This window comes from Vibrio sp. PID17_43 (genome assembly GCF_002608565.1).
GTDB lineage: Bacteria > Pseudomonadota > Gammaproteobacteria > Enterobacterales > Vibrionaceae > Vibrio.
This window is the reverse complement of record NZ_LIXM01000027.1, coordinates 1-50534: the sequence shown is the minus strand read 5'-3', so window position 1 is coordinate 50534 and position 50534 is coordinate 1. Positions and strand designations below refer to the sequence as shown.

The window sequence follows — 50534 nt, the reverse complement described above, 5'->3', positions numbered from 1 at the left end:
TGTCTGGTATGCACTCAACAAAAAGCGCCTTAAGAATCTGATTCTCGTTAGGAAATTTTAGCGCGTCATTCCAGCAAGCCTAAGCGCGACTAGGAATCTAATTGGCAAAGTGCACTGAAGGGCTTTCATAGCAATGAACCCGCAGCGCATTTTGATAACAGATTCTGAATCACGCTCGTTCATTCTTCATTCTAAGGAATGACGCTGTCTGGTATGCACTCAACAAAAAGCGCCTTAAGAATCTGATTCTCGTTAGGAAATTTTAGCGCGTCATTCCAGCAAGCCTAAGCGCGACTAGGAATCTAATTGGCAAAGTGCACTGAAGGGCTTTCATAGCAATGAACCCGCAGCGCATTTTGATAACAGATTCTGAATCACGCTCGTTCCTCGCTGTTCAGAATGACGAACATAAAGGTGTGTGTCTAAACCTTCTCCAAAAGCTCCGGCATGATCTCAAACAGATCACCAACCAAACCATAGTCTGCAACTTGGAAAATTGGCGCATCTGGATCGCTGTTGATTGCGACAATCACTTTCGAGTCTTTCATCCCCGCTAGATGTTGAATCGCCCCGGAAATACCAATCGCAATATACAACTGGGGCGCGACAATTTTACCGGTTTGACCTACCTGCAAGTCGTTTGAGACAAAACCTGCATCCACCGCAGCACGAGATGCACCAATGGCACCACCGAGTTTATCTGCGAGCTGCTCGACCAACGCGAAGTTCTCTTTGCTACCCAACCCGCGACCGCCAGAGACCACCACACTCGCTGCAGGTAATTCTGGTCTTGCGCTTTTCACTTTTTGCTGAGAAATAAACTCACTGTGTTCAGCGACTATCGTCGTCTCTAATGTTATGACATTCTCAACCACTGGAGAATCAGACATTACCACCAAATCAAAAGCCGAGCTTCGAACTGTCATGATTTTAATTGCATCATTCGAGCGCACTCTGGCTAACGCATTGCCCGCATATATCGGGCGAATGACCGTATCTAGAGACTCTATCGCCACCACATCAGATAGCTGACCAACATCAAGCAACGCTGCGACACGTGGCAGGAGATTTTTACCAAATGTACTCGCAGGGGCAAGAATATGAGAATAGGCTTTACCGACTTCCGCTATCAATGCAGACAGATTTTCAGCCAACGGATGCTGATACTCTGCTGCATCAATCACGATGATTTGTGAGACGCCCTGTACACGTTTCAAAGCATCCAGTACTGCACTGCATTGATGCCCTATCAGTAAAGCGCTAACCGGAAGCGTTGCACCATCATCGGTGATTTTAGAAGTCGCATTGAATGCTTTTAGCGTATCCACTGAAAGCGATTGATTATCGTGCTCGACAACAACCAAGGTTGCTAACTGCTTAGTTTCCATCGTCATGCCTCCTTACATCACTTTCGCTTCGTTCTTAAGTTTGTCAATTAACTCATTCACGCTGCCTACAATCTCACCAGCTTTACGCACTGGAGGTGACATAACTTCAAGTACTTCTTGCGAGCTCTCGACACTCACACCAAAGAACTCCGGAGTCATGACTGATAGCGGCTTTTTCTTCGCTTTCATGATGTTGGGCAGAGAAGCATAGCGAGGTTCATTCAAACGCAAATCGGTGCTCACTATCGCGGGCAACGTCAACTTCAACGTTTCTAAGCCACCATCAATCTCTCGCGTAACCAAAATCGCTTCCCCTTCCACTTTCAGTTCTGATGCAAATGTCCCTTGCGGCCGTTGAGTCAATGCTGCCAGCATTTGCGCTACTTGGTTATTGTCTGTATCAATAGACTGTTTGCCGAGCAAAACTAACTGCACGTGTTCTTGCTCCATGACCGCTTTTAGGAGTTTGGCAACCACAAGGGGCTCTGGGGATTGTTCAACATCAATATGAATCGCACGATCGGCCCCTAACGCTAACGCAGAACGTAACTGCTCCTGACAACTTGACGCACCAATCGAAACCACCAGCACATCTTCTGCTACGCCGGCTTCTTTAAGCCTGACGGCTTCTTCCACGGCGATTTCACAAAATGGGTTCATCGTCATCTTCACGTTGTTGGTTTCCACGCCAGAGCCGTCAGATTTCACTCTTACTTTAACGTAAGGGTCAATGACACGTTTAATTGCAACCAATACTTTCATACTCCCTCCTAGCAGATCGCCCAACACAAATCGCATCCTAGCGACTTAATCATGTGTGGTAGATAGAGTGATGAAAGCCGCTCATACTCAATGAATTCCCTGTTCATTTCGATTGGCCCATCACTGAGTGACAATGTCACTAAAAGCATTGAACACACACGATAACATCACCATTTGAGCTTAGTTTAGTTTACGTTTACGTCAACTGGACTATAGTTCTTTATACGGGTTGATGAGCAAAGACTGATTTATATAAAGGACACATAGGCATGGAAAGAGAATGCATGGAGTTTGATGTGGTTATCGTCGGGGCAGGTCCTGCAGGGCTCAGTGCCGCTTGTCGGTTAGCTCAGTTAAATCAAGAGAGTGAAAACGAACCGCTGTCCATTTGCGTGGTAGAAAAAGGCGCCGAGGTCGGCGCACATATCTTATCGGGTGCAGTATTTGAAACCCGAGCATTGGATGAACTTTTTCCTGATTGGCAAAACATGGGTGCCCCGCTTTCTGCGTCTGTTATTAATGATGCCTTCTTGTACCTCACAACCGAGCTTAACCATATTCGCGTTCCCCACTTTCTTACGCCAAATCCGATGCAGAATAATGAAAGCAATTACGTCATCAGCTTGGCAAACTTGTGTCGTTGGCTAGCAGAGCAAGCGGAATCACTCGGCGTCGAGATCTTTCCTGGGTTTGCGGCATCGAGCATCAACTATGATGCTTCCGGTAGTGTCACTGGCATCACCACCAGCGATATGGGATTAAACAAAAATGGCGAACCAAAACCCAACTTTGAAGCCGGTATCGAACTTAAAGCCCAATATACGGTATTTGCAGAGGGCTGCCGTGGCCACTTGGGCAAATCGTTGATTCAAAGATTCGGCTTAGATAGTGACACACAGCCGCAACACTACGCACTTGGATTAAAAGAGATATGGGAGCGACCTGTAGAGTCAAAAGCTCAATCCGGTAGCGTGATTCATTCCGCTGGTTGGCCGCTAAGTGAATCTGATACCACTGGTGGCGGCTTTCTTTACCATATGGAGAACAATCAAATCGCCGTCGGGCTAATCGTGGATTTGAACTATCGTAATCCATACCTTAGCCCATTTGATGAATTTCAACGCTTTAAACATCACCCTGCTATTGCACAACATCTACAAGGCGCGCAGCGCATTGCTTATGGCGCGAGGGCCATCGCCAAAGGTGGACTTTCTTCGCTACCGAAACAACAATTTCCAGGCGGTGTGCTGATCGGCTGCGATGCCGGCACGTTAAATGTGGCAAAGATAAAAGGCAGCCATACTGCAATGAAATCCGGTTTACTCGCAGCAGAAGCCATTGTCGAAGCGATGGCTCAATCAAAACAAGAACCAGACTATCAGCGCTTATTTAAATATTCATGGCTGTATGAAGAGCTAAATGATACTCGTAACTTTGGCGCAAACATTCATAAATTCGGTAGTATACTTGGTGGTGCCCTTTCAACCGTTGAACATAACTTATGGCAACCACTGGTTAAAAAGCCGTTACCATGGACGGTCACCGATCCGTCGCTTGATCATGAACAGCTAAAACCACTTCAAGATTGTCAACCTATCGAGTATCAAAAACCCGATGGTGTACTTAGCTTCGATAAACCCTCCTCAGTGTTTTTGTCTGGTACACTGCATGAAGAAAATCAACCATGCCACTTACATCTCACCTACCCTCACATCCCAATTGATGTGCATCTAGAGAAATTTGGCGAACCTAGCCAGCATTACTGCCCGGCAGGTGTGTATGAAGTCATTGAGATTGATGGCAAGCCTAAATTTCAAATCAATGCGGCAAATTGCGTGCATTGCAAAACCTGCGACATTAAAGATCCATCTCAAAATATCACATGGAAAGCCCCAGAAGGTGGTGGAGGCCCTAGCTATCGAAATATGTAGTGTCTAAGCGTGCAAGAGATAGTTCTCTTATACGTGCGTTTCTAGCGGTAAGAAATAAGGCGTTATGATTTCGCTAAATTGCACAATTGGTAGGGAGTAGACGGTAAGTCTGATAAAATTCAAGTCTTCCAGTAATCACGTTGATAGCACTGGATTTACCTAAAACTAGGAACTATTTTGACCAATAATGATATTTTACGCCGTGTACGTTATACATTTGATTTAAAAGACAATGCAATGACTGAAATCTTCTCTTTAGCCAATCTTGATGTGACCGTTGACCAAGTCACTAGTTGGCTCAAGAAAGAAGAAGACGAATCTTTTGTGAAACTTAGTGATACTGAATTGGCAATATTTCTAAACGGTTTTATCAATTTTAAACGTGGTAAACGTGAAGGTGAACAACCTAAACCAGAAGAGAAGTTAAGTAATAATATCGTATTCCAAAAGTTGCGTATTGCTTTGAACCTAAAAGCAGAAGATATTCTTGAGGTTCTGCAACTTGCGGATTTTCGTTTAAGTAAGCATGAACTCAGTGCGTTCTTCCGCAAACCGGATAACAAACATTATAGAGAATGCAAAGACCAAGTTCTTCGTAACTTCTTATTAGGGCTTCAGCTTCAGTTGCGCCCAAATGGTAACGAATCAGAATAAGAACAAACGGTTTAAAGTGATTGGCAACGCATGGTATTTTTACCATGCGTTGCGTTTAAGGTGGTTTCCAGAGGCTTAGATATTGGGTTGCTCACACCTAATAGGCGTTTGCTGGGATATTTCAACCTGACTAACCCGCTAAATTCATCGTATTTATTTTTGTAATATATGAATCGACTCAACATTCGAAGACAAATCGTAACGAATGTTCACCTTAGTATTCGCGCGTTCAAACGTCATTCTATCAAAATCTGTCATGACTATTTTGAATCCATTGCTCGCAAATAAACTGGTAACCTGAGTTCGTTTCTTAATTTCCATTGCTGAAGTGAGTATTCTTTCCATAGTAACCCCCGATTAATATGATTGCAGATACGCCTTAACATAAAGTGTGGCTGCGATAGAATCAATCGCCTATAAAATAGGCAAAAATGATGTAATAAAAGACAATCATTAATTTATAGCTCATATCTATACTTGCGAGATTTCCGCCGCAATTTAATTATGTGTTAACATTAATTTTGTGACAATCTGCCCAAAATGTTGATTTGCTCATTTTGTATTCAGTATATGATTGTAATGCTTACTTACAAAGCCAACCAGTAAATGAGTTAAGAGTGAGCCTGCACATAGCATTTTTAGCATACGGCGATTTTGTTATTGAGATGCCACAGGAAAAAAATGAAAGAAATCTATAATGACTTATTCTCTCAATCTTTTCCTAGTAAAGAACAACTCGTCGAGTTTGCCTTAAAACGTCATGGCTTTTGTAGCGACAACGGTTATTCTGGTGTGACATATCCAGAAGATTTAGATGAGTATGATCGTATTATTGAGAGCCAGTACATTCCCGACGGTATGGTTAACATTAACTATTGGGACGGCTCTTACAAAGAAGTCATGGTGAGTGAAAATGACTACCTTATCGCCTTAAAAATTTTCTTAACTTTAAATGGTAATGAAAACCTTGCAAGTATTCTGATTACGGAATAAACATTGCCCAGTGCTTTCAAAGCTGAGCTGATGCCAAATACTGGTTTAACAAACCAATGAGCGAAGTTTGACCCTATCCCCTATAAAATAATGCCCCTGCGAAGGATCATTCGCAGGAGAATATCAAAGCCGAGTTTTAATGCTGGCTTTATGCGACTTCGAACGCCAACGCCTTTTTCTCAACTTGGCGGAAAATCAACGTCAGAACGCCATTCACTGTTAAGTAGAATGCACCCGCAATACCAAAGACCGCTAACGTGTCGTAAGTTTGCGCGTTAATACGCTGGGCATAACCCATCAAATCCATGATCGTAATGGTGCTCGCAAGTGATGTTCCTTTAAATACCAAAATCACTTCATTCGAATAAGCAGGAACGGAACGGCGAATCGCATAAGGAAGAAGCACTTTCAGCGTTGCCGTTTTATTCATACCCAATGCGCGACACGCTTGCCACTGACCAGACGGTATCGCATTAAACGCCCCTTTAAACAGTTGTGTACTGTATGCCGCGGTATTCAATGCTAACGCTAACATTGCACAAAACCAAGGTTGACTTAACCAAATCCAAAAGACGCTTTCTCTTACTGCATCAAACTGACCCGGTCCGTAGTACACCAAGAAGATCTGAACCAATAAAGGCGTACCTGTAAACAAGGTGATAATGCCTCGGCTTATCCAATGTAAACCCGGGGTACGAAGGATCAGCGTCAACGTCATCATCAGCGCTAGGATGCAGCCCACGACTAAAGAAACCGCGGTCAATTGAAGGCTTGTACCTAAGCCATCGAGCATTTGCCAAACGTGCTGTTCGTTCATGCCGTCACCTCCTGCCCCATGCTCATACCTTGGATTGAAAACTTCTTATCAATCAACTTCACAGCCCGTTGCGTCATCAAAGTAATGCCTAAGTAAATTGCAGCAGCTGTCGCGTACCATGTAAATGCTTCATGCGTCGCTGCTGAGGTAAGCTGAGCTTGTTTCAGCAAATCGGTCACACCGATAAGTGATACTAACGCCGTGTCTTTTAGCAAAACCAACCATTGGTTAGTTAAGCCTGGTAATGCGTGTCTTACCGCTTGGGGCAAAACAATACGCACGAATGCATGAAATTGGCTGATGCCAAGTGCACTTGCGGCTTCTCTCTGCCCTCTACTGACCGCTTTTAACGCGCCACGTAAGGTTTGAGAAGCGTACGAAGCGAAGATTAACGACAGCGCCACAACACCAGACAAGAACGGGCTAACCTCAATAAAGTCTCCGGTGATCAGAAATAAAACCTGCGTCGAACCAAAATAGATGAACAACACGACAAGGATTTCTGGCAAGCCGCGTACAATCGTTACAAACGCCGTTGTTGGCCATTTCACAAATACGCGACGAGACATTTCACCACTGGCGAACACCACTGCCAGAATCAAACCGACGAAAAGGCTTGTGAATGCAAGCTGGACAGTCATCCAACTAGCTTGAACAAGCGTTAAAGAGTAACCCGTTAGTGCCATATTATTTACCGAAGTACTTATTATAGATGACGTCGTATTGGCCGTTCGCTTTCACCGTTTTCAATGCGGTGTTTAGCTTATTCACTAGCTCGTCATTACCTTTATTCACTGCGATACCAAAGCCGTTACCAAAGTATTTAGGGTTTGTTACGTGCTCACCTACGTACGCGAGGTTGTCTTCTTTCTTGAACCACTCAGCTACTACCGCAGTGTCACCAAAGACAGAATCAATACGACCGTTCTTCATATCGATGAATGCATCTTGGTAGCTTGAATAAGGCACCGCAGTCACACCCGGCATTTGATCAATGAGGTAGCTCTGGTGCGTGGAGCCATTTTGGACACCAACACGTTTACCTTCTAGCGCTTTTTGGTCCGCGATTTCATCTTGAATAGAAACAAACGCTGCTGAGTTTTCGTAATACGCATTCGAAAAGTTCACTTGCTCAAGACGCGCTTCAGTAATGTCCATTGCAGAGATGGCTGCATCATAGCGTTTGAATTTTAATGCAGGGATCAGGCTGTCAAAAGCTTGGTTATGAAAGCTACATTTTGCTTCCATTTCTTTACATAGTGCGTTCGCCAGATCGACATCGAAACCTTGAATCTGGTTGTTTTCATCCATGTATTCGAATGGCGCGTACGTCGCTTCCATCGCGAATTTGATCTCTTCTTGTGCTGCTGCGTTCGCAGAGATAAGGCCAATTAGTGAAGCTAGTAGAATCTTTTTCATTGCAATACTCCGTGTGTACGTCTTGGGCTGACACTCGCAATGACAGCCGTGTTTGACTGCTCTTAACTTAATGTTGTTTTAGTGTTTTAGATAATCAGCAAACTGTGTGGTTTGCGGATGAATAAATGCGTCGTGCGTGCCGTGCTCTACAATATGTCCTTTTTCTAGGTATAGAACATGGCTGGCGATTTTCTTGGCGAAATCCACTTCGTGTGTGACCACGACTTGAGTAATACCCGTTTCGCTCAAATCTTTTATAATTTTAACGACTTGATTGGTAATCTCAGGGTCTAGTGCTGCGGTAGGCTCATCAAAAAGCAACACTTCTGGCTTCATCATTAGCGCTCGTGCAATGGCTACACGTTGCTGCTGTCCGCCAGAGAGTTGCATCGGCCAGGCGTCTGCTTTATCCGCCAAGTGAAGGGTTGCAAGCACTTGCATCGCCTGTTGCTTTGCTTCGTCTTTATTCATACCAGCGACCTTCACTGGAGCCTCAATCAGGTTCTCTATCACGGTCAGGTGCGGCCACAGGTTGTACTGTTGAAATACCATGCCGACTTTACGACGAAGCTCAAGGCCTTGCTTCTCTTTAATCTCAATTGAGAAATCGAATGCATCACTCGCAATGTTTAACTGGCCGTTATCCGCCCCTTCAAGCAGGTTAAGGACGCGCAACAGAGAACTTTTCCCTGCCCCACTTGGGCCAAGTAACACAAGCGTTTCACCACTTTCACAATTAAAACTGACATCGTGAAGGACTTGTGTATTTCCGTAAGATTTATTGATGCTTTTAACTTGAATACTCATGCTGACATACTGCATTAATTGTCACTTTCCGCTTATACTATCAAGAAAGATTTTTTATGCAATAAAAATGTATAAGAATTTATATTGCTAATTTTTTTATAATTATCAACCAGCACAGCAGAGCATCTGACTGGTGCAATGAGTGTGGTTTTATCCGTATTTGGGTGGCATCAATCGACTTAGCACTCGGACACAAGCCCCACAGGACTTTTGTCCTTTAGAATTACGCAGCAGAAGCATCTTACGGCTATAGTTTGTATGAACTTTAGACATAACTGAGGCGGCGATGGATAAAGCTCGGTATCCCGTATCCCCACCGCGAAGCAATCGCAATTCTCTCGACTGCCTATCCAATTTAGGAGGCATCAAATGAAAATAAAAGCGCACAAACTTTTCAGAACTGACGACTCACAAGTTCCTTTCAAAAGAAGTCCGAATCAAAGTAGCGGTGCCATTCAACCTCGATATTTAGTCATGCACTATACCGCAGGCTCAAGCGCAGAAAGTTCGATCAGCTGGTTAACCAATCCCTTAGCGAAAGCATCCGCTCATCTTGTTATCGGCCGTGATGGTGCGATTACACAACTGGTCGCATTCAACCGAAAAGCGTGGCATGCCGGAAGGAGTCAGTGGAAAGGAGTCAAAGGTCTCAATAGCCATTCGATTGGTATTGAACTTGATAATCCTGGTTTACTTCAAGGCTCGGCTGGTAACTGGCGTACAACCTGGGGTCGCCCAGTTCCAGATAACGAAGTATTGGTAGATTCAAACGGTTCAGGCTGGCATGTTTATACAGAACAACAATTGGAAGTGGCGCGAGACGTCTCGCTTACGTTAGTTCGTCACTATGAATTAGAGGAAATCATTGGGCATAAAGATATCGCGCCGACAAGGAAAAACGATCCTGGTCCTGCATTTCCGATGTCCACCTTTCAGAGTTTGCTCGATGGGCGTAATAGTGACGATGAAGAGGAAATGTTCAAAACCACAACGGCTCTCAACATTCGTCTTGGCCCTGGCACCGAGTACGAAAAATTTGAAGATGTGTCCCCTCTTCCAAAAGGAACACGTCTATCGGTTTTGGAACATCATAACGTATGGCGTCGAGTGGATGTTTTAGACACGGTTAATGACGAAATGGATATCGTGGGTTGGGTACATAGCCGATATATAACCCGTGCTAATTGAAGTACCAGATCGATCCTAGTGAATACCATTGACGGGTTTACGCTTTCGGCATCGATATCATTCCTTTTGAGCACGGTAATTTTTCAATCGTCTTCTTTCTTCCCCCACGTTCCGTCTTCTTTACAAACAAGTCCTCCTATTACGGTTCCTGTAGGATAGGAGGTCCCATTATATATACAATCAGCATATATCGAGGATGAAAATAACAGTCCAAATAGAATAATAATTCTCATGTCATGTTCCTTTATAGACTCGATGGAATTAAGTATGCGGTAACAACTATAGTATCTTTACTTACATCTTCACCTAGCCATGATTCAACAAATTTCCTGCTTACCCACATATCACTGACATTGTCTTCTGTACAAATTAGTTTATGCGAAAACGCTTTAAATGCTCGCAATTCCTTTGTTTGATATTGTTCCGGAGGCGCAGCAAGAACCGCATGGTTTAATATGGGTGAATCAGGACAAACCACACCACCATCACCAAAAGGACTATCAGTTAACCTTAACGTGACGGTACTTTCAATCGGCTCAAAAGGGCCTTTGGCTTCTCTTACCATGATCCTCATTTCTAAACTCAGTGGGTTCTCCGTCGCCGGCAACTTCTCTATCTCGGAAGATATTTGTTTTGCAGACGAACTACTTAACGACCCCAAGTCTAGGATAAGTAAGTTTTTATTATTTTTGCCAATTGTGAATCGGCTTTCCCCGACTTCGAAATCAACAAACAAACCATCATTCCTAGACTGGATTGAAAAGCCAATGACAATTCCTAAGAGAAAAGTAAAAGACAGGAGCAATATTAAATCAAAATTTTCTGCTATGAACTTCCTCATGAGAACCTACTCTAACGAAGCCATTAATATTAATTTAAATACTAGCACATATTGATGTTTTACGATTCATTATGTTACTCAGAACAGTATTATCGATTAATTCTACCTATTTACCCAATATCAAAGAAAACACAATGAAATTATCAGGTTTAATACATCGTATTACCGTTTAGCGTCTCTTTGGGGATTTCTTGTAGCGCGTCCCAGTGCTCGACAATTTTTCCATTAAGATCAAAGCGAAAGAAATCCATCGTTACGTATTCCACATTATCTGGCCATGTCTGATGAGTATGTAGCGCAACTAAATTTCCTTCGGAAACGGCACGAACAAAGGTAATATCTTTATTTGGATACTCGTTTTGCATGCGTTCGAAATATTCAATAAATGGTAATGTACCATTACCGACTAAAGGGTTGTGCTGAATATATTCATCACCAACAAACAGTTCAACGGCTTTTCTCGGATTCCCTCGATAGGCCATCTCGTAGAACGCAATCGCGCTCCGTTTGTTCTCTTCCGTGTCGATTTGCATCGTGTTCATGGTGTTCTCCTGTTTCGGTCTCAGCGCAGACAACCCACCTTAGTGGCTCATGTTAACCAGTGTTACCTCTATCCATAGTAGCTGAGTGTGTAAGGGTGGTTCGAAGCATTTGACTAAGAATAGAAAAGCCTGAATCGAATTGTTCAACTCAGGCTTAAGTAACGGAACCGTTATTTCAAAATTGTGCTTCGATCTTTAGGTGTGACTCGACCTGTTTTAATTGCATCCGCCATATGCTTGATGATAGGACTCACTTTACCTTTGTCGTTTTCCATAAAATAGGTGTGCCCTTTAATATCAAACTGATTATTAAAGTCATCACAGTCCACTTCATACACTTTACTCGGCAACTTCGACATGTCTTCTGGCCCAGTCATCCCCATTCGGCGAGACAACGTTCTATTTTTCACATTGGCAACTTTCGATGCCGGCATTGCAAAATCATCGTTAGCAAAATAAACAACGATATTACGACCAGAATCAACGATGAAGCGACCATCTTCGCCTTCCTCTAGGATTTCATTTTTCACGTCTGCCGCGATCATAAAGACATTGCGAAATAGCTGTGGCATATTGCCCGCAGCGTATTTACTCGCCCATTCCTGTAAGGCATTTTTCATGACTCGGTTGCCCATCGAATGCGCTAAAACATTGATGCGTTTGTAACAGGGCTCCTTTTGCTGCAACTCATCTCTACGCCATGTATCAAACTTACCTAATAAGCGAGCAAAAGCTGGACCACTAAAATCAGCTGCATCTTGATCGTCCCAATAATCGTCAATGATCGCTCCTGTCCAATCGTCATCACAAGGCCAGATAAGAGGAATGACATATACGAGCGATGGAGACTGCTTATCCATCAATTGTTGTAGCTTCTCTGTATTTTCAAAAACATCACCTTCCATGTTGTTATTAAATCCATGGATATAAAACAAAAGTTGTGTTTCATTTGGCAAAGCTTTTAGTCTTTCAAAGAAGCTATCGCTTAAGATTTCGACATAGTCGTCTTTGCTGTTTCGTTCACAGAAGTACAGATTTTGGGAGACTGAGACATTGTTGTAATCAAAGCTGAGGCTTCTTCCACGCCTCGATCTTGCGGACTGTTTAGGCGTGCGGTTAGTAATAAATAACATAGCGATCCCTCTTTATTTATGTACCTAATATGAGCCTAGAAGCTTATCTACCTATAGGTTGTCTCTTTGTTGTGAATCATATGCAATTTATTAGCTGCTACAGAGCTATACCGTGTATCATCGAAATCACTCGTTATAGCGTATCGTAGGTGCGTTTTATCCGCATACAGAAAGCCTCCAACTATCGTAAACATAGAAGGAGGCTTGATTAAATTCGGTTAGAAAGTCAATAAACGACTAGGTGTTACTTTCTACGCTTGTAAACCACACAGAAGTTTCCGCGCTTTGTACGACACTTAGAACAACGTTCACAATCCACTTCGGCGCGATTACCTTCTTTCCAACGTTTGATCAGTTGTGGCTCCGCTAACAACGGACGGGAAAGCGCAAAGAACTGGATGTTGGTGTTTTCAGCTAGGTCTTCAATCGCGCTAAAATCGTTTAAGCCACCGACCGTAATCACTGGCACATTCACATCTTGGCTGATCACTTGGCTGTATTCGTGGAAGTAACCTTCTTGCTGTAGCGTGTAGCCATCAAACGAGTCGCCAACCATGGTATTTGCGTTGCCGTGAATGTTACCCGATACAATGATTGCATCCACGCCCACTTCTTCTAGCGTCTTACATACGATGCGCGTTTCATCGAAGGTTAAGCCGCCTTCAAAGAATTCAGTCGCCGTAAGCTTCACTAAAATGGGGAATTCATCACCAACTAACTGACGCGTTTCTGCATAGATTTCCATTAGGAAACGCATGCGATTCTCTAGGCTGCCACCGTATTGGTCTTCACGACGGTTGTAATATGGGCTTAAGAATTGGTTGATGAGATACGTGTGCGCCGCGTGGATTTCTACACCATCAAAGCCAGAATCTTGTGCTCGTTTACTTGCCAGTGCAAATGCCTTAACGATGTAGTCGATCTCGTCTTTGGTCATCGCTTTGCCTTCGGTTTTCGTGCCGCGCTCTGGCACTTCACTCGGGGCAAAAATCACACGCTCACCTACGTTGTAAGTGGTTTTAGTGCCACCGTAAGCAATTTGCATCACGATTTTGGAGTCGTGATCATGGACAAGCTCAGTCAGCTTTTTGTATTCATCGATGAAAGAATCATTGTAGATCCCCATCATGCCTGCGTTTGGCTTTTCTTCTTCAACGATGTTGGCGTAACCAGTGACAATCAGACCCACTTCACCTTGGGCAAGCTCTTCATAAATGTCGTACAGCTTGTCGGTCATATGGCCATCTTCTGTCGCCATATTTTCCCACGTTGCACTACGTACAAAGCGGTTCTTTAGTGTCATGTTGCCAATGCGGGCTTCGGAAAACAAAATGCTCAATGCGAGTCCTCTTAAATTGATCTTTGCATTATTGCTGGAACGAAAAAGGAACAGCCACACAAAGTATGGCTGTTCCTTGTCTAAATTCGCATTACGTCCAGTAATCGACGCGCACCTTACCGCCGATAAGGGGGGAGATCTTTAATCTGGATTAAGCTTTAGTGAGATTGATGGCTTCACATCCGCATTCCCCCATCCACTTCTAATACTCGCCCTGTAAAATAGTCATTTTCTAGAATGTACTTAACGGCGTGAGCAATCTCACTCGCATCCCCCATTCTACCAGCAGGAATCATGTTTTGTAGCCGCTCTATTGCCTCTGGTTTCATTTGCGCCGCCATCGCCGTCTTCACCACACCAGGTGCAATGGCTGCCGCCCGAATACCGTATCGAGCAAGCTCTCGTGCCCAAGTGGTTGCCATGGTTGCGACCGCTGCTTTAGACGCTGAATAATTGGTCTGCCCAATGTTACCCGCCCTTGCAACGCTGGAAATGTTGATGATCACACCTTTAGAGTTACTCGCAATCATCTTAACGGCGGCTTCTCTACCACACAGGAATGTACCTGTAACATTCACATTCATAACGAGGTTGAATTGCTCAAGTGACATCTTACTGATCTCGCCATCTTTTGCTTTGACCAATAAACCATCACGCAGTACACCTGCATTATTTATCAACCCGTTAAGCTTTCCAAAATCTTGAAGGATCTCATTAAAGGTTTCTTCAACTTCTGATTCGTTGGTGACATCCAATCGGTATATCAGCGCTTTGGCACTCAACATTCGGCATTGCTCCTGCGTGTTAAGCAACCCGGTTTCATTCACATCTAATAACGCGATATCAGCCCCAGCTTGTGCAAGGCTAACGGCCATCATTTGCCCAAGCCCTTGTCCCGCTCCGGTAATCGCGATCACGCTGTTTTTTAAGTCCATATGCTGTTAACCCTCCTGATGCTTATAAAATTCAAACAAACTAGAGAAATCAAGATCGGCATTCCCACTGGCATTGTGAAATGCGTAGAGGTTACGCGCTAACGAACCCATCGGAACTGAAGAGTGCGTTTGCAGTGCCGCATCTAAACCTAGCCCCAAGTCTTTCAGCATCAACTTACTCATAAAGCCTGGTTGGTATTGATTACTTGCTGGCGCATTGTCCATCACACCTGGACACGGATTGTACAGCTCTAACGCCCAATTTCGACCCGAGCTCTGCAGCATGATATTAGAGAGCACTTTAGGATCCAGCCCATGATCAATACCAAGATTCAGCGCCTCACAGGTTCCTGACATTAAGATGCCAAGCATCAAGTTATTGCAGATTTTTGCCATCTGCCCATCACCGGCTTTACCAGCATGAAACACATTTTTGCCCATGTAGCGCAATATCGCATTGGCTTTGGAGAACGCCTCATCGGTACCACCAACAATAAAGGTTAACGTTGCGGCATTTGCACCAGCGACCCCACCAGACACTGGTGAATCGACAAACAGCAAGTGCTTATTCGCCGCCTCATTTGCGACTAAACGTGCTGAATCTGGGTCGACCGTTGAACAGTCAATCAACAAGGTTTTTTCTGACACGAGGTTAAGTACTCCTACTCCGCCATGTAAGTCTCCTAAATATACCGATCTTACATGAATGCCGGTCGGCAACATGGTGATGACGGTGCTCGCGCCATCCACGACCTCTTCTAATGACTGAGCAACTATGGCACCAAAAGGTTCAAGCTGTTTGGCGGCGTTTACATCCAAGTCAAACACCTGCACATTAAATCCTGAAGCCAGTAAGTTTTGTGCCATTGGGCTTCCCATATTCCCTAGACCAATAAATGCGATGGTACTCATGCTGTTCTCCTTATTTTCCTAACTGTGCAAGCGGATGCTCTTCGTCTGACCACAACGACGTAAACAAACCATCGATGACCCTTTCATCAACGTCAGTAATGCTGTTGAACATCCATTTCGGCGCACCATCTTTATCCATAAGCCTTGATCGTACTCCTTCTTCAAATTCACCAAGCAATGCGCTTCGTACTGATAAAGTGAGCTCCAAACGAAAACAATCAGCCAATAATAGTCTGTGGTAGTCTTTAACTTGCCTAAAACAGATATGAGCGGTAATAGGGCTTCCTGCAGCGAACGTCTGCTTTGCATTTTCAAGCCATTGATTGCTAGACTCTAGCGCTAATATCCGCTGTGAAATCAGCTCAAGATCGTTGCCTTTACACGCTTCTTTAATTTGAGAGAGATAAGGGCATATTTGGGTCGTCGGTTTACTGTCAATCACTTGCTCCTCCATCAATTGTAGCAAGGCACTGACAAGCTCCTTCGCTCCGGCGGTTCCCCACTTCACTTGCTGTAATTCTTCCAACAACGCGGGGTATTGCTCCTCCAAAAGTAGCCATTCCGCCAAGCCAATCGTGACAGCGTCACTTGAATTAACCATTGCTCCGGTGAGTCCGAGAAACAACCCAACTTCGGGATCTATTTGGCTCAAAAACCACGTCCCACCAACATCGGGATACAAGCCAATATTGATTTCAGGCATAGCAAGTCGAGACTTTGGCGTCACCACTCGATGGCTCGTGCCCATAAACAGCCCCATACCGCCGCCCATGACGATGCCTTCTCCCCAACCAATGATCGGCTTTGTATACGTGTGGATCAGGTAATCACATTCGTATTCAAGCGCGAAATAGTTGGTGCAAAATTCCGCCGTCGCTTCTTTACTCTCGTTGTGCATGACGTGATACATGGTTCGCACATCGCCGCCGGCACAAAAGGCTTTTCCACCCGCACCGTTAAGGATGACACACACCAAATGTGGATCGTCTTGCCATTTGATCAACTGCTGATTAAGTTGGAAAAGCATGTCGTAGGTCAGTGCATTAAGTGATGAAGCATTATCCAAGGTTGCGATACCGATACGATGAACACCATCCATGCATTGCATTTCCGTTAGGGTTACCTTCCCTGTCATGCCGCCTCCTATTGGTTTTTCCAGTTTGGTTTGCGTTTTTCCAAAAAGGCGCGAACCCCTTCAGTTTGATCCTCGGTGTCAAATAAATTGAGGAACAACTCTCGCTCTTTGATGAGGCCGTGTTTAAGCGGTGCAGAGCGCATGTTCTGAATCAAAATTTTACAAGCCGCGACAGATGAAGGTGATTGGCTTGCCACCGACTTTGCCAGTTCAATGGATTTATTGAGCGCTTGACCCGTTTCGACCACTTCTTCTACTAACCCAAGTTCGTACGCTTTCTCGGCTCCGACTTGTTCGCCACATAGAATGATACGTTTCGCCCAACCTTCACCCACTAATGCAGTGAGGTTTTGCGTGCCACCAGCACAAGGGAGCAGCCCAACTTTCGCTTCTGGTAACGCCAAAACAGCTTGCTTTTCAGCAATGCGAATGTCACACGCTAAGGCAACTTCTAACCCGCCGCCCATGGCATAGCCGTTAATGGCTGCAATGGAGACACCTCGAAATGATGACAAGCACTCAAACGCCTCTCCAAATACTCTTGCCATGTCTAACGCGACCGCTTTGTCTCCATCGGCAAACAGCTTAAGATCCGCTCCTGCAGAGAAAAACTTATCACCTCTACCCGTGAGTACGAGTGCATAAACGTCTTTGTCTTCATTCAGTGCCAACACCAACTCTTTTAGAGCAATTAGGCTATCTGACGTCCAAGTATTTGCGGGGGGGTTATTCATCGTCACCACCGCCACATGATTACTGATGGTGTAGTTAATCGCTTGTTGTTCTGTTAATGACATATCGCTGAATCCTTTCTCAGTGAAAATGATCGGAGCAAAATCATATAAGTGATGATTGGTTGACCAGAAACCGGCGAGCAATGATTAACCGCATGATCTCATTCGTACCTTCCAAGATTTGGTGCACACGAACGTCGCGAAAGTAACGCTCCATTGGATATTCTTTGATGTAACCGTATCCACCATAGAGTTGTAAGGCTTGGTCGCAGACTTGAAAACCGACATCCGTTGCAAAGCGTTTTGCCATCGCACAGTAAGTGGTGGCATCGGGATCGCCTCGATCGAGCTTACTGGCGGCATAGCGAACCAATTGCCTTGCCGCCACAAGCTCTGTCACCATGTCTGCCAGCTTGAACTGCAGGGCTTGGAACTGAGCCAAAGGCTTGCCGAACTGCTTACGTTCTTGCATGTACTGCGCCGCATGATTTAACGCTTGCTGCGCGGTGCCTATCGAGCAAGTCGCTATGTTGATGCGACCACCATCGAGCCCTTTCATAGCGAAGGCAAACCCCTGTCCTTCTTCACCTAATAAGTGACTCGACGGAATCGACACATTATCGAACATCACTGCGCGTGTCGGTTGGCTGTTCCAACCCATTTTCGGCTCTTTTCGCCCGTAACTGACACCATGCGCATCAGCGGGTACCACAAATGCAGACACACCTTTGGCTCCAGCATCACCTGTCCTCGCCATCACGACTAACACTTCGGTATCCCCTGCTCCGGAGATAAAGGTCTTGCCGCCATTCAGCACATAACAGTCACCTTGCTTCGTCGCTGAGGTCGTCAATGAAGCGGCATCGGATCCTGCATTTGGCTCGGTCAAACAATAAGACCCTAGGTATTCTCCGGTAATAAGCTTTGGACAGAACTTGTTCTTCACCTCTTCGGTTGCAAAGCTTGCTACCATCCAGGTGACCATATTGTGAATCGTCATAAATGCCGTGGTTGACGTGCACCCCATAGAGAGTTGTTCAAAGATAATGGAGGCGTCTAATCGGCTTAAACCCAAACCTCCCTGTTCTTCTGGCGTATACAGACTGAGAAATCCCAACTCACCCGCTTCACGCAATATGTCTTTGGGGAAGATTTGCTTCTCATCCCACTCTGCTGCCATCGGTGCTAACCGTTCTGCTGCGAACTGTTCGGCCGTATCAGCAAACATCCGTTGCTCTTCATTGAGTTCAAAATCCATATGAGCACCTTACTCTTAGTTAGTGCAGATTGATGGTGAGATTGGGACCGGTGGGAATATCGTCATCAAACCAACGGGCAGTCACCGTTTTGGTCTCGGTGTAAAAGCGCACCGCCTGTTTACCATAAGCATGAAGATCGCCATAAAAACTGCCTCGCCAACCCGTAAATGAGAAGAAAGGCAGCGGAACAGGTATAGGCACATTCACGCCAACCTGACCAACTTGAATCTCATGTTGGTATTTTCTTGCAGCCCCACCATTCGCCGTGAAAATCGACGTACCGTTGCCGTAAGAGTTACGATTCACCAGCGCTATCGCCTCTTGCAAGGTATCCACTTCAATACACACCAGTACCGGACCAAATATTTCTTGGGTGTAAATCGACATCTCCGTTGTTACACCACTAAACAGGGTTGGCCCAACCCAATTACCGTCAGGGAAGCCTTCGACTTCACATTGGCTACCATCGAGTTCACATACCGCACCTTGTTGCTTTCCTTCTTCAATCAGTCTCAGCACACGTGCTTTCGCCTGCGCACTGATAAGCGGGCCATAAGCCGCACTTTCATCATCCCAAGCTCCTGGATGCACTTTGGCCATCTCTTGTTTGAGTTCGCTTATCCACCCTTTCGAACTGCCAACAAATACCGCTACTGATATCGCCATGCAACGTTGACCAGCAGCACCCACCGATGATCCAACAAGATTACTCACGACCTGCCCTTTGTTGGCATCTGGCATCACCACCATATGATTTTTCGCCCCTGCAAAAGCTTGGACGCGTTTGAAGTTTTGTGTTGCTTTGGTGTAAATGTATTTCGCGACAGGCACGGAACCAACAAACGACACCGCTTGAATGGTCTGGCTCGCCAATAAGAAATCGACTTGTTCTTTTCGGCCATGCACGATCTGCAACACACCTTTTGGCGCCCCCGCTTCTTCAAACAGCTCGGCCAATCGAATTGAGGTCAGAGGGACTTGCTCGGATGGCTTGAGAACAAATGTGTTCCCGCTGGCAATCGCAATTGGAAACATCCATAAAGGAATCATTGCCGGGAAATTAAATGGTGTGATCCCACAGCACACGCCCAGCGGTTGAATCAAAGAATAACTGTCGATATCCGTGGCCACATTTTCAACCGTTTCCCCCATCATATGACTAGCAATATTGGCGGCTTGCTCTACCACTTCAATTCCTCGCCATACATCCCCTTTTGCATCAGCAAAGATTTTTCCCGTTTCGTGTGAAAGGAGTGTCGCCAATTCATCATGGTGCGTTTTTAACAAATGTTGATAGCGAAGCATGAGCCTCGCGCGTTCCGACACCGCGACATTCTTCCAGCTAGAAAATGCCTTGTTAGCGCTTTCAATTGCAGCTTGCATCTCTTCATCGGTTGAACATGGAAGGTAAGCAATCACCTCATTAGTGGCTGGGTTATTAACTTCTATCCAATCTGCGGTTTGAGATTCACGAAATTCACCATCTATGAATAAGGGAACCAAACGAGTCATAAGCTAATCCTTTGTTAACGTAATGATACTGACACCAATCTAAGTAACCCTGAGCCACTTCTGTTGACTAAAAGCCATGAGCTCCTATTTCCGTTGATCAGAGTCAAGCGGTATTTCGACAGCAATGGCGGTTGCTTCTCCACCACCAATACACAACGATGCTACACCTCGCATCACCGTCTTATTATTGGCATTCCCTTCAACACCCAAAGCTTGAAGCTGGCGCAGACTGTGAATGAGTGTGACTAAGATTCGAGCACCACTGGCACCAATGGGGTGACCAAGTGCACAGCTCCCCCCTTTGATGTTGACTTTGTTTTGATCGAGGCTTAACTGGCGAACAGCAATTTGGGTAACCACGGCAAAGGCTTCGTTGATTTCCCAAAGATCCACTTCATCCACCGACCAGTCGAGCTGTGAGAGTAATTGCTCAATTGCAAATACAGGTGCAAGGGTAAATTCTGAAGGCTTTCTTGCATGTGTCGAGTAACCCTTAATGACTGCTAATGGCGTTAAGCCTTTATGACGGGCGCTTTCTTCATCCATAAGTACGAGCGCAGCCGCACCATCTGAAATCGCGCTGGAATTCGCCGCCGTGATGGTCCCAAGAGAGTCGAAAGCCGGCTTAAGCTTAGGGATTTTTTCGAGTTTGATTGAGCGTGGATGCTCATCGTAATCCAGAGTCAAAGAGGCAATTGGTGTAGTTACGTCGATCGGAGAGATTTCATCATCAAACAAACGCTGCTCTTGTGCATCTAGCGCACGTTTGGCAGACATCATCGCCCATTCATCCATTTGCTCTCGCGTGAACTCAGAGTGATCGGCCGTCTGCTGAGCATACACGCCCATTAAATGCCCTTCATAAGCGTCTTGCAAACCATCAAGAAACATATGGTCATACGTCGATTTGTGCCCCATACGCATACCATTCCTTGCTTCTTTGAGTAAATATGGCGCATTGGTCATACTTTCCATACCACCAGCGATAGCAGTATTGATCGAACCCGCTTTAATCAGATCGCTTGCCAGCATGACGCTCTTCATGCCTGAACCACAAACTTTGTTGATCGTCGTACAGGCGGTGGTGTGTGGTAAGCCGGCTCCCAAAGCCGCTTGCCTAGCGGGAGCTTGGCCACAGCCCGCTGCTAAAACACAACCCATGTAGACTTCATCCACCGATTTAATACCACATGCTTTTAAAGTTGCCTTAATCGCCAATGCACCTAACTGCGGCGCAGAGTAGCTTCGTAATTGACCTTGAAATCGCCCAATTGGCGTTCTCTTGGCGCTGACAATCCAGATGTCGTTTCTCATGATGCCGTCCTTATTGACGATAATTCACCGATCACGAACTCATCCCTCACACCTGCTACCACGGGCTTCCACATATTTTGCATGGTAGCTCCAGCCTCTTATAAAGCGACGAACTTTCGCACTGTGATTTCTTGACGTTTACGTAAGCATAGCACTAACATTTACGTCAACGTTAACAAACAACTTTATAACAATTAAATTTTAAACTCAGGTAAAGGAAGCGCCTTTCGCTTAAACAAGCATGACGTAATTTGCAGCAACTGCATTTTTAATTAGGGGAAGTGTCCGGTGGAAAAATACAAGATTAGTGACCTAGCGAAGGAGTTCGACATCACGACTCGGAGTATCCGATTTTATGAGGATGTAGGGCTAATTGAACCAGAGCGCAAAGGCAACATTCGTGTCTATCAGCGCCGAGATAAAACGCGTCTCAAACTGATTTTACGTGGTAAGCGTTTAGGCTTTTCCCTTGCAGAAATTCGCGAATTATTTGAGCTTTACGACACACAACAGACAGACAGTCAACTGATTAAAATGCTCACCATCATCGATGAGAAACAAGCGCATCTACAGCAACAACTGGACGATATTGGTGTTGTCATGGCCGAACTCAACGCCGCTAAAGAACGATGTCAACAGGCACTAAACCGATAACAAGACAAAAAAACAGACCCTTAAATTTGCCCAAGCAAGCAGTGTAACTCTCACCTCTTTCGTACTTAAAACAGGGAAACGTTATGAAGACAAGCTACACCCCATTAAGTTTTGGGCTTGGTGAAACCATCGATATGCTCCGCGATCACGTGAATGCCTTTTCGTCCGAGCACATCGCCCCTATCGCTGCCAATATCGACCACTACAATCAATTTCCTAATCACCTTTGGCCTCTATTTGGAGAAATGGGCTTGCTTGGCGTAACGGTAAGTGAAGCGTTCGGCGGCGCAGGAATGGGCTATCTCGCTCATGTTGTGGCAATGGAAGAGATCAGCCGCGCGTCTGCCTCCGTTGGGTTGAGTTACGGCGCTCACTCCAACCTTTGTGTTAACCAAATCTACCGAAACGGAACTCAAACCCAACGCGAGAAGTACCTGCCAAAACTGATTGACGGTACTCATATTGGCGCACTAGCGATGAGTGAGCCGAACTCCGGCTCTGATGTGGTCAGCATGCAATTGCGAGCAAAAGACAAAGGCGATCATTTCCTGCTTAATGGTACTAAAATGTGGATCACTAACGGGCCTGATGCCGATACCTTCGTCGTTTACGCTAAAACGGACCCAAGTGCAAAGTCACGAGGTCTCTCTGCGTTTATTATTGAGCGTAATTTTGCAGGTTTTAGTCATGCACAAAAGCTCGAGAAGCTTGGCATGCGTGGTTCAAACACATGTGAATTAATATTCAAAAACTGCAGAGTACCGAAAGAAAACGTACTTGGAGACGTCAATCAAGGTATCAAAGTTCTCATGAGTGGTCTCGATTACGAACGAGTCGTCCTCGCGGCAGGCCCACTCGGCATTATGCAAGCCTGTATGGATGAGGTTATCCCCTACGTTCACGAACGAAAACAGTTTGGAAAATCCATTGGTGAGTTCCAATTGGTGCAAGGCAAACTCGCAGACATGTACTCACGCATGAATGCCGCGAAAGCGTATGTCTATACCGTTGCAGCGGCGTGCGACCGAGGCGAATGCACTCGAAAGGATGCCGCTGGAGTAATCCTATATAGCGCAGAATTGGCGACGCAAATGGCTTTAGACGCCATTCAATTGCTAGGTGGCAATGGTTACGTCAACGAATACGCGACAGGACGATTACTGCGAGACGCCAAGTTGTACGAAATTGGTGCCGGAACCTCGGAAATACGTCGAATGCTGATTGGTCGTGAACTGTTTGAAGAGTCTCGTTAATCCTCCAACAAGGAAATCTCCATGGCCATCATTAAAAGTAAAACCAAGCCAACGAGTGAGTTGTTTCAGTCTAACAAAATCGTCATGACTGAGTTGGTGAAAAACCTCAATGCAAACATCGAAATCATCAAACAAGGTGGCGGCAACAAAGCGATCGAACGTCAAAGATTAAAAGGAAAATTGCCCGTTCGTGAACGTTTGGCGTGCTTGCTCGACGATGACAGTGAATTTCTAGAAATTGGTCAATTCGCCGCATGGCAAGTGTACGATGAATCGATCCCCTGCGCCGGCGTGGTTGCTGGCATTGGCACCATCGAGGGCATTCAATGTATGGTGATTGCCAACGACCCTTCGGTCAAGGGCGGGACGTATTATCCACTCACGGTGAAAAAACATTTACGTGCTCAAGAAATTGCACAGCGTTGCCAGTTACCTTGCGTGTACTTGGTCGACTCAGGCGGGGCAAATCTCCCATACCAAGCGGAGGTTTTTCCTGATAGAGACCATTTTGGACGCATCTTCTTCAATCAGGCCAGAATGTCCGCCAAAGGCATTCCGCAAGTTGCCGTCGTGATGGGGCTTTGCACCGCAGGCGGAGCCTATGTGCCAGCCATGGCCGACGTATCGATTATGGTGAAACAACAAGGCACCATCTTTTTAGCTGGGCCACCTCTGGTCAAAGCGGCGACTGGAGAGGTGGTAAGCGAAGAAGAGCTTGGCGGTGCTGATGTCCATTGCCGTAAATCGGGTGTGGCCGACTATTACGCCGATAATGACAAGCATGCTTTACAACTTGCTAGAGAAGCGATTTCAAACAGCAACCAACCGAGCCCTGTCGTCTGTAATAAAACCATTTTACCTCCTCGCTACGACGCCAAAGAGATGTACGGGATCGTCAATGCGAACCTTCGTCTCACTTTTGATGTTAGAGAGATCATTGCGCGCATCGTGGATGACTCCGACTTTGACGAGTTCAAAGCGCTATATGGAAAAACATTAGTGTGCGGATTTGCGAGGCTTCATGGCCACCTGATTGGGATTGTGGCGAATAATGGCATCTTATTCTCAGAATCATCACAAAAAGGAACGCACTTTATCGAACTGTGTGCCAAACGTAAAATTCCCCTCCTGTTTCTCCAAAACATTACCGGGTTCATGGTCGGTAAAAAACTCGAGGCGGAGGGTATTGCTAAACACGGTGCAAAGCTGGTAATGGCGGTGGCATGTGCCGAAGTACCTAAATTTACTGTCATCATCGGTGGTTCCTATGGTGCAGGAAATTATGGCATGTGCGGACGAGCCTATGACCCCACCATGATGTGGATGTGGCCAAATGCACGTATCTCGGTGATGGGGGGAGAGCAAGCGGCAGGCGTACTCACCAAAGTTCGAAGAGAAGTAAAAAAGCGCCAAGGTGAAGTTTGGCCTGAACAAGAAGAAAGGACATTTCGAGAATCTATCTTAGACTTGTATGAGTCTCAGGGGCATCCCTACTATGCCAGTGCACGATTATGGGATGACGGCATTATTGACCCTAAGGAGACACGTCATGTACTGGCGCAAGCATTGAAAGCCACGCTCAATGCGCCAATTCCTGACAGTGAATTTGGTATATTCAGAATGTAAATGGGAAGGACACGCTATGCAGGAGCTACAACCTAGCATCACACCAAATGCAAACCGACAAAATGATGTACTTTGGCACGTTGATAAACATGGTGTTGCGACATTGACTCTCAACCGTACCGATAAACACAACGCCTTTGATGCCTGCATGATCGACTTGCTGATCCACCGTCTCGACTACCTTGCTCTGCGTACCGATGTTCGCTGCTTAGTCTTGCGTGGCAGTGGAAAACACTTCTCGTCCGGTGCTGATCTTAATTGGATGAAGTCTATGGCAACCAGTACACGAAAACAAAACCTCGATGATGCGACGAACCTTGCCAGGCTGATGCACACACTCGATTCGTTTCCCCAGCCAACGGTAGCCGTCGTTCAAGGCTCTGCATTCGGGGGGGCATTGGGGTTAATTTGCTGCTGTGATATCGCCATTGCCGCAGACGATACTCAGTTTTGTCTAAGTGAAGTGAAATTGGGTTTGGTCCCCGCAACGATAGCACCATACGTAATGCGTGCGATGGGGAATCGGCAAGCACGTCGCTACATTCTTAGCGCAGAGGTGATCAGTGCCCAAAACGCTGAAAAGTTCGGCATCATACATGAAGTACATAAATTGGATAAGATTGACGATACCATTGACACGCTTATAGACTCACTGCTTCTGAATAGCCCCGACGCCATGCGCAAAGCCAAAGCCCTCTGTCATCAATGCCACCAGAACCCAATCGACGCAGACCTTATCCACTACACCAGCCAATTGATCGCAGATGTTCGCGTTTCTCCCCAAGGGCAAGATGGCTTGCAAGCGTTTCTAGAAAAACAGACTCCAAGCTGGGTAACGAAGCCCTCTAAGGATGCACGATGATACTGCCCCGTAAAGTAAATATCGTAGAAGTTGGTGCCAGAGATGGATTGCAAAATGAAGAGCCAGTTTCAACCCATACCAAAATCCGATTAATCAACCTTCTATCTGATACGGGTTTGACGCACATTGAGGCGGGAGCGTTTGTTTCTCCAAAATGGGTACCTCAAATGGCGGACTCACTTGAAGTAATGAACGCGATTACTCGCCGTGGCAATGTCATATATTCGGCACTCACTCCCAACTTTAAAGGTCTTGAGCAAGCATTAAAAGCGGGTGCAAACCAAGTTGCGATTTTTACCTCTTGCTCGGAAGGGTTTTGCCAACATAATATCAATTGTTCCATTACAGAAAGCCTGAAGCGATTCGAACCTATCATGGAAATGGCGACCAAGCAGAATATCCCTGTGAGGGGATACCTCTCATGTGTTATCGATTGCCCATATGATGGCCCTACCCGCCCAAATCAAGTCGCCAAAGTGGCAAAAGCATTAATCGACTTAGGCTGCTATCAGGTGTCACTGGGGGATACCATCGGAACTGGCACCCCAAAAGGCGTTGCCCATATGTTAGAAACCGCGCAAGCCGTCATTCCAACTCACCAGTTGGCCGTTCATTTCCACGATACGTGGGGACAAGCATTGGCAAATATCTACCAAGCGTTAACCATGGGCATAGATACTATTGATAGCAGTGTTGCTGGGCTTGGTGGCTGCCCATACGCTCATGGTGCTTCTGGGAATGTAGCGACTGAAGATGTACTTTATCTCTGTCAAGGTTTAGGAATAGAAACGGGTGTCGATTTGGAGTTATTGGCGAAGGCCGGATGGATGATCAGTGAAGAGCTTAACCGCCAGCCAACGTCTAAAGTGTCGTTGGCTTTGCGGCGTCGCAGCGATTCCTACACCTCATAATTATCCTTAATACCGATATCAAAGTGTAATGGCATTCGCCACTTCAATATGGACAGGTACCCCATGATCACCCCAGCAATCAACAAGGAGAGCGCGGCAAAAGTGGATAACTCATACCAAATAGAAAATGTTGCGATGGCGAGTAAAACTGGGACGAGCTTTAATCCCGGAACTTTAAAGCAGAACGATTCTTTCAAGGCGATGCCAGAAAACGTCACGAAGATAAAACCTAATGCCAGCCAAACGAGGCTCCGTTCAAAATCACTCGCCAACAAAACAAGCCCAATCCACGAAGACCAACAGATCACGACTCGTACACGTTTACTGTAAATATGAACATTGGCAGCGGACAATGCACCGGCAACACAAATACCAGTGATGGTCCATTGGTAACCTTGTAAAAAAGCACCATAAACAACCATAGAAAGCGCAATCAAGGTCAACGCAAATAAACTAATACCTAGGCGATATAAACATACGCTGAGTTTATCCAGAGAATCGAGCGTTTCTTGATGTTCAATATTTGCCATGCTCTATTGCCTTACTAATCCGCATTGACCTTCTTCGGTTCGCTTTTCTTCGTAAAGCCACTTGCCAAGAACTGCAGAGTACTAATGCATTTCAAAAACCAAAGTGCTTAAATTAAGGATACCCACCTCTCCCACTAATGCCACTTCTATCGGCCAACACTAAAACTGAATTTACCGCCTGTCCGATAAACAATCAGCGAAAATAAGATGAGTGCACAACCGACTAGCTTCTTTGCCGTCAACACCTCACCGTACCAAGAAACACTGAGCATCACCGTCCAAACTGGTTCTAGGATCATAATGAATGCGGCGTTTCCTGCCTGCACAAATTTTTGTCCCATGGTCTGCATCACATCGCGCAAACTGGTGGCTAACAATGTACTAAGCGCAAACCAAACCCAAATCGAGGAATCAACCTCTGTTGGCCGAGACTCCAAACAGAACGAAACGAACAGTCCCAAACGGCGATGGGCAGCGACACCCAAAATATCCTTTGAGGACGCTGACGAAATTACGCCCATGCAACAATCGGAACAAACAACATCGACAAACTCATGATGAACGCCCCTTCACCGAGAGTATCACTGACCGAAATGGCATATATCCAGGTCATCACCGCACTACCAATCAGTAAGCCGACACCACTTGCTGACAGCACGTCTTTCACGTTCGCAGTAAGGAGTGGCCTGATACACAAAGGCAGTAAACAGATTGAAGCGATGGTAAATCGCAATCCAATAAATCCAAAAGGTGGAAGCCCCTGAATCGTTTCTTTGGAAAAATCCAGCCGAGTGCGGCGATCATCGTTGTTGCGACAAGCACAAGTGCCGCTTTGCGTTCAGAGTTGAGCATAATGACTTACGAAAAAAAGCCCTTTCCAAGCGGAAAGGGCTTTGACTTAGTTCCCAAAATTTTTGCCGTTTTACAGCAGTTCTACCGACTGTTGAGCGATAACCCACTCTTCATTGGTAGGAATAACCAGTGCTTTCGCACCAAGTAACTCAGATGTAGCAACAACACCTGCGTTGCCAAAGCGTGCTTCTTCGTTACCTTTCACATCTTCAACAAAACCCAACAATTTTAGGTTTTTCAGAATTTCGCGACGAATTGGCAGAGAGTTCTCGCCGATGCCGCCAGTGAAGATGATGCCATCGAATGAATCAAGGGCAGCAAGGTAAGAAGCAATGTATTTAGATACACGGTATGTAAACACTTGGAATGCTAGCGTCGCGCCTTCGTGCCCCTCTTCCATCGCTTCCAAAATACCGCGAGCATCACTTGTTAGGCCAGAAACACCTAAGAAGCCTGAAGCTTTGTTCAATGAACCAAATACTTTCTCTTGAGACCAACCTTTTTTCAGTAGGAACTCAATAATACCTGGGTCCAGGTCACCACAACGTGTCCCCATCATTAGACCTGACAGTGGGGTAAAGCCCATAGACGTATCTACAGATTCACCTTTATTAATTGCACAAACAGAAGCACCGTTACCTAGGTGTACCGAGATGAAGCTTGATTCTTCAACGGGTTTGTTCAACATCTTCGCAGCTTCACGGCTTACGAAGTAGTGACTAGTACCGTGGAAACCGTATCGACGAATGCCGAAGTCTGTGTATAGCTCTTTCGCAATTGCACCTGTGAATGCGCGCTGAGGCATCGTTTGGTGGAAGGCAGTATCGAATACAGCAAACTGAGGAAGGGTTGGAAACGCTTCGATAGCAGCACGAATACCAATAGCACCTGCAGGGTTATGTAGTGGAGCAAGATCGGCAAGTTTTTCAATTTCTGCTGTAACTTCTTCAGTAATGCGAACTGTCTTTGTGAATTTCTCACCGCCGTGAACGATACGGTGACCCACCGCTACGATGTCTTTAGCTAGGCCAAATTCTTCGGTTAAATCAACCAGCTTACCAATAGCAATTTTATGATGGCTATCGTCGCCTTCGATTGCGATTTCTGTTTTTTCACCGTTGAATTTCCAACTCATACGAGCGTCTGACAGACCAAAGCATTCGCCTAAACCACTTAGCACAGCATCGCCAGAAGTTGAATCGATAACTGCAAATTTTAGTGATGAGCTACCAGAGTTGATCACCAGTACAAACGAATTAGACATGAAATAGTTTTCCTGTTGTGGAGCAGAGGTTGTGATTGCGCTGATGCGCTGTGTGCTTCTTGTTTGCGGCCCTATTATTCAATAATTTTTTAATCTTTCAACTATCTTTTAGCATAGACCTCTGACTTGAGTAAGTTTAGTTGATCTACAACAAGTTTGGATTTTATTTGAAGATGAAAAAAAAGAGTTGTTACAACAAAAGTGGTATTAATAAGTCTTTTCAAAACCAAAAGTATGCGCTAAGTTGTTTATGTCAACTGTATGAATTTTATATAAATAAAACTAATGGAATAGAGACGTGTCTGATTTTGCATTTATATTCGTGTCCATTGGGATGCTTTTACTATGTTGGGGCTGGATAAAAACTAAAAGTATATGCTCGAAAACTGATGTCTCTGGTTGGGGATGGCTGTTGCTGCTCATCACTGGTTTTATCGCCTCTTACGCACTTTACCTACATTCAATCACTAAAAAAGAGTTCGTCTCTTTGTTAGATATGGCCGTTTCTTTAAGTCTCTTCGGCGGCAGTATATTCGTAGTTCTGGTTCTCAAATGGAGCAACGAATCTATCAATGAGTTGCATAAGCTGGCTGACAAAGAAAAGCGTAACGCCACACATGATACCCTAACTGGGCTACCAAATCGGAAATATTGTTTTGATATCATTGACCAAAACATAAACGATACTAAGGCGTTTTCCGTCATTTTGTTTGATGTGGTCAACTTCAAGCAAGTTAACGATGCGATGGGACATAATTGCGGTGATCAACTTTTGGTTCAAATTGGCCAGCGATTGCAATCCGTTCTATCTAAAAAAGACAAAATATTCAGAGTGGGAGGTGACGAATTTGTGATTCTCACTGCCTTAAGTGTGCATCATGAGATTGCGAACTTAATTGAAAAACTCGACGCAACGCTGTCCAAGAAGTTTTCAATCGATGAGTTTGAATTCTCTTCAAGCGCCGTTTTTGGTGTCAGTACTTTTCCTAACGACTCAGAGAAAAGCGACTCTCTGATAAAACGAGCAGACATCGCAATGTATTGTGCAAAAAACGATGGGAAACTGTTCTCTTTTTATCACGAAGACATGAATGTCGGCGCCAAATACCAACTTGAAATATCATCTCGTATTCAATCCGCATTGGATAAAAAAGAGTTCAAATTGTACTACCAGCCTTTAATCGATGCGAACTCAAATCTCGTGGTGGGATTTGAAGCCGTGATTCGGTGGAAAGATACTAGTGGGAATATCATTTTTTCGCCGGACGATTTCATTCCTATTGCTGAGCGCAGTAACCAAGTCAACTACATTACCATGTGGGTCATCGGTCAGGTTGAGAAAGACCTAAATGAACTTTTCAAATATGACATTCAGTTACCTGTGCATATTAACTTATCGGCCAAAGACCTCTCCTCAAACTTGCTGTTCTCCCGTCTAGACAAACTGCTCTCCGACAACCCTGCATTTTCTTCCCTAATCAATTTAGAAATTACAGAAACAATGGCAATTGATCGCCTGTCGGAACTCACTCCGTTGATTGATAAGATCAAATCATTAGGCATCAAAATTAGTCTGGATGATTTTGGAACCGGCTATTCATCGCTCTCGTTACTGAGAGATCTTCCCGTTGATCAAATTAAGATCGATCGCTCGTTTCTAAACTCAGCTAGCCGGACAACTGGCTCACGTTCAATCGTAGAAAATACCATCGCATTAGCTCATGGCCTAGGGTATTCCGTGGTAGCAGAAGGTGTTCAGGATATGGATACATTGCACTTTCTTCGTAGCAAAGGCTGCGACATCATCCAAGGCTACCTATTCAGCCCTGCCCTACCCTTGAATGAAGTGATTACTTGGGTGAATGAACACGATAACAAACAACGTAATATTTTAAGCGCATAGAAAAAGCCGAGCATTTCGCTCGGCTTTTTTATCAGTTCAATTCGCGAAAGCGCGAAATCAATTATGCGTCTTGTGTACGACGAGGACGGCTGTGACCACGTTCGCCACGGTGCGCACCACGGTGATCGCCACCACGGTTACGATCGAAACGACGTTCACCACCTTCGCGGTTACCCTCGCGGTTGCCATCGCGGTTACCATCACGGTTACCACGGTAGCCACCACCTTCACGACGCGCACCACCTTCGCGGTTACCATCACGATTGCCACGGAAGCCACCTTCACGACGACCGCCATCGCGACGACCACCGTCACGGCGACCACCACGAGACTCACGGAAGTCATCGAAATCACATACTACAGCACCAACATCTTGTTGACGGATACGTAGCTTACTTAGCTTAGTTGCCGCATCAGATGTCATTGCTTTTGGTAGCTGAACAAAAGTGTGACCTTGTGCTAGCTTGATTGCACCGATAGAACCTTTACCAAGACCTAGTTCGTTCGCTAGAGCACCAACGATGTCTTTAACTTGAACACCTTGCTCACGGCCAACTTGTAGTTGGTAAGTATCCCAATCTTGAGTATTAAAGCTGCGACCACCTTCACGACCACCTTCACGACCGCCTTCACGACGATCTTTACGACGTTGCTTATCACGCTCAATCGCTTCTACCATTGGGTCTTCACCAATATAGAATAGAGGACGTTTACCTTGCTGACGCTTAAGCAGCATAGCCGCTAGCATTGCTGGGTCAATTTCTAGAGAAGTTTGTAGTTTCTCTACAAGTTCAGCAAACTTATCGAGTGCTTTGTGCTCTTTCTCAGCTTCTAGCTCAGCCGCTAGCTTGCTTAGACGAGCTTCTGCAACTTGGTCACGTAGAGGAAGTTGGATTTCTTCCATAGATGACTTAGTTACACGCTCGATAGTGCGAAGCATACGGATTTGGTTAGTACGAACGAGAAGGATAGCTTTACCTTTACGTCCAGCACGACCTGTACGACCGATACGGTGGATGTAAGACTCAACATCGAATGGGATGTCGTAGTTAAATACGTGTGTAATACGTGGAACGTCAAGACCACGTGCAACAACGTCAGTTGCAACTAGGATGTCGATAACACCTTGTTTGATGTGATCAACAGTACGCTCACGTAGAGACTGAGGAATATCACCGTGCAGAGCCGCAGCTTTAAAGCCACGTGCAGATAGCCAATCAGCTAGGCGCTCGGTATCTTGACGTGTACGTACGAATACGATTGACGCGTCAGTTTCTTCAGTTTCAAGAAGACGAGACATTGCTTCATCTTTCTCTACACCTTTTACTACCCAGAACTGCTGTTGAACTTTGTCTACAGTGTGGTTCTTACCTGCTACGTCAACAGTGATAGGATCACGTAGGAAACGCTCTACAATGTTTTTCAGCATTGGCGGCATTGTTGCAGAGAACAATACACGTTGTGCAGAAGATGGAGCGTGTTCCATGATATTCGTTACGTCGTCAACGAAACCCATGTTTAGCATTTCGTCTGCTTCATCTAGTACGAATGTGTGTACTTCGTCTAGGTGTAGACGTTCACGGTTGATAAGGTCTTGAACACGGCCAGGTGTACCAACAATAACGTGAGCACCGTTTTTCAGTGCACGCATTTGATCTACGATAGAAGCACCACCGTAAATCTCTAGAACTTTAAGACCTTGGATGTTTTTACCAAGGTTTTTCATTTCAGCCGCAACCTGAATCGCTAGCTCACGAGTTGGAGCAAGTACGATAGCTTGTGGTTTACGTTGATTAAGATCTAGCTTGTTTAGCAGAGGCAGAGAGAACGCTGCCGTTTTACCTGTACCCGTTTGTGCCTTGCCCAGCGCGTCAGCACCTTCCAATAGGTGAGGGATTGCCGCAGCCTGAATTGGAGTTGGTGACACGAAACCCATTCCGTCTAGAGCAGAAAGGATAGAATCATTCAGTGACAAATCACTGAACTGAATAACAGAATCTTGCATTGGGATCCTACTTAATTTAACAAAAAAACAGTCCCATATGCTCTTCTAATTCGATACTGATTCTTCCAGATACTAAATCCATTCAGATAGGAATTAGCACAGTACTCAACCGCGATAAGCCATTAGGGACGACTAAGGGAGGCGGATTATTCCCTAAATGCATAAAAAAAGCCAGAAAAAATTGAATTACATCACAATTTATTTCATAAACGGTATAATATGCATAATTTTCCACCTCTCCACCCATTTTAAAGAAAAAAGCACACCGCAACACGTGACTATTTCATATAGAATTCACATCGAAATTGCGTGCTATAAGTAGTAATAATAGCTCGCAATGAGTATCGTGCGTGCAGTTCCATTGGTAAGTTAAGAAAAGATGTTTCAAATGCCCATCGCGTATAACAGAAGATATGTTCACCATGCGGATCATTTTTACACAAGGTTAACGCAACAGACTTTGTTTCACCACTACGACCCGAACGCTGCAAACAATTCTCTGGGTTAGGTGGCGCATTAATCATTGCAACCTTGAGATGCCAGCAATATTCCCCCCATTTCTATGGCGATCGAACAACTCAGTACATTAATGGTATCCATTTTAAACTTGTCTTCAAGTCACGCAGCAACGCCGCTGGCAATTGTGCAGAATGCGCTGCCAATCCAAATAATATCAGCCCCCCCCCTTCCATAGCGACATTAGAGGGCTTGGCTTTGCCGAGAAACTCTTTCATTTTCTTGTGACTTCGAGGCTTATTGGATAGCAGCTCACCATGAATGCTGATATGACAGGCTTGATTGTTAAGTCAATAGCGATAACGTTACTAGTCAACATATTGGAACCCTCAGATTTAGTTTCACTCTGCTAAATTTAATTTGGCAAAGCGAGTGGATTCCATACATCTTTCTAGAAACAACTTGGCTATCTTGCAAGAAAATCTCAGGTATCCCTATTTTTCTTCATACCTAGAGAGTGTCTTTAACATTGGGATCTTCTTCAGGTTTTGCCCTATCTGAAAAGCAGCTCGCTGGATCTTTACCATGCTTTGCGCTATGAATAGTTAACAGTGATTTATCGAAACCAAGAAGGTAAGAGGCGGTCTGATTAACTATGGTGATTTTTATCGAACGTAATCACGAATTGTCACACATCCAGGCTAGAAATGTTGCCGAACAAGTAGCCAATGAACTGGAGCAGGAATTTGGCCTGCTCTGGCACTGGGACGAAGAACACCTGCACTTTCAGCACCATTCTGCCCGTGGGTGGTTGTTACCAACCTCCGGTAAACTGAGCTTAAATATCCGCCTCGGCTTTGCCGCCAGCCTGTTTGCATACTCCATCGAACAACATATTTCCCTGCGCCTAGACGAACTGCTCGGCTAGCCCCCATGAAAAATTGATCCAGCACAAATCCCATCAAGATTTTTTCGATTTTATTGTGCGCTGACTAGCTATTAGAAAGCTGACTCTAACTTCTCTACCTATCATGAAACTGGAATGAGAATTCAGTCTTATTCATTTTAAGGAGGGAAAGATGGGGATCTTCTCACGCAGCGCAGCCGACGATGAAAAAAGCATCGAAAGCATGCGCGAAACTATGATGTATAATATCTGGCTAGCCGGACTCGGCGCCTATGCCAAGAGTGCCGAGGAGGTCAACGAGATCTCAGGCCGCGGCCGCTCGGTATTCGAAGACCTGCTCGAGCGCGGACGCGCCATCGAAAAACAGCAGAAAGAGCGTGCATATACCAGCCACAGCCGAGCCGCCGTGGCAATGGAAGAGCGACTGCATCAAATGGTGCAGAAACTTACCGGTGTCGACAGCGACAAGCTGAACCAAGTTGATGACAAGCTTGACAGACTGACCGAACAAGTCGAACTGTTGCTCAAACAGAGCCAGAATCCGGAAGAAAGCTCGCCTGCTGCGCTTAGCGCTGCAGATACTGCAGTTAAAGCGTCACCTGCCATACCGGCTGTTAAAACCACCAAGGCTAAGCCGCGCACAACCTCAGGTGTAGCAAGGCGAAAAGCTCCGGTTAGCAAGGAAAAAGCCACTCATTCACCGGAACATAAGCCAAAAACGGCAACAACCGAAAAAGCGGAATAACCCGACACACCAGTTCATTGGGAGGACATCATGAGCAAATTGAGCACAGTTGACCAAACCGCCACTCAAATCATTGAAAGCGGTGAGTCTATGACACGCAACATCTGGCTAGCCGGGCTGGGCATGTATAGCCGCAGTGTCGAAGAAGCCCAGTCTATTAACCAGAAAACCAACCGCATGTTTGACGAACTGGTAGAGCGTGGCAAAGAAGTAGAACAGGCTGCGAAAGACAAGATCGATCTAACTCGCGATAAAACCGCCGATCATCTTGAAGACCAGATGAACGACGTAATGTATCGCGTTAGCGGTATCGACCGGAGCAAACTTGATCGGTTAGATGAAAAAATCGAAAAGCTAACCACCATCGTGGAAGCAATGTTGGAACAGCAAGCGAAAAAATAGTCAGCAACTTGCTGGTAAACAGGTGGGGGGGCAGCCCCCACCCTTTTTCATTTGAATAATAATCTGGGGCGGCAGGTGTCTATGAATCAACTCTCTCTTATCGATCTTGCGTTTGTATTGTTTGAATCTGGTGACACACCGATGCATGTCACTGGATTAGTCCATCTGCAGCCACCAACAGATACCGAGAGCGCAGAATTCGCATGTGACTTGTACAGCCAGCTGCTCTCTTATACCGAGGTCAAATCACCGTTCAACTGGCGCTTGAACCTGTCGTTGACCGAATGGCCAAACTGGCAGGAAGTCCCGAACGTGGATATCACCCAACATGTTCATTTATCGATGCTGCCTCAACCAGGTAGCCGTGAACAACTTCTGGATCTGGTGGGAAGGATCCACAGTCATCAACTGGATCGCTTCCGACCATTGTGGGAAATGTGGGTGATTGGTGGCCTAGAGAACAACCAGGTGGTGATCTGCCTCAAGGTGCACCACGCCATTGCCGATGGTATGAAAGTCGGCAAACTTTTTGATTTCTGCACATCACAGGACCCTACTGAGCCGGGTACGCCATTCTGGCAGCAGGATCTGGGAAAATCGCACAAGCGTCAGCAGGAAGAAAGTCAGCAGCTAATCACCCAGTTGTTTGGCTCGGTCGGTGAACTGAGACGTCAACTCAGTGCATCACTGGGCTTGATCAGCCTGAGCACAGGTATGCTATCGAAGCTATTTTGCGGCAAACGACCCAATCTAAAAATCCCCTTTACCGCACCCAAGACCCCATTCAACCAGAAGCATCACAAATCGCGTGCGGTTGGCCTGGGCCGGCTACCTATCAGCCAGTTTCGCCAAATCAGCCGCCTCACCGGCGCATCACTGAACGACGTGATGCTATGCGTGTGTGATATTGCGTTGAACCGCCACCTGCAGGATCACCGTTTGTGTCTTGAGAAGCCCCTCGTTGCGCTGATGCCGATTGACCTGCGGGAAGAGGGTGCGATCAAAAAAGGTGGCAACAAGTTCGCGGTTGGCTTGGTTGAACTGGGTCATGCCCTAGATACGCCGACTAGGCGCTTGGCAGCGATCCAACAGTCGACCCACAATGTGAAGCACCAGGCGCAGGAGGTGTCACCCGGGGGGTATACCAATTATTCGATTCTGGTCAACGGGCTGGCATTGTTAGGCGGCAAACTGAATATCAACCACGTGGTACCGCCAGCCACTAACCTGATCATCTCCAATGTGCCAGGACCAGTGCAGCGGCGCTATTTCTTCGGCGCCGAAGTGCAGGAATGCTATCCGCTGTCTCTGCTGATCCCAGGCCAGACTATTAACATCACCATGTTCGGTTACGATGACCACCTGCATTTCGGACTGGTCAGTTGCCCGTCTAACTTGCCCCATGTCGAGAAAATTCCCGACTACCTGGAAGAGGCACTGGCGTCCCTCGAGCAGGACGTGATGGATACCGCGATGTCTGCGGTGAATGGCGGACTGTTCAACCCCTTGGCCGACGATCATTCACAAAACCTAGCATACGAGGTCGAGATGCTGCTTGCCGAACTGAAACAGTTCAAGGTATCCCCTCTTCCTCGGCAACACCGCAGGGTAAGCAGAAAAACCGAGCCAGCGAAGGAGTAAGACTAAAGGTCAGATCTGTTCATCTATACTATTGAGAAGATTGAAAGACTGCACGGGTTCCCCTACTCAGTTCATGGAGGTAAACATGGCACATTGGACAAGTCGGGCATTTAACAAAGTGCTTGAGCGCGTTATGCGCCAACGCATAGCTCGCTGCAACGATGTACATGAGATGCGAGAACTAATCACCAACATCGACCAGTATGGCGCGCTCATCAACGCCCCCAAACAAATCAAGCGTTCCCCGTGCCGTTGGGCTGATATTCCCTGTGAATGGGTTGACATGCCAGCATCCGACGGCAACATGTTGCTGCTCTATTTCCATGGCGGCGGCTTCTGTTTTGTCAGTCCGAATACCCACAGCAGCTTCATCGGTCGGGTGTGCCAGAAGATCTCTGCCCGCGGCCTGATGGTTGATTACCGTCTGGCGCCGGAGCATACGTATCCCGCTGCCCACGATGACTGCTACATGGTCTACCGCGCGCTGCTGAAAGAGGGCTACGACAGCCGCCAGATCGTCCTGATGGGCGATTCCGCTGGCGGCAACCTAGTACTCGGCACCTTGCTGCGGGTCCAGCAGGATAAGCTGCCACTACCCGCCGCTGCTGTGCTACTCTCGCCAGTGTCAGATATGGAGATGACAGGAAACAGCGCCTATGAAAAACGTAATGACGACCCGTTTTTCGATCTGCCCTCTCTACTGCTGATGCGCAATACCTATCTCAACGGTGCTCCGCCCCGGGATCCCTTGGTTTCTCCCATTTACGCCGACTACATGAAACTCCCTCCCACGCTGATCGTGGTGGGCTCTGAGGAGGTCCTGCTGGATGACTCAACTCGTCTGGCTGACAAACTGACTCAGGCCAAACACCCGGTCGAGCTAATCGTGGGGAACGGTATGCCCCATGTTTATCCGTTATTTAGTCAGATCCGGGAAGCGGGAGAAGCGATTAACAGCATTGCCCAGTTTCTATGGCAACACGACGTGATAAAAGGCGAATATCCCGCTTCCAAAAAAGCACTCTAGTATCGGAGGCTCAGCGAACGGGAGTTCGACTCTCGATGATAATAATTTTGCCTAACCCATGAGTTGCTCAGCCCAGCGCTGATGCTGAACTAGTGCCGCCCCATGCTCAGGCGCGATGTAGGGAGAAACTAGAGTCAGCATGCGAATCACGCCTTTGCGCAGCAGTGCCGACTCGTTGAGGCCAGGATCCTGCAGAATCTGGTAATGCGCCCAGTGCAGACCAACCAACAACAGATTGTCAGCCAGAATAGCCTGCTCGGCTTGATCGACATGTAAAACGCCTAGACTGGCCAGACGCTCCAGCATGGTCATGATCAGTCCCTTCAATCGACGAACCAGGGCACGGATCCGCCGGCCAAGGGCCGGCGAATCACAATGCAGGTGATCCAGACTCCTGAAGATAAACTGGTAACGCAAGAAGTGCTCCATCAGGCGGTGCAAAAATGCCCAATAGTGCTCCAGGCTTTCAACCTCTCGTAAAAACGCCTGACTATCGTCGGCAAATAGCTGGTCACATTCGCTAACCAACACCGCGAGGATCTCGTCCTTGCCGCGAAAGTGGTAATATAGGTTACCAGGGCTGATCCCAAGCTCAGTTGCGATCTGTAGGCTGGAAATGGGCTCAACCCCATGCTGATTGAACAGACATCGACTTACCTCAAGGATCCTAGATTTGGTTTTCACGCGGCCTCCATGCACTAGTTATGTTAACGTGGGTATATACCTGGCTACGCGGCGCTGACTGCAACCTGCTGCTGAATATGTTCATATTCAGCCTCGGCCAGACGCTTGATATCCTTGGCAACAAAATCCCGCAGTGTGCTGCCAACAAACGGCAGCGACGATGATACCGAGATGGTGACGTGGTTTTCACAGCGCTGATTGTCATCAAAGGCGATCAGTCGCATTTCACCTTGTACCGTCACCGGCACGCCGACGATCTCCACCACCAGATCACAGGAGATGGTGTCGTCGTCCAACCAGTGCCACTGCTCCTGTTGGCGGATCTGATTCGAAGCGCCAAGCACCGCTTTCAGTACCGATGGCACCTGGGCCGGCACTTCGCGTTCGGTGCGAGTCCTAAACCCATCATCAGTTTCTACCAACTCCCGGACCCGGGTATATCGTGCTCCGAGCTTTGAATATTTCTCTTCGATCAGGTCGGTTTCGCTAAAAAACCGGATCACCTCATCTAGGGGGGCCGCGTAGGCATGAACCAATTCGATTCGTTTCATTCCCACTCCTTGGTTGTCTATTTTCTGTCTACTGATTATCCTGCTGCTTAATCTAGCACAGGCTTACAGATGAATATCCCGGATAAAACTGGACAGGGCCTGGATCTCCCGCTGTATCTGCTGCTGATTTTCATGGGCAGCCTGAGCTTCGGGCAGATCCGGTCGGTACTTTTCATCCAGCTTGTCTGGGTACATATGAAAATAAGTGTTCATGATCAGCTCACCCAGTTTCGGGAATAGCCCGTGAACCAAGGCACCGAACATCCCCAGCCGGGTAGCGACGCGCTTCGGCCGATCGATAACAGCTTTGGCAACCATCTCTGCTGCTTCTTCAGGGCTGAGGGTTGAGACCGACCGATAGGTTTCCACCGGTTCCAGCATCGGCGTGTCGACCAAGGGCATATGGATCGTCGTCATGTGCACGTTGTAGTCAATCAGCTCTGGAGCCGCACAGCGGGTAAAGCTTTCCAACGCAGCTTTAGACGCAGCATAAGCAGCAAAGCGTGGCGGATTGGTCAGCACTGAAATCGACGAAATATTGATAATGTGGCCACCGTTATTGGCGATCATGCCTGGCAGAAAACCGTTTATAAGCCTCAGTGCGCCGAAATAGTTTATCTGCATCAAGCGCTCATAATCGTGGAAACGGTTTAGCGAGTTGATCACAGGACGGCGGATCGAATGACCGGCGTTATTGATCAACACATCGACCTTACCGAACTGCTGTTCAACCAATTGTAGCATGACATCCACGGCTTCAAGGTCGGCAATGTCGCAATAATATGCCGCCGCATTGCCACCTAGCTCTTCGACTTCTCGAACCGTCTCCTGCAATCGTTCGGGGTTACGCGCCACTAGCAACATCTGTCCCCCTGCCTTCGCTAGCTTAAGGGCCACGGCTTTACCTATGCCTGATGAGGCGCCCGTGATCATCACCGTTTTACCCTTCAGCCGCGCTTTGAGACTACGCGCCAGATGCAGGTCAGGGTCCAGGTTTCGCTCCCAGTAATCCCAGATCGCTGGGGCGTAATCCTCAAGCCTTGGACAGCTAATGTCCGTACCTTCTAGGGCTCGTTGAGTATTACGGCAGTCAAACAGCGTTGGCGTGGTAAAGAACGAGGCCACCGCTGGCGGGATCCCGAACTCCTGACACAGGGATTGTCCCAGTCGCTTTAACAGAGGCTGATTGCCTAGCTCTTTACGTAGCGTCTCGGGCAGTAGTTCCAACAGACGCAGGTCAATCCGCATCGCCATCCGAGGCGCATGTCCTGCGCGGGCGAAGATATTCACTATCTCGCCGGCACGGAATGGCTCAGGATCGGTCAGATGAAAGCACTGGCCGTTCAACTCCGGCTTATGGGAAATATGATCCATGGCGTCGGTGACAAAATCGACCGGCACCAGATTCAGGCGCCCCCCTTCAAGCCCTAGCATAGGCATCCACTGCGGCAAGGAATCGCGCATTTTCTGAATTAACTTGAAGAAATAATAAGGCCCATCGATACGCATGGCCGCACCAGTTTTCGAGTCTCCGATCACCACCCCTGGCCGATAAATTCTCCATGGCAATGCGCTCTGTTCACGCACCAGCGCCTCGGAGGCCAGTTTACTGGTCAGGTAGCTATGACCCTCGGGATGAGCTTGATCGAACATATCTTCATGGAACCAACCACGATACTGGCCAGCGACGGCAATTGAGCTGACATGGTGAAAACAGCCTGCACCCAGTTTTTCGGCTAGCTGAAGCGCATGACGGGTTCCGTCGATGTTGACTTTGTCGATAGTGTCACTGTCGGCTTCGAACGAATAAACCGCGGCAAGATGGAAGAAATGTGTCACTGAATTACTGAGTTGATCGATCCACTGGGGCGCGATTCCCAGCTTCGGTTGGGTTAAATCGCCTTGAACAAACACCAAGTGATCCGTTGGGAACCCAAACTGTTTTGCCGCATTCAGGATCTTAATCCGGCTATCGTCATTGCGAACCAAAAGGTAAAAGGTTCCTGGCCGTTTGGTCAGTCGTTGTAAGAGGTTTAAGCCAATAAATCCGCTGGCTCCGGTGATAAAGTAGTTCATATTCATTCCTTGAGCAGCCTCCGCAATATTTCTTTAACTCTGCCAATAACGCTTGGCAACATTATTTCTCTGTGCCATTTAAGTATAGCAAACTGGTACGACCACTTTGTGTTAACTAGGACACACAAACGCCAAAAAGCTGCACAAGTCTATGATATGTACCAAGCAATGCTGGACCAGATGAAATGATCAAGGAGCAGGTTGTTTTAAAAATATTGCCGGACAGTAACTTGCAAGAAAACCCGCTTCTGCCATCAACAGGGCACTCTTGAGAGCAGAACAAACCCGAGATTCGGACTTCACTGTGTCATCAAAGAAGACAGCCTTACGCCCCCTGATCAAAAGGGCTTTGGAAAGGGCGTGAAAAGGAAGTCTGGCCGGGTATAGCCGACCATATTACACTCGCGGTGGATAAGACCGCCCAGTTATTGAACTATTTGGCTAGCTCACGCTCAATCGCTCTCACCAGTTTCCGGGCATCGGGTTTGGTTGTCGACGAAAACCAGTCAACCAGTTGGCCGTCTTTATTCACTAGGAATTTGTGAAAGTTCCAGCGTGGTTTACCCAGGAAACCGACCTGTTGTCCGGCCCAGGTATAGAATGGGTGCTGATCTCTGCCTTTCACCTTTGTTTTTGCGGCTAGTGGGAACGTCACCCCGAAGTTAAATTCACAGAAACTATTGATACTGGCATTGGAGGCTTTTTCCTGACCACCAAAATCGTTGCACGGCACCCCGACGATCACTAACCCCTGATCACGATAGGTTTCCCACAAACTCTGCAATTGCTTGTACTGCGGGGTAAAACCGCACTCTGAGGCTGTATTGACCACCAGCACTACTCTGCCCTCGTAATCGGCTAGTGACAACGCATCACCAGCGATGGTATCGAAACTGAAATCGTGAGCATTGCCTTCGCGACTTTGCCAAGGAACAGTGACTAAAGCAGCGAAATATTGGATTTTACTAAACATCAAAAGTCCCTCTGGTTTAGAAAATGGGAGACCTGCTCTTACGCTGTGTGAATCATAACGTTCACATTGACTTGGTTTTAATCCCTTTAATATGTAAAGCTGAACAAATTGGAAAGGGCACCCTAAAACGGTTCGGGATCCGGTGGTGTTGCCTTGAGCTATACCTGTCAGTCAATCAGACATGTCTGTGCGATTTACGGCTGCAACCCGGCGAAGAATAAATTAGAGGCCCGATCCGGGGATCTGCATCTTCTCGATCAGGTGTTGGCCAAACGCTCGACAAGGTCGACGTATGCCTGTTTAGCCTTATCTGATTCCATGCCACGCAAGCGCTCCCACGCAGCATACTTGGCGCCGCCTTTAAAGTCGAACAGACCAGGCCGCCTGCCCTGTACATCGCCAGTGCAGCCTTGTTTGTAGTAGGCGTAGAGTGACAACAACGTTTCATCATCAGGCCGTTGCTTCAACGTTTTTACGGCTTCGGCTGCCGCTTCGAATTGGGAAGAGAGTTCACTCATAGTAAGGTCCTTTTTCTCGATAATTGAAGGTTACCGCCAAGCAGTGCTCCGACCAGTATACTGCAGTCATAAATGCTTACACAATAGCTCAAAAAGTGACCCAGACCAGAAACTAGGGAAAATCCCTTTCCGGTAGATTCCCGTTTTGATGTACAGGTAAACCAATTCGAAGGTTCAAATTATTCACAGTGCCTGCGTGTCTTTCTTTGATTTGCTCAACGATCTTCTCTGCCATCATGATGGTTGGGGCATTGGTATTTGCACCAACCAAGGTTGGCATGATAGAAGCGTCAATTACACGCAGTTGCTCGATACCATACACTCGGCCTTGATTATCGACTACCGCTTGCTCATCCTCTATTAACCCCATTTTACAAGTACCGACCGGGTGATACTGAGTATCGGCTCGGTTACGGATGTCTTGCTCAATCGCCTTATCATCATTAGGGTCAACAGGGTAGAAGTTGTCACCACGCACATCATCAAAGGCTGAGCTATTTAACATCTGATACTGCTTTTTCCACCCTTTGATCATTAACGGCATGTCATCAGGGTGACTGAAAAAGTTGGGATCAATCAATGGAGCCTCATATGGATCGCTACTTTGGATGGTAACTGTGCCACGACTCTTGGGTCTTAGCAGCGTCACATGGCAGCTAAACCCATGACTAGTATGAACCTTTCTTGCATGATCGTCAGCCACACCCACCAAAAAGACAAACTCCAGGTCGGGTACATCTACCCCTTCTCCAGAGCGGAAAAAGCCAATCCCTTCAGCAATGTTACTACTCAGTTTGCCTTTGCGCTCCATCTTCCACTCGGGTAACGCCTCGCAGATATCGTTGAGCATTTGCAGTGAAATACCAAACGTCTCATGCTTGGCTGAGGTTTTATAGCTATGTATTAGGTCGATGTGGTCTTGTAAGTTCTTGCCTACACCTGAAAGCTGGTGTACCTGCTCAATGCCGTGTGGTTCTAGATCGGCCTTATCGCCAATACCAGAAAGCTGCAGAATCTGCGGAGACCCAAACGCACCTGCAGATAATATCACTTCATGTTTGCAATAGATGCGAAACACCTTGCCTTTTGAGCCATACTCCACACCCACCGCCCGCTTACCTTCTGTCAGCACTTTATGCGTGGTGGCTTTGGTCACAACAGTTAGATTAGGGCGATCAAGATTCGGGGTAAGGTAAGCTTTTGCTGCGCTACAACGCTCACCATTTAATTGGGTAACTTGGGTCCTCATGGCACCGAATTGCTCGGCGCCGTTCACATCTGGATTACGCGGAATGCCGACCTCTTCACAGGCATCAAGATAGCGATCAACCATCGGACTAGGTGAGCGCAGGTTAGCGACATTCAATGGTCCACCTTGACCATGAAACTCATCTTTCAACTCTTCATTGTTTTCCGCCTTTTTAAAGTAAGGCAAACACTCATCAAAGCTCCACCCTTCGTTACCTAAGCTTGCCCAAAGATCATAATCGTACTTATGACCTCGAGCATACATCATCGCGTTAATTGAGCTTGAGCCACCTAAAGTTTTCCCTCTAGGCTGATACCCTTTACGGCCATTAAGACCCGGCTGTGGCACAGTTTCAAATGCCCAATTATTAATTTTAGTCGGCGTCATGACCACTATACCCACTGGTGTGTGGATAATGGCACTGTCATCTTTGCCACCTGCCTCCAGCAGACATACTGAGATAGTTTCATCCTCAGTAAGGCGTGAAGCCAGCACACAACCTGCTGAACCTCCACCAATAATAATGTAATCGTAACGTTCCATATTACCCTCCGATGTCATTTCGACTGTTAGCTTGCGCTTCAGAATCTTAACTGTCGCCGTTATTGGTAGGAATTCACGAATGAAAGAACGACGTAGTGACAGGAATAAGAGCACTGAAGCGCCAAACAAGCATCATATCCATACGATTTCGCTAATTAGACCTATTACTTTAAATTGTAGTTAAAGCATTTCTTGGCAAACAAAAAAAATCCAACACCGTTAATTCATCGAAACAAAACCCTCCTAACGTCTGTCTCTTGATCAAAAGTCAGTGCTCAAGAGATATCGGGAGTTCATAGCCTTCAAAGATGGTTTGCAGTTTAAACAAACCTTCCCAAAGTGCTCTTATTGAGGCTAGATCTGTAGGCTGGTATCTTTCCTGCCGCCCAATGTTGTGAGACTCTTTTACGTCCAGTGAATCGCCACTGATGCTCGAAGCACCATATGCACCTTGAGTTCGCGGATATCAGACTGAGCTAAAGGTGCTTGATAAGGGAGAGGAATCACACATACTCAACGATAATGCGCATACGTTACTCATTGCTAAAGCTGGCCCAGTAACGTCGTTACTTTTACCCTACAAGGATACGAATAAACGAAGGGATAGTGGTTCGGCTCAATAATGACCGCAATGATCACTATACAATTCTACGTATGCCAAGTAACATGTGACGCAGTCACACTTTCTGTAAATTTGTTGCAGCGACCAAAAACCTACATAGATTCACTCTCATTTTGTTGGGGAAGAATTTTTGGGGGGATTTTGGAGAGAGCGATAAATTAGTTAAAATACAATTAGATAGAATTTATAGATGTTTCAAGATAACCCGCTATTAGCTCAGCTTAAGCAGCAAATCCAAGAAAACCTGCCTAAAAAAGAAGGTTCAGTCAAAGCGACAGATAAAGGCTTTGGCTTTCTGGAAGTGGACAGCAAAACCAGCTTCTTCATCCCACCTGCATACATGAAAAAGTGCATGCACGGTGACAAAGTGGTCGCTATCATCCGTACGGAAAAAGACCGTGAAGTTGCAGAACCACAAGAACTGCTAGAACAGTCTGTTACTCGCTTTATCGGCCGAGTAAAAATGTTCAAAGGCAAACTTAATGTCACTCCAGATCATCCGCAGCTGAAAAAACTATCCCTAAAAGCAAAGCTAAAGAAAGGCCTAAAGCCGGATAACTTCGCTGAAGGTGATTGGGTTGTCGCTCACCTAATCCGTCATCCGCTAAAAGATGATAACGGTTTCTTCGTTGAAATTTCAGAAAAGATTACTGACGCGAACGACAAGATTGCACCATGGTGGGTGACACTTGCACAAAATGACCTACCAAATTCTGAGCCAGCAGGCATTGAGAACTGGGAACTAAAAGACGACGCTGACCTAGAGCGCGTTGACATGACTCATGTTCCTTTTGTCACTATCGATGGTGAATCAACCAAAGATATGGACGATGCACTATACGCGAAGAAGACCGAATCTGGTGATTTCGAGCTAACGATCGCTATCGCCGATCCGACTGCATACATCACCCCTGAAGATGAGATGGATAAAGTAGCGCGTGAACGCGGTTACACTATCTACCTGCCAGGTCGTAACATACCAATGCTACCTCGCGATCTTGCTGATAACCTATGTTCATTGATTGAGGGTGAGATTCGCCCAGCTGTCTGCTGCACCGTAACGGTTAGCAAAGAGGGTATAATTGGCGACGATATCAAATTCTTCGCGGCAAACATCAAATCACACTCGCGTCTTGCATACAACAACGTTTCAGATTGGCTGGAGAGTGGCCATTGTGATGCATGGCAACCAAGTGAAGAAATCGCGGTGATTGTTCGTGATCTATACGATTTCTCTCTTGCTCGTGCAGATTGGCGTGAGAAAAACGCGGTTGTGTTCCCAGATCGCCCAGACTACCGTTTCGAACTTAGCGAAGATAACGACGTTGTTGCTATTCATGCAGACATGCGTCGTTGTGCAAACCGCCTCGTTGAAGAATCGATGATCACAGCAAACATCTGTGCCGGACGCACCCTTCGTGACAACTTCGAAACTGGCGTGTTTAACACTCATGCAGGCATTAAAGCGGAAAAACTTGAAGAAGTTGTAGAGCTAGTGACTCAATCAGGTGCAACGCAATTCACAGTTGAATCGATCTCTACATTAGAGGGTTTTGCGGCATTGCGTCGTTGGTTAGGTGAGCAAGAAACTGCCTATCTCGATAACCGCATTCGTAAATTCCAAACGTACAGTGAAGTTGAAAATCAACCTCTGCCTCACTACGCTATGGGCTTAGATATTTACGCAACGTGGACTTCACCTATTCGTAAGTACGGCGATATGATCAACCACCGCATGCTTAAAGCGGTCATTCTTGGCAAAGATCCAATTCAAACACCGGATGACCAAGTTGGTGAAGAGCTTGCTATACATCGCAAACACCACAAAATTGCCGAACGAAACGTGTCTGATTGGCTATACGCTCGCACATTAGCCGAGGAGCCTACAAAGCAAACTTGTTTCACAGGTGAGATTTTTGATATTAATCGAGCAGGCGCACGTGTTCGACTTCTCGAAAATGGCGCTGCAGCCTTTATTCCGGGTAGTCTGATCCTTGATAATAAAGAAAGGATCGAGTGCAACGGCGACAACGGCACCATCTCTATTGATAAAGAGGTGGTATACAAACTGGGTGACACATTGGAAATCGTTTTGGCTGACGTAAACCAAGAGAACCGCAGTTTAGTGGCCAAGCCGACCCGGGTATTTGCTGATGTAGCATCAACACAAACAGAAGAACCTGTTAGTGAATAATACCGATTAAGGTGAAGGCGCTCATATGAGCGCCTTTTTTATAATCAAAAATAAGAATAACTATGCTGAACATTGAGATCATTCACTTTAATCACTTCACGGCACGAAAAAGTGAGCGCTATTCCGCTACTAACCACGGCTTATATATTGTTGAAGAAGGTTCACTAACCATCAATCAACCAAGTGGCGAACAATTCGAACTCACTACTGGCGACTTTATTTTATACAACTCTTCAGATTTAAAAGATGCTTACGCCAAACCAGGTCCTTTTCGTGCAATCGCCTTGGTGTTTGATATTCATCTATTTACTCAATTTAAAACCGCTCATCCAAGCATCCAGATAGAAGCAGATGAACGTCGTTTTTATGCCTTTTCAGCTCAATCAAACAAGCGCATTAGTAAACTCAAGGACACGTTAATCGAACTCGCTGACCAACAAGCGTCACAGTATGCACAAGCACATATTGCAATGGCATTGCTCTCGTTAATGGCAGAGATTCAGCCTAAGATTCTCTCAATTATTGATGACGCCAGCACTCTAACCACCTCTCAAAAAGCGATTAAGTACATTGAAGACAATATTGAAAAAGATATTACGTTAGAAACTCTAGCAACCCATATGAGCATGTCTATCGCGACACTAAAACGTAGACTCGCAGCAGAGAACCTTTCCTTTTCACATATTTTAAAAGTGAAGCGTATTAACCATGCTGCAACCCAACTGCGTACGTCCAAAAATTCGATTACTCAAATTGCTTTTGAGTCGGGGTTTAAGAGTGCGGCCCATTTTAGTACCGCGTTCAAATCCATCTATAGCATGACCCCTAAAGCGTTTCGCGGCCAAATCATGAAATAGGTTAGTTATCTGCCCAAAAGTAAGCTTGAGGATCGCTTTCCAATTCCCTTATAAGTACCTCAAGCGAGTGGCTGTAAGGTAAGTGTGGGTATGGTGTCCAGTGAAGTTCTTCACCTTGATATTGGGGGACGTAAAAACACCACCCCTGAGCATTTACATTAAAGGTAATTTTCGCTATTGGTGACGTGTAGTCGATATGTTGAGAATCTAACAAAAAATGGGCAAGATATAGCTCTACACCGTTCTCTACGGGTTCGTATAAGCATTTTCCTAACTCTACGGGCAAATTTACATTTCGCTTAGAACATAGAGACTCAATCAACTTGTACAGACGGCTTGTCGCCATTTGAGATACGGACATGAGTTTACTCCCCATTCATTGTTCTTAGTATACACCCAAGTGCCTTGGCGCGGCAGAATTACCCAAAGAGACACTTCCCCACCACTCCTTAGATTAACATGTCCAAAATTGCTGAAATAGCGACCAAGTCACCGCTTTACCTACTGACCATATGACAATCGAACTCCCCCATGCCCTGCCATCGTTTTGATAATCAACCACCTCGTGCAGTTATTCGAGCGCATTCACAAAAATGTAACTTCAACGAAATATGATGATCGCTGCTATCTACCGTAAGTGGAGTTCATTATGTTACGTCTTTCTATGGCGACGTTATTCGCCATGGTACTCTCTCTTCCTTCTGCAATGGCAAAAGAAGTGAGCATCTCAGGTTCTACTTCTGTTGCTCGTGTAATGGATGTGCTGGCTGAAAAATATAATAAAACGCACCCTAATGATTACATCGCCGTACAGGGCATTGGTTCAAGTGCAGGCATCACAATGGTGAACAAAGGTGTAGTAGAACTTGGCATGAGTTCACGTTATTTAACTGAGAGTGAAAAAGGAGAAGACTTAAATGTATTCCCTATTGCTTTCGACGGTCTTGCCGTTGTTGTTAACCGTACCAACTCTGTTGACAATCTTTCTGAACAACAACTGTTTGACATATATAAGGGTAAAGTGAATAACTGGAAACAAGTCGGCGGCACTGACCAACCGATCGCGGTCGTTACGCGTGAAGGATCATCTGGGTCACGTTATAGCTTTGAAAGCCTGCTAGGATTGACCAAAATCGTAAACGACCGTTTGGTCTCTGACATCAATCCGAACAGCCTCGTCGTAAACAGTAACAGCATGGTGAAAACCATTGTGAATCACAACCCTCATGCCATTGGCTTTATCTCGGTCGGTTCCATAGATCGTTCTGTGAAAGCAATTCAGTTCGAAGGTATTGCCCCAACACCAAACAATATCGCCGCTCACAAATATAAGTTGGCTCGTCCCTTTTTGATCCTCTACAAAGTTGACGGCCTAGACAAAGTAGGCAAAAACTTTATGAGATTCCTGAAGTCTAAAGAAGGCCAAAAAGCGATTGCTGATTACGGCTACACGCCTGTAAAAAACTTTGAGCAATAAAAAATGCATAAAAAAGAGAGCCAAATTCGGCTAATGCCGATCAGTTAAGAGATAAATGATCGGTTGAACGATCCTACAGATGGCTTATAAAGGCTCTAAGTTCCCAAAACTTAGAGCCTTTTATTTTGCAATTAACC

The 50534-nt window shown here is 46.2% G+C and carries 46 protein-coding genes and 2 pseudogenes; 18 read left to right on the top strand and 30 right to left on the bottom strand.

Annotation, left to right across the window (positions count from 1 at the left end; genetic code table 11):
- Positions 1 to 422: 422 nt before the first annotated feature.
- Together AK965_RS17405 and AK965_RS17400 are read right to left on the bottom strand one after the other, a co-directional pair.
- A complete protein-coding gene (locus AK965_RS17405; protein WP_099080793.1) occupies positions 423 to 1388 on the bottom strand; it encodes an electron transfer flavoprotein subunit alpha/FixB family protein in 966 nt (321 codons plus the stop codon).
- 12 nt (positions 1389 to 1400) lie between these two features.
- The gene (locus AK965_RS17400; protein WP_099080792.1) at positions 1401 to 2150 is read right to left on the bottom strand and encodes an electron transfer flavoprotein subunit beta/FixA family protein; all 750 of its coding nucleotides are present in this window, start codon (positions 2148 to 2150) and stop codon (positions 1401 to 1403) included.
- Positions 2151 to 2419: 269 nt separating this feature from the next.
- Here AK965_RS17400 and AK965_RS17395 point away from each other — a divergent pair, with 269 nt between their 5' ends.
- Together AK965_RS17395 and AK965_RS17390 are read left to right on the top strand one after the other, a co-directional pair.
- Positions 2420 to 4081, top strand: a complete 1662-nt coding sequence (locus AK965_RS17395; protein WP_099080791.1) for an electron transfer flavoprotein-ubiquinone oxidoreductase — start codon at positions 2420 to 2422, stop codon at positions 4079 to 4081.
- Positions 4082 to 4258: 177 nt separating this feature from the next.
- Complete coding sequence (locus AK965_RS17390; protein ID WP_099080790.1) at positions 4259 to 4735, top strand: DUF1456 family protein; 477 nt, start codon at positions 4259 to 4261, stop codon at positions 4733 to 4735.
- A 153-nt stretch (positions 4736 to 4888) separates the two neighbouring features.
- Here AK965_RS17390 and AK965_RS17385 read toward each other — a convergent pair whose 3' ends face one another.
- The gene (locus tag AK965_RS17385) at positions 4889 to 5080 is read right to left on the bottom strand and encodes a hypothetical protein (protein ID WP_099080789.1); all 192 of its coding nucleotides are present in this window, start codon (positions 5078 to 5080) and stop codon (positions 4889 to 4891) included.
- A gap of 336 nt (positions 5081 to 5416) precedes the next feature.
- Between AK965_RS17385 and AK965_RS17380 the strand changes: the two genes are divergently transcribed.
- Positions 5417 to 5728 carry a hypothetical protein gene (locus tag AK965_RS17380; RefSeq protein ID WP_099080788.1) on the top strand — a complete coding sequence of 104 codons (312 nt, stop codon included), beginning with the start codon at positions 5417 to 5419 and terminating at the stop codon, positions 5726 to 5728.
- A 148-nt stretch (positions 5729 to 5876) separates the two neighbouring features.
- On the opposite strand, the gene artM is transcribed toward AK965_RS17380, so the two are convergent.
- The 4 genes from artM to artP all read right to left on the bottom strand — a co-directional run bounded on the left by artM (position 5877) and on the right by artP (position 8771).
- On the bottom strand, positions 5877 to 6545 hold the full coding sequence (gene artM, locus AK965_RS17375) for an arginine ABC transporter permease ArtM (protein ID WP_099080787.1): 669 nt from the start codon (positions 6543 to 6545) through the stop codon (positions 5877 to 5879).
- Entirely contained in the window at positions 6542 to 7231 is a 690-nt protein-coding gene (gene artQ, locus AK965_RS17370) for an arginine ABC transporter permease ArtQ (protein ID WP_099080786.1), read from the bottom strand. Before artQ ends, artM begins: the two co-directional genes overlap by 4 nt.
- A gap of 1 nt (position 7232) precedes the next feature.
- A complete protein-coding gene (locus AK965_RS17365; protein WP_099080785.1) occupies positions 7233 to 7964 on the bottom strand; it encodes an arginine ABC transporter substrate-binding protein in 732 nt (243 codons plus the stop codon).
- A 78-nt stretch (positions 7965 to 8042) separates the two neighbouring features.
- Complete coding sequence (gene artP, locus AK965_RS17360) at positions 8043 to 8771, bottom strand: arginine ABC transporter ATP-binding protein ArtP (protein ID WP_099080798.1); 729 nt, start codon at positions 8769 to 8771, stop codon at positions 8043 to 8045.
- A 369-nt stretch (positions 8772 to 9140) separates the two neighbouring features.
- Between artP and AK965_RS17355 the strand changes: the two genes are divergently transcribed.
- The gene (locus AK965_RS17355; protein ID WP_099080784.1) at positions 9141 to 9959 is read left to right on the top strand and encodes an N-acetylmuramoyl-L-alanine amidase; all 819 of its coding nucleotides are present in this window, start codon (positions 9141 to 9143) and stop codon (positions 9957 to 9959) included.
- Between the two features lie 244 nt (positions 9960 to 10203).
- Here AK965_RS17355 and AK965_RS17350 read toward each other — a convergent pair whose 3' ends face one another.
- The 11 genes from AK965_RS17350 to AK965_RS17300 all read right to left on the bottom strand — a co-directional run bounded on the left by AK965_RS17350 (position 10204) and on the right by AK965_RS17300 (position 21615).
- Positions 10204 to 10800 carry a hypothetical protein gene (locus tag AK965_RS17350; protein ID WP_099080783.1) on the bottom strand — a complete coding sequence of 199 codons (597 nt, stop codon included), beginning with the start codon at positions 10798 to 10800 and terminating at the stop codon, positions 10204 to 10206.
- Positions 10801 to 10949: 149 nt separating this feature from the next.
- The gene (locus AK965_RS17345) at positions 10950 to 11342 is read right to left on the bottom strand and encodes a nuclear transport factor 2 family protein (protein ID WP_099080782.1); all 393 of its coding nucleotides are present in this window, start codon (positions 11340 to 11342) and stop codon (positions 10950 to 10952) included.
- A 170-nt stretch (positions 11343 to 11512) separates the two neighbouring features.
- Entirely contained in the window at positions 11513 to 12475 is a 963-nt protein-coding gene (locus AK965_RS17340; RefSeq protein WP_099080781.1) for an alpha/beta hydrolase, read from the bottom strand.
- 244 nt (positions 12476 to 12719) lie between these two features.
- Entirely contained in the window at positions 12720 to 13814 is a 1095-nt protein-coding gene (locus tag AK965_RS17335) for an NADH:flavin oxidoreductase (RefSeq protein ID WP_099080797.1), read from the bottom strand.
- 176 nt (positions 13815 to 13990) lie between these two features.
- On the bottom strand, positions 13991 to 14749 hold the full coding sequence (locus AK965_RS17330) for an SDR family oxidoreductase (protein ID WP_099080780.1): 759 nt from the start codon (positions 14747 to 14749) through the stop codon (positions 13991 to 13993).
- Positions 14750 to 14755: 6 nt separating this feature from the next.
- Entirely contained in the window at positions 14756 to 15661 is a 906-nt protein-coding gene (gene mmsB / locus AK965_RS17325) for a 3-hydroxyisobutyrate dehydrogenase (RefSeq protein ID WP_099080779.1), read from the bottom strand.
- Positions 15662 to 15671: 10 nt separating this feature from the next.
- Complete coding sequence (locus AK965_RS17320) at positions 15672 to 16796, bottom strand: enoyl-CoA hydratase/isomerase family protein (protein WP_099080778.1); 1125 nt, start codon at positions 16794 to 16796, stop codon at positions 15672 to 15674.
- 8 nt (positions 16797 to 16804) lie between these two features.
- The gene (locus tag AK965_RS17315) at positions 16805 to 17593 is read right to left on the bottom strand and encodes an enoyl-CoA hydratase (RefSeq protein WP_099080777.1); all 789 of its coding nucleotides are present in this window, start codon (positions 17591 to 17593) and stop codon (positions 16805 to 16807) included.
- A gap of 40 nt (positions 17594 to 17633) precedes the next feature.
- On the bottom strand, positions 17634 to 18788 hold the full coding sequence (locus AK965_RS17310) for an acyl-CoA dehydrogenase family protein (protein WP_099080776.1): 1155 nt from the start codon (positions 18786 to 18788) through the stop codon (positions 17634 to 17636).
- 19 nt (positions 18789 to 18807) lie between these two features.
- The gene (locus tag AK965_RS17305) at positions 18808 to 20301 is read right to left on the bottom strand and encodes a CoA-acylating methylmalonate-semialdehyde dehydrogenase (RefSeq protein WP_099080775.1); all 1494 of its coding nucleotides are present in this window, start codon (positions 20299 to 20301) and stop codon (positions 18808 to 18810) included.
- An 84-nt stretch (positions 20302 to 20385) separates the two neighbouring features.
- Positions 20386 to 21615, bottom strand: a complete 1230-nt coding sequence (locus AK965_RS17300; RefSeq protein ID WP_099080774.1) for a thiolase family protein — start codon at positions 21613 to 21615, stop codon at positions 20386 to 20388.
- A 288-nt stretch (positions 21616 to 21903) separates the two neighbouring features.
- Here AK965_RS17300 and AK965_RS17295 point away from each other — a divergent pair, with 288 nt between their 5' ends.
- The 5 genes from AK965_RS17295 to AK965_RS17275 all read left to right on the top strand — a co-directional run bounded on the left by AK965_RS17295 (position 21904) and on the right by AK965_RS17275 (position 26921).
- Positions 21904 to 22269 carry a MerR family DNA-binding transcriptional regulator gene (locus tag AK965_RS17295; protein ID WP_099080773.1) on the top strand — a complete coding sequence of 122 codons (366 nt, stop codon included), beginning with the start codon at positions 21904 to 21906 and terminating at the stop codon, positions 22267 to 22269.
- Positions 22270 to 22352: 83 nt separating this feature from the next.
- A complete protein-coding gene (locus AK965_RS17290) occupies positions 22353 to 23522 on the top strand; it encodes an isovaleryl-CoA dehydrogenase (RefSeq protein ID WP_099080772.1) in 1170 nt (389 codons plus the stop codon).
- 21 nt (positions 23523 to 23543) lie between these two features.
- Positions 23544 to 25148 (top strand): carboxyl transferase domain-containing protein, encoded by a 1605-nt coding sequence (locus AK965_RS17285; RefSeq protein WP_099080771.1) that lies wholly within the window; start codon positions 23544 to 23546, stop codon positions 25146 to 25148.
- Between the two features lie 16 nt (positions 25149 to 25164).
- Positions 25165 to 26010 carry an enoyl-CoA hydratase-related protein gene (locus AK965_RS17280; protein WP_099080770.1) on the top strand — a complete coding sequence of 282 codons (846 nt, stop codon included), beginning with the start codon at positions 25165 to 25167 and terminating at the stop codon, positions 26008 to 26010.
- On the top strand, positions 26007 to 26921 hold the full coding sequence (locus AK965_RS17275) for a hydroxymethylglutaryl-CoA lyase (RefSeq protein WP_099080769.1): 915 nt from the start codon (positions 26007 to 26009) through the stop codon (positions 26919 to 26921). Before AK965_RS17280 ends, AK965_RS17275 begins: the two co-directional genes overlap by 4 nt.
- On the opposite strand, the gene AK965_RS17270 is transcribed toward AK965_RS17275, so the two are convergent.
- The 3 genes and pseudogenes from AK965_RS17270 to AK965_RS17260 form a co-directional block, all read right to left on the bottom strand.
- On the bottom strand, positions 26909 to 27451 hold the full coding sequence (locus tag AK965_RS17270; RefSeq protein ID WP_099080768.1) for a DUF2301 domain-containing membrane protein: 543 nt from the start codon (positions 27449 to 27451) through the stop codon (positions 26909 to 26911). The genes AK965_RS17275 and AK965_RS17270 overlap by 13 nt on opposite strands.
- Before the next feature lie 146 nt (positions 27452 to 27597).
- A pseudogene (locus tag AK965_RS17265) lies at positions 27598 to 28303 on the bottom strand (DMT family transporter).
- A gap of 70 nt (positions 28304 to 28373) precedes the next feature.
- On the bottom strand, positions 28374 to 29567 hold the full coding sequence (locus AK965_RS17260) for an acetate/propionate family kinase (RefSeq protein ID WP_099080767.1): 1194 nt from the start codon (positions 29565 to 29567) through the stop codon (positions 28374 to 28376).
- A 334-nt stretch (positions 29568 to 29901) separates the two neighbouring features.
- On the opposite strand from AK965_RS17260, the gene AK965_RS17255 reads away from it, so the two are divergent.
- On the top strand, positions 29902 to 31470 hold the full coding sequence (locus AK965_RS17255; protein WP_099080796.1) for a bifunctional diguanylate cyclase/phosphodiesterase: 1569 nt from the start codon (positions 29902 to 29904) through the stop codon (positions 31468 to 31470).
- Between the two features lie 61 nt (positions 31471 to 31531).
- Here the strand turns inward: AK965_RS17255 and AK965_RS17250 are convergent, their stop codons facing one another.
- Complete coding sequence (locus AK965_RS17250) at positions 31532 to 33475, bottom strand: DEAD/DEAH box helicase (protein ID WP_099080766.1); 1944 nt, start codon at positions 33473 to 33475, stop codon at positions 31532 to 31534.
- Positions 33476 to 34158: 683 nt separating this feature from the next.
- Positions 34159 to 34310: pseudogene (locus AK965_RS20960) on the bottom strand (IS110 family transposase); the annotation flags it as partial.
- A gap of 276 nt (positions 34311 to 34586) precedes the next feature.
- On the opposite strand from AK965_RS20960, the gene AK965_RS17235 reads away from it, so the two are divergent.
- From AK965_RS17235 to AK965_RS17215, 5 genes are all read left to right on the top strand, one after another.
- Positions 34587 to 34859: a polyhydroxyalkanoic acid system family protein gene (locus AK965_RS17235; protein ID WP_099080765.1), complete on the top strand. Its 273-nt coding sequence runs from the start codon at positions 34587 to 34589 to the stop codon at positions 34857 to 34859.
- A gap of 151 nt (positions 34860 to 35010) precedes the next feature.
- Positions 35011 to 35583: a phasin family protein gene (locus AK965_RS17230; RefSeq protein ID WP_099080764.1), complete on the top strand. Its 573-nt coding sequence runs from the start codon at positions 35011 to 35013 to the stop codon at positions 35581 to 35583.
- A 30-nt stretch (positions 35584 to 35613) separates the two neighbouring features.
- Positions 35614 to 35985, top strand: a complete 372-nt coding sequence (locus tag AK965_RS17225) for a phasin family protein (protein ID WP_253252712.1) — start codon at positions 35614 to 35616, stop codon at positions 35983 to 35985.
- Positions 35986 to 36066: 81 nt separating this feature from the next.
- Positions 36067 to 37626, top strand: coding sequence for a wax ester/triacylglycerol synthase family O-acyltransferase (locus tag AK965_RS17220; protein ID WP_099080762.1), 1560 nt, complete (start codon positions 36067 to 36069; stop codon positions 37624 to 37626).
- A gap of 85 nt (positions 37627 to 37711) precedes the next feature.
- Complete coding sequence (locus AK965_RS17215) at positions 37712 to 38653, top strand: alpha/beta hydrolase (protein ID WP_099080761.1); 942 nt, start codon at positions 37712 to 37714, stop codon at positions 38651 to 38653.
- A 51-nt stretch (positions 38654 to 38704) separates the two neighbouring features.
- Here AK965_RS17215 and AK965_RS17210 read toward each other — a convergent pair whose 3' ends face one another.
- From AK965_RS17210 to AK965_RS17185, 6 genes are all read right to left on the bottom strand, one after another.
- A complete protein-coding gene (locus tag AK965_RS17210; protein ID WP_172438181.1) occupies positions 38705 to 39337 on the bottom strand; it encodes a TetR/AcrR family transcriptional regulator in 633 nt (210 codons plus the stop codon).
- A 44-nt stretch (positions 39338 to 39381) separates the two neighbouring features.
- Positions 39382 to 39888, bottom strand: coding sequence for a DUF2505 domain-containing protein (locus tag AK965_RS17205; protein ID WP_099080759.1), 507 nt, complete (start codon positions 39886 to 39888; stop codon positions 39382 to 39384).
- Between the two features lie 63 nt (positions 39889 to 39951).
- Positions 39952 to 41964 (bottom strand): SDR family oxidoreductase, encoded by a 2013-nt coding sequence (locus tag AK965_RS17200; RefSeq protein ID WP_099080758.1) that lies wholly within the window; start codon positions 41962 to 41964, stop codon positions 39952 to 39954.
- Positions 41965 to 42397: 433 nt separating this feature from the next.
- The gene (locus AK965_RS17195; RefSeq protein ID WP_099080757.1) at positions 42398 to 42937 is read right to left on the bottom strand and encodes a glutathione peroxidase; all 540 of its coding nucleotides are present in this window, start codon (positions 42935 to 42937) and stop codon (positions 42398 to 42400) included.
- A 257-nt stretch (positions 42938 to 43194) separates the two neighbouring features.
- Entirely contained in the window at positions 43195 to 43455 is a 261-nt protein-coding gene (locus AK965_RS17190; RefSeq protein WP_099080756.1) for an acyl-CoA-binding protein, read from the bottom strand.
- Between the two features lie 112 nt (positions 43456 to 43567).
- Positions 43568 to 45247, bottom strand: coding sequence for a GMC family oxidoreductase (locus AK965_RS17185; RefSeq protein WP_099080795.1), 1680 nt, complete (start codon positions 45245 to 45247; stop codon positions 43568 to 43570).
- A gap of 812 nt (positions 45248 to 46059) precedes the next feature.
- Between AK965_RS17185 and rnb the strand changes: the two genes are divergently transcribed.
- On the top strand, positions 46060 to 48063 hold the full coding sequence (rnb, locus tag AK965_RS17180) for an exoribonuclease II (protein WP_099080755.1): 2004 nt from the start codon (positions 46060 to 46062) through the stop codon (positions 48061 to 48063).
- A gap of 62 nt (positions 48064 to 48125) precedes the next feature.
- Positions 48126 to 48920: an AraC family transcriptional regulator gene (locus AK965_RS17175; protein WP_099080754.1), complete on the top strand. Its 795-nt coding sequence runs from the start codon at positions 48126 to 48128 to the stop codon at positions 48918 to 48920.
- 1 nt (position 48921) lies between these two features.
- On the opposite strand, the gene AK965_RS17170 is transcribed toward AK965_RS17175, so the two are convergent.
- Positions 48922 to 49281, bottom strand: coding sequence for a DUF3024 domain-containing protein (locus AK965_RS17170; protein ID WP_099080794.1), 360 nt, complete (start codon positions 49279 to 49281; stop codon positions 48922 to 48924).
- Positions 49282 to 49569: 288 nt separating this feature from the next.
- Here AK965_RS17170 and AK965_RS17165 point away from each other — a divergent pair, with 288 nt between their 5' ends.
- Positions 49570 to 50397, top strand: coding sequence for a phosphate ABC transporter substrate-binding protein (locus tag AK965_RS17165; protein WP_099080753.1), 828 nt, complete (start codon positions 49570 to 49572; stop codon positions 50395 to 50397).
- Positions 50398 to 50534 lie beyond the last annotated feature (137 nt).

Bases quoted from the DNA above. Each gene is read 5' to 3' on its own strand.
- AK965_RS17310 (WP_099080776.1), bottom strand. From the start codon at position 18,788: ATGGATTTTGAACTCAATGAAGAGCAACGGATGTTTGCTGATACGGCC.
- AK965_RS17345 (WP_099080782.1), bottom strand. From the start codon at position 11,342: ATGAACACGATGCAAATCGACACGGAAGAGAACAAACGGAGCGCGATT.
- AK965_RS17205 (WP_099080759.1), bottom strand. From the start codon at position 39,888: ATGAAACGAATCGAATTGGTTCATGCCTACGCGGCCCCCCTAGATGAG.
- AK965_RS17285 (WP_099080771.1), top strand. From the start codon at position 23,544: ATGGCCATCATTAAAAGTAAAACCAAGCCAACGAGTGAGTTGTTTCAG.
- AK965_RS17235 (WP_099080765.1), top strand. From the start codon at position 34,587: ATGGTGATTTTTATCGAACGTAATCACGAATTGTCACACATCCAGGCT.
- AK965_RS17250 (WP_099080766.1), bottom strand. From the start codon at position 33,475: ATGCAAGATTCTGTTATTCAGTTCAGTGATTTGTCACTGAATGATTCT.
- AK965_RS17315 (WP_099080777.1), bottom strand. From the start codon at position 17,593: ATGTCATTAACAGAACAACAAGCGATTAACTACACCATCAGTAATCAT.
- AK965_RS17165 (WP_099080753.1), top strand. From the start codon at position 49,570: ATGTTACGTCTTTCTATGGCGACGTTATTCGCCATGGTACTCTCTCTT.
- artP (WP_099080798.1), bottom strand. From the start codon at position 8,771: ATGAGTATTCAAGTTAAAAGCATCAATAAATCTTACGGAAATACACAA.
- AK965_RS17170 (WP_099080794.1), bottom strand. From the start codon at position 49,281: ATGTCCGTATCTCAAATGGCGACAAGCCGTCTGTACAAGTTGATTGAG.
- AK965_RS17380 (WP_099080788.1), top strand. From the start codon at position 5,417: ATGAAAGAAATCTATAATGACTTATTCTCTCAATCTTTTCCTAGTAAA.
- rnb (WP_099080755.1), top strand. From the start codon at position 46,060: ATGTTTCAAGATAACCCGCTATTAGCTCAGCTTAAGCAGCAAATCCAA.
- AK965_RS17190 (WP_099080756.1), bottom strand. From the start codon at position 43,455: ATGAGTGAACTCTCTTCCCAATTCGAAGCGGCAGCCGAAGCCGTAAAA.
- AK965_RS17200 (WP_099080758.1), bottom strand. From the start codon at position 41,964: ATGAACTACTTTATCACCGGAGCCAGCGGATTTATTGGCTTAAACCTC.
- mmsB (WP_099080779.1), bottom strand. From the start codon at position 15,661: ATGAGTACCATCGCATTTATTGGTCTAGGGAATATGGGAAGCCCAATG.
- artQ (WP_099080786.1), bottom strand. From the start codon at position 7,231: ATGGCACTAACGGGTTACTCTTTAACGCTTGTTCAAGCTAGTTGGATG.
- AK965_RS17300 (WP_099080774.1), bottom strand. From the start codon at position 21,615: ATGAGAAACGACATCTGGATTGTCAGCGCCAAGAGAACGCCAATTGGG.
- AK965_RS17175 (WP_099080754.1), top strand. From the start codon at position 48,126: ATGCTGAACATTGAGATCATTCACTTTAATCACTTCACGGCACGAAAA.
- AK965_RS17230 (WP_099080764.1), top strand. From the start codon at position 35,011: ATGGGGATCTTCTCACGCAGCGCAGCCGACGATGAAAAAAGCATCGAA.
- AK965_RS17400 (WP_099080792.1), bottom strand. From the start codon at position 2,150: ATGAAAGTATTGGTTGCAATTAAACGTGTCATTGACCCTTACGTTAAA.
- AK965_RS17340 (WP_099080781.1), bottom strand. From the start codon at position 12,475: ATGTTATTTATTACTAACCGCACGCCTAAACAGTCCGCAAGATCGAGG.
- AK965_RS17405 (WP_099080793.1), bottom strand. From the start codon at position 1,388: ATGGAAACTAAGCAGTTAGCAACCTTGGTTGTTGTCGAGCACGATAAT.
- AK965_RS17275 (WP_099080769.1), top strand. From the start codon at position 26,007: ATGATACTGCCCCGTAAAGTAAATATCGTAGAAGTTGGTGCCAGAGAT.
- AK965_RS17355 (WP_099080784.1), top strand. From the start codon at position 9,141: ATGAAAATAAAAGCGCACAAACTTTTCAGAACTGACGACTCACAAGTT.
- AK965_RS17365 (WP_099080785.1), bottom strand. From the start codon at position 7,964: ATGAAAAAGATTCTACTAGCTTCACTAATTGGCCTTATCTCTGCGAAC.
- AK965_RS17260 (WP_099080767.1), bottom strand. From the start codon at position 29,567: ATGTCTAATTCGTTTGTACTGGTGATCAACTCTGGTAGCTCATCACTA.
- AK965_RS17330 (WP_099080780.1), bottom strand. From the start codon at position 14,749: ATGGACTTAAAAAACAGCGTGATCGCGATTACCGGAGCGGGACAAGGG.
- AK965_RS17225 (WP_253252712.1), top strand. From the start codon at position 35,614: ATGAGCAAATTGAGCACAGTTGACCAAACCGCCACTCAAATCATTGAA.
- AK965_RS17395 (WP_099080791.1), top strand. From the start codon at position 2,420: ATGGAAAGAGAATGCATGGAGTTTGATGTGGTTATCGTCGGGGCAGGT.
- AK965_RS17385 (WP_099080789.1), bottom strand. From the start codon at position 5,080: ATGGAAAGAATACTCACTTCAGCAATGGAAATTAAGAAACGAACTCAG.
- AK965_RS17305 (WP_099080775.1), bottom strand. From the start codon at position 20,301: ATGACTCGTTTGGTTCCCTTATTCATAGATGGTGAATTTCGTGAATCT.
- AK965_RS17195 (WP_099080757.1), bottom strand. From the start codon at position 42,937: ATGTTTAGTAAAATCCAATATTTCGCTGCTTTAGTCACTGTTCCTTGG.
- AK965_RS17255 (WP_099080796.1), top strand. From the start codon at position 29,902: ATGCTTTTACTATGTTGGGGCTGGATAAAAACTAAAAGTATATGCTCG.
- AK965_RS17350 (WP_099080783.1), bottom strand. From the start codon at position 10,800: ATGAGGAAGTTCATAGCAGAAAATTTTGATTTAATATTGCTCCTGTCT.
- AK965_RS17220 (WP_099080762.1), top strand. From the start codon at position 36,067: ATGAATCAACTCTCTCTTATCGATCTTGCGTTTGTATTGTTTGAATCT.
- AK965_RS17185 (WP_099080795.1), bottom strand. From the start codon at position 45,247: ATGGAACGTTACGATTACATTATTATTGGTGGAGGTTCAGCAGGTTGT.
- AK965_RS17270 (WP_099080768.1), bottom strand. From the start codon at position 27,451: ATGGCAAATATTGAACATCAAGAAACGCTCGATTCTCTGGATAAACTC.
- AK965_RS17280 (WP_099080770.1), top strand. From the start codon at position 25,165: ATGCAGGAGCTACAACCTAGCATCACACCAAATGCAAACCGACAAAAT.
- AK965_RS17290 (WP_099080772.1), top strand. From the start codon at position 22,353: ATGAAGACAAGCTACACCCCATTAAGTTTTGGGCTTGGTGAAACCATC.
- artM (WP_099080787.1), bottom strand. From the start codon at position 6,545: ATGAACGAACAGCACGTTTGGCAAATGCTCGATGGCTTAGGTACAAGC.
- AK965_RS17215 (WP_099080761.1), top strand. From the start codon at position 37,712: ATGGCACATTGGACAAGTCGGGCATTTAACAAAGTGCTTGAGCGCGTT.
- AK965_RS17320 (WP_099080778.1), bottom strand. From the start codon at position 16,796: ATGACAGGGAAGGTAACCCTAACGGAAATGCAATGCATGGATGGTGTT.